We start from the raw sequence: 55,919 nt of genomic DNA on the forward strand, positions 1-55,919 counted from the left end.
GTAAACTGGAAGAGATTCACCAATATATCGCCAGCAGGGACGTGTCACTGGTCATCTTCGATGATGAGCTGACAGGTTCGCAGATCGCCAATATCGAAAAGGTACTGAAGGTAAAAACAATTGACCGCAGCGACCTTATCCTTGATATCTTTGCCCGCCGCGCCCGTACAGCACAGGCCAAAGTGCAGGTGGAGCTGGCGCAGTACCAGTATATCCTGCCCCGTTTGCGCGGTATGTGGAGCCACCTTGAACGTCAGGGCGGTGGTATTGGGAGCAGAGGCCCTGGTGAAACGGAGATCGAAACGGACCGTCGTATCGTAAAAGATAAGATCGCCCTGTTGCGTAAGCGACTGGCTGAAATAGACAAGCAGTCCCTTACCCAGCGTAAGGAACGTGGCGAATTTATCCGTGTAGCGCTGGTAGGTTATACCAATGTGGGCAAAAGCACCATCATGAACATGCTCAGCAAAAGCGAGGTGTTTGCGGAAAACAAGCTGTTTGCCACGCTTGATACCACTACCCGTAAAGTAGTGTTTGAGCAAACGCCTTTTCTGCTTAGCGATACGGTAGGATTTATCCGCAAGCTGCCCCATCACCTGGTAGAGAGCTTCAAATCCACACTGGACGAGGTCCGCGAGAGTGACATCCTTTTGCATGTGGTAGATATCTCCCATCCGCAATATGAAGAGCAGATAGAAGTGGTGAACCGCACACTGCAGGAGCTGAAGGCCTTTGACAAGCCTACCATCATGGTCTTTAACAAGATGGACCTGTACGAAGCCAACACTTTTGATAAATGGCTGGAAGAAGATATCAAAAAAGATATCCTGCAGTCGCTCAAACAGAACTGGGACACCAAGACCAACGGCAACACCGTTTTCATCGCCGCCCTGGAAAGACGTAATGTGGAAGAGCTACGCAAAACCATTATGGACAAGGTAGCCCAACTGTACAGAGAACGTTATCCCTACAAAACAGAATTTTTCTATTAATGGCCAAAAAGTACACCTGGCATAAACTGGACGAAGGATATTTGCCACTTGCCGACAATGCGATCCGTGCACAGGAAGTGAACGGAAAGATGATCAGTGTTGCCCTGCACCAGGGCCAACTGTACGCTTTTGCTCATAAATGCCCGCATGCCGGCGGCATCATGGCCGATGGGTTCATCGATGCAGCCGGTAATGTGGTGTGCCCGATACACCGCTATAAGTTCAGCATGAAAAATGGCCATAACTGCAGCGGCGAAGGATATTATCTTAAAACCTATCCCATAGAACAGCGGGAGGACGGCCCTTACGTAGGAATGGAAAAGAGCGGTGGCTGGCTGTGGTGACAGCCGGTTTATCTTTTTGTTAATTACCCCCCGCAGGTTTTTATCCGTCAACGGATGAACGTAACTTTTGCTCATGTTACCGTTACCTGCAACTGTTCGCCCGTTTGCCTTTTCAGAGAAGCAGATCTGGGTGTTTATCGTTTTCCTGCTGGCTTTATTACAGTTCAGCGCCCTTCAGGTACCCATTCTGGAGCCCGATGGCGCACTCTATGCCGGCATCGCCAAAACCATGGTGCTGAAACATGACTACCTGAACCTCTACGCCGATGGCCATGAGTGGCTGGACAAGCCTCATTTCCCTTTCTGGATGGCCGCATTGAGTTTTCAGTTGTTCGGCTTTCATACGTGGTCGTATAAACTACCGGCCATCCTTTTTCTATTGATGGGCGCCTGGTATACCTACCGTTTTGCGCTTTCCCTTTACGGCGACAACAGTGCCCGCTGGGCCGTGTGTATCCTGCTTACCGCAGAACATCTTGTTATCTCCAACAATGACGTGCGGGCAGAGCCTTATCTGACGGGCCTTATCATCGCCGCAGTATATCATTTTTATCAGAGCGTGCTGCGGCCATGGCGGTATCATCTGTTGCTGGGCGCGCTGTTCACCGCCTGTGCTATCATGACCAAAGGCATTTTCGCGCTGGTGCCGATAGGTGCCGCCATCGGCGGACATTTACTGTTTACCCGCCAGTGGAAACTGGTGTTCAGCTGGCAATGGCTGGTAGCGCTGGCCTTCATCGCATTGTTCATCATGCCGGAATTATACGCTCTCTACCAGCAGTTTGACCTGCATCCGGAGAAGATCGTCTTCGGTCATACCGGGGTGTCCGGACTGCGTTTCTTTTTCTGGGACAGCCAGTTTGGGCGTTTTATGAATACCGGGCCTATCAAAGGCGCAGGAGACCCATTCTTCTTCTTTCACACGCTGCTATGGGCTTTTCTGCCCTGGCCGGTGATGCTGTATGCCGCCGTGATCATGTTTTTCCGCAAATGGAAGCAGCAGCCGGAATACTATTGTATCTGCGGCGCACTCGCTACTTTTATACTGTTTTCGCTATCGCGTTTCCAGTTGCCCCATTATCTCAATATCATTTTTCCTTTTTTTGCCATCCTTACCGCACACTATATCCTGTCGCTGCATACCGCCAATGGGCTTCGTTTTTTCCGTACCACGCAGTATACCATCATCATCCTGCTGGCGATAGCCGGCGTAGTATTGGACCTGTTGTATAAGCCGGCCATGGGATATGCGTGGCTGGTACCCATCGCAGCGCTCGTCGTTTTATATATGCTGCTGCATTACTGGCTCGACAAAAGCACCAAAGAGGCCGTGTTTTACCGGACTGTCGCCATGAGCATCCTGTTGAACCTTTATATCAATACTATCCTATATCCCGATATGATGCAGTACCAGAGCGGCAGCGAGGCGGCGCGTTATGCCAATGCCACTATTCCCGGCGTGCCTGTGACGCTGTATCAGCACAACTCCTATTCTTTCGAATACTACCTGAACGCACCGGTTCCCCGCACCGACACCGCTGTTGAAGGCGTTGTCTTCACCACGCCCGAAGGGTTAGCGAGTCTGCGCGAGCAAGGATATGACTACACGTTGCTTCACCGCTTTCCTCATTTTTATATCAGCAAACTGGACATGCCTTTTGTGCGGAAAGCTACGCGTGCCAGTGCCCTCGGAGAAAAAATGCTGGTCAGGGTTAAAAAAGTGTCTCCCTGAAACCCTTTATGGTAGCTGGGTTTAAAACTTTTTAGAAAAATTTTTAAAAAAAGTGGTCATAAGATTTTGCAAAAATGAAATTTTACCTATTTTTGCAATCCCAAATCGCACAAACGATACGGGAAACACTCCTCCTTAGCTCAGTTGGTTAGAGCATCTGACTGTTAATCAGAGGGTCGCTGGTTCAAGTCCAGCAGGGGGAGCGAAAAAGAAAAAGGCAATCAGCAATGGTTGCCTTTTTTATTTTTGTTCTGGCTACGTATAGACGTAAAAATAAAACGCCTTCTGCCAACTAAGCAGAAAGCGATTTACAACAACGTCATCTTTTCATCCACCATTTAATGGTTTGGCACTATTGCGCCACTATCCACTGGCTACTTACAAAATAGGCCGGTACATCTGTGTTTTGCGCGGTACCGTTTTGGCTCTCCAGGTTAAGGTAACCGCCTTTCCACTGGTTTCTCAGCCGGATATAGCCGTCGGTGTATTCAAACGCCCAATAGGCACTTCCGTAAGAGATCGGCAGTAGTATACATTCCACATAGCTATAGCCGTGTTCAATGTTTATGTATTTCCCGGACGATACATTCCTGATGCGTGTATATCCGTTTATTTTCTCCAGGTTCCATTTGTAGCGGTCGTCCGGAGCGGTGCTGCTGTATCGTACTATGCCGTTGTCGTCGTAGAGGTAGGCGTTGGTCCATCTGTTTTTGAGTCGTACCCATGCCGGGGGGCCGGGATATACTGTTGTCAGCGCTACTTTGTCTTCAGCAGTAAAAGGACGGTCCGTATTGTTGGAACAGGCCAGCATCCAGGAATTAGCGGAAGGGGCGCTTGGCGTGCCGGGGATGTATTCTGCGCCAACGCCGGCTGTACCTTCATTGCCGCCAGTGCCACAGCTAAAGGCCCGGTTCATGTAATCGGTATGGCGGAAACCTATGGCATGCCCTATCTCATGCGCTATGGTGGTGATGGCATCTGCACGTTGGGAGGTGCCGTTGTAGTAATAGGTGTTTAGTTTAATGGGGCTTGCGGGGTTTCCGCCTGAGGGGAACCCGGCGCTATAGCCGAGTACGTTGCTTACCTCATGGAATGCCAGTATGTTTATTTCAGCCCTGGTGTCTGGCGTGCGGATCATCCTTATGCTGATGTTGAGCGCATTGTATCTCTCCAGAGCTTTGTCCAGTGCGTCCTGCATATAGGCGTCGAAGGCAGGATCTATATACACATAAATTGTCCGGAGTGGCCCGGGAACGGTATTGGTACTCCTGTAATGCTCCACTTTTACCTTGGAGTTTACAGGATTGGCGGCCAGTTCATCGATCTGTTTTTCTGTAAGAAAGATATCATATTCCACGAGGTAGCCGTCTTTATATTTCTGCAAGCCTTCGCTGGTATGGAAGCCCGCTGCCTGTAGTTTTGAAATGATGTTATCTGAGACATTCCGTGGAGAAGGGCTGTTGTCTTTTTTCTGGCAGGCTAACAATAGGATCATTAATAAAGAGGTGAAGTAATAGGCTAATGGTTTCATGAGCGTACAAATTTGGGTTAAGAAAATGTAATGGTAGTATGGATTGAAAGATGAGGGTTTTAGTATTAGCTGGGTTAATAGGGTTTCTTTGCTGGAAAATTAAACAGTACTGAAGGTACAAAATTTAAGTGATTTTTTCCTTCATAAATAGAACGGTCGTACGAAATTTATACGCATAAATTTACGCTTACTTTCGTTTTTATAGTCAATCTTACCGATAGTGCAAACCGGCTGCAGTGCTGCTATGCTTTTCGATAGCGGGCGTTCGCGGGAGTAGTCTAAATACTTGCAGGGAACAGGAAACTTACTATGGCAGGATGCTGGAACAATACAAAAAAATGTATCTTCCCTCTATTTTCCTATAACTTATGAAGCGCCTGTTACTGTTACTTTGGCTATTAGTCCCTGTAATTCCTACTCTGGCCCAGGGCCATGATTTTGTCCTGAATGAAATCAGGGAGAACGCCGCCGCCCGTAAGATCGGCAGTCTGCTGATCATCACAGCCGGGCCTATGTCCACCCGCAAGATTGGTCAGGATATGAAATATGCGTTGGATAAGCAATTCCGCAACAAATCATTTCAGACTTCGGTCGTGCATCTCGGTACGATAGAATACTGCACTGATGAGAATATCGCCAAGGCTTCGGCCATGTATCCACATGATGCTGTGCTGGTGGTGGCGCCAAAAGAAGTGGAAGACCATGCGGTGACGAAGAACCCGAATAAGCCATTGCCAAGAGCAGCCTCCCTGGTACTTTTAGGCCCGCTCCTCGCCCCCAATCGCTATGGCCGGAAAGAGTTCACCAATCAACTGGAAACGTTTTACCTGCTGGACAAATCAAATCTGCAGGAGCCTTTTTGGATCGGGCAGTCTAATGTTTCCACCAACCTGGGCTCAAACAAATACTTTGATTATCTCATAAAGAATCTCTTGCGCATTTGGAAAGATGAAGGGGTTGTTGTTGGATGATTCCAGCCCAAACAGTATGGTATATTAATTCACGCAGAAGAGCCTGGCGCCAAACATGGATCATATTGAAATGTTCGCAAGTATTTGATATAAGGTATGTTAGGTTCTCAAATTAAGAAAGGCGCTTATAAAGGTCTTTTTTTGTTAGACGCGCATTTCTTCTAAAATATCTGTACCCCTTCCATGATTGGCTTAAAAATGATGCTCAATTTGATTTTGGGAATTGCAATGTGAAAATATTATTATCTTTCATGTAGTAATAGTTAAAATTCCATTAAATGCCTTTCCCAAAAAATATTGAAAAAACCCATTTATTAAAGGCCATCGACAGAATTGATAAAGAAGGTATTCCTGATCATGGCGCTTCAACGCATTATGATGTTGTGTTCCGTGATAAGGCATATCCTCCTAAACTTATCGTTTCATATGCGAATTATTTTGCTAATGGACAGGTGCTTGATAGGAATAGTTTTGCAGGAGGAGAAGGGACACCCTGTTTCGAACTCCTTAGGAAGAATGGGTTTGTTATTCAAGAAAAGAATGATAGTTTTTTGCGAACATTACTTATGTTTTTGACACAGGCAAGTGCACCAATTGTAGATCTTAAAACGCATTTCTATGATAAATCTTATGATGGACTGAAGTTAGAAGTTAGCTTTGGCGCTGGTAATGTTGCAAGGGTTCCCTGGATTGCTTTTTTAAGAGAGGACCAAGAGGTTACAAAAGGAATATATCCCGTTTTCCTTTATTATAGGCGACAACAGCTTCTTATCTTAGCTTATGGGATTAGTGAAACTAATGATCCTGTCGATAGATGGATGAGTAGTGCAGAGACCATTCAAAATTTCTTTTATAAGACCTATGGTGAAAAACCGCCAAGATATGGATCCTCGTTGATTTTTAGCCATTATAATATAGATAAAAATAAGAAAAATTTCGGTTTGGATTTAAACCAAGTAAGGAAAAATTTTGAGCAACTGATTAATGAATATAAAGGTCTTACCTCGACTAATAAGGTGAAAAATAAAATCGTCATGGAGGCGTTGCCGTTTGATTACAAAGAACTTATTGCAAGTCTAAGTGCAGCACACTTGAGCTTTTCCAAAGAACAGATATTAAGATTTATTTGCTCTCTTTGTACCAAACCATTTGTTATTTTAACTGGCTTGTCCGGTTCCGGGAAAACTCGGCTTGCTCTGGCCTTTTGTAAGTGGATAAGCAATAGTGAACGTCAGGTTTGTGTGATACCCGTTGGGGCAGACTGGACAAACCGCGATCCGTTGCTGGGATACCCTAATGCGTTAGAGAAGAATAGTTATATCCTCCCCGATAATAATGCTTTGAACATAATATTAAATGCAAATGATGACCCTGGAAATCCCTATTTTCTGATACTGGATGAAATGAATTTGAGCCATGTTGAAAGATATTTCGCTGATTTTCTGAGTGCGATGGAATCTGGTGAATATATTCACTTACATAGCTTAGAAAAGGGTATTGGGGCCGAATCCGCCGTGGTCCCTGCAAAAATAAAGCTTCCGAAAAACCTTTTTGTAATTGGTACAGTAAATATTGATGAGACAACTTATATGTTTAGCCCAAAGGTGTTGGATAGAGCTAATGTTATTGAGTTTAAGGTATCACTAGATGAAATGAGAGAATACTTGGAAAATAATGGAGGTAGGTTAGAAATAGAACAATTAAAGAGTAAAGGAGCCTTAATGGCTCAAAGTTTCGTTAGATTTGCTACTGAGAAAATAGAAGAACCTAAGAATAAAGAGGCGCTAATAAAAGTGCTAATTTCTTTTTTTGAAAAACTGGAAGACGTTCATGCAGAATTCGGTTATAGAACTGCATCTGAGATCTTAAGGTTTGCTGGAATAGTAGCCAAAATTGAACCTTCGTGGGATGTAAACCAAATAATTGACGCCGCTGTAATACAAAAATTACTACCGAAGTTGCATGGGAACAGAAGAAAACTTGAACCTGTATTGAAAATGTTAACTCAACTATGTATAAGTGAAGACAATAAAGTGAAATACCCCTTGAGCCATAGAAAAATACAAAGAATGCTTCAAGGATTAATGGATAACAGCTTTACTAGTTTTGCAGAAGCATAAAAATATGCACAAAGAAATAATCATACGTATAACTGCTGATGTTCACGATATTACAGTTAAGATATTAGCAGAGATGGACGGAAAGCCGTGCCTGTGGGAATTAGACCAGCTTGAGGCCACAGAATTCGGTGAGGCTACAGTGCAAATATTAGAAGGATGTTCTTATGAGTATAGTATTACTCATGGATATTATTTAGAAAAAATAAGCAGGGTAGTACATACATTTAGGTCTGAAAAGTCAGGAGGAAGAATTACTCCTAATAACTACGTTGGAAAGCTTTGTATTGATATCTTTTCTGTGGCAGAGAATACGAAGTGCGCTGAGCTACACTTGGAAGTAAGATCAGTAAAAACTAGCTATAGACAAGACTATCGAATAATGTTGGAAGAGATAGCGGAGAAATGTACCGAGCTTGTAATGCAGCGAAATACTCCCATTTCTCAACATTTTACGACGAATTTTTCTTCAGATGCAAGAACATTATATCAGCGGTTTATTTTCATTAAAGCGATAATAGGATCGGAAGAATTTGATAGTGCCATTAGTAAAATTGAGTTGTCGCCGGTTACTAACTGGACTGAAGCTGAAGTGCAAAAAGATATTTGCGGCATTAGGAGAATTAATAATAAATCTATAAAGCAGATAGCGGAAAAATTCGCAAAAGGAAATTCGCAAAGAGATGATTCTCATGTGTTAAGGCCATATTTCGCTCCTGCGGTAATTACAGTTAATCATAAGAGTGAAACTGTTGATAGCCCAGAAAATAGATTTGTAAAACATGCTTTAACTCAGTTTCTATTCTTTTGTATTGAATATAGAGATCGACTAAATAAAGGTGATAAGCAATATGTTGAGGTATTACAGCTAATTGGTAAACTCGAGAGCCATCTAAACAATGCCCTTTTTAAACAAGTAGCGAATTTAAAAACAATTCCACTAAATAGCCCTGTTTTGCAACGTAGGTCAGGATATCGAGAGGTGTTGCGGGCTTGGCTTATGTTTGATTTGGCAGCAAAGCTATTTTGGAATGGCGGTGAAGATGTTTACTCGGGAGAAAAGAAGGATGTAGCTACCTTGTATGAGTATTGGGTGTTTTTTAAATTAAGGGAAACAATAATTGACGTTTTTAAGTTGAATAGTCCTGATATTAATGAGTTGATTGAGGAAACTAAGGATGGGTTGGGATTAAAGTTAAAAAAAGGGTCCTCTTTAACTATATCTGGAGTATTTGAAAATGAAATTAGAAAACTAAATATCCAATTTAGTTATAATAAAACATTCAAGGGACGAAGCCCCTATCCTGAAGGGGGGAGTTGGAGTTTTGATTTAAGGCCAGACTATACGCTGAGTATTTGGCCACATGGTATAAGTGAGAAGATTGCTGAGCAGCAGGAACTGATAACACACATACATTTTGATGCGAAGTATAAGGTGGACAATGTGCTGGAGCTCTTTAAAATGGATATTGATTCATCAATTGGTGAAACAACGTATAAGGGCTCCTTCAAGAAGGAGGATCTCTTGAAGATGCATGCATATAGAGATGCGATAAGGAGAACTGCCGGAGCTTATATCCTTTATCCGGGCTTAGAGTCGAGAGAAATCAATGGATACCATGAGATCTTGCCCGGGATTGGGGCATTTCCGATAGCCCCTTCAGATAGGGGAAATGGTATAAGTGAATTGAAGGGATTCTTATACAGACTTGTTGACCACTTTATTAATAGAGCGTCTCAAAGAGAAAAAATTGCATCCAAAGTATATGAGATATACAAGGAAACTAAAATTAACGTTGTAGATAAACCTCTACCTGAGTTATCAGATATCAATAGGATGCTTGTGCCTGATGAAACCTTTGTCTTGGTCGGTTATTATAAGAATCAGGAACACTTAAATTGGATCGAGGAAAATAAATTATATAATACAAGGATTACCAACTCAGAAGGTTCTTTGCCTCTTCGTCATGAAGAGGTGGGCGCGAAGTATTTGTTACTTTATACAAGTAGTTCAAAAGAAAGCGCCAAGCTTTATAAGCTGAAAAAAACGGGCCCCAGAATTTTTACAAAAAAGGATCTTCAACGCAAGAGATATCCAACTAATCCAACTCAAGCCTTCTATTTAGTGTTTGCAATTGATAATAAATTAGAGAAAGAACTTGATGGAAAAAACTGGCAGATTGGTAAATTGAAAAAGTACAGCCCTAGATCTAAATTGCCATTTTCAATAAGTTTAACTGAATTAATGAATGTAGCATCTGAAGATAAACATGTCAAATGACATTAACTGGTTTGCCACTGGAATTAGGCACAAGCACAACTATTGATTGTATTTAACAACGATTAAAACGTAATCACAGAGACGAACTTCTAATAATACGACCTTTACCAGTAACCAAACACCCCCGCTCCGGATTTATATAATCCAACTCCCCCTCCTCAAACAACCGTTCCAACGCTTCACAACCATTTTCAACCTTATAATCCCTTTCTGCTTTTGTTATGGGAATAAGCCAGTAGCAATGAATTTCATCTCCTCCAAAATTAAAAAGTTCCAGACTATTCCCGTCGAGATAAGGCAATGATATAAAGGCATGATCACAGATGGAGCTATCCAGCCACGGTTGGCCTACATTGACAGTATGGTGGATATTCAGGGGACGGCTGGTTCTATGATAAGAAGCGCAGTAGGTTAACAGCTCCACTAATTTAGGGTCGGACTTTGGGGAGAATACAAACAGCTCGATCAGGTTGTCGTCTGTTCTGTCGGCAGACATGCCAACCGTACAATAGATAAAAACGCCGTGGCGCTTATTGGGAGGTATTTCAAGTACATAGAAATCGGGGTGAAGCTTTTCCCTGGGACCTTTGTCAAGTATTGTCTTTGTCCCTTCCACACCAAAATATTGTTGGTAGTGTTGCGTTAGCTGAGTTATGTATTGTGCTTGCATACAAATCAGCAAATAAACGTTTTTTTGTTTTTATTTAATAAAGGAATTCTATACGCATCACTGAACGGAGCTGAAAACGTTCAGCGTCAACGAAGAAAGTTTTACTTTCCCAAAAGAGGCAGTGCCGGGGTTTCTGGAAAAAGAGCTGGCAAATGGATGTATCAGGACAGCACGGAGATATTTAGAACGTTGATGCTCCCAGGTGTCCTGATAATTCCCATTAATACTCCCCTATCGCCGCCGTTAAAAACATCTCCCCGCTGGCCGGCGCCAACCCATCCGTCCTGCCGGAAAAATAGCGTGCTTTCAGTGCCGCCGGTGATACAATGGACACATTTTGTAAACCATTTTCCCTGGCCAGTTCCAGTACCTGTTCCGGGGTAAAGAAGCTGATAAAAGGGTTGCCGGAGGCTTTGGCGCCCTGGGTGGATGCTTTTTGCAGGACAAGGTCTTCTTCTTCCAGCAGTTCCTGCGGAAGCAGGAAAGTGATGGCTGCTTTGGTGCCGAGCGCCATGGCGGCCACCTGCCGTAGCATCTGGCTGATGGCTTCCCGGGAAAGATAGAGGGTAACACCAGTGCAGGCTATCACGGCAGGGATGTTTGGATTAAATCCTGCCTGTAATAACGTGTCCCACCAGGACTGTCCCTTTTCAAAGTCGACACCTACGAAATGCAGTGATGATGGAATAGGATGACCTGTTTCAATGAGCCGTTGACGTTTCCATTCCAACGTATCGGGACCGTCGATCTCATATATTTGCAGGCGGGAAGCTACGGCTGGATTGCGCTGTGCGAAAGTGTCCAGACCGGCGCCGAGGATGACGTACTGCGTGATGCCTTTCTCTGCTTCGTGGAGAATCAGGTCCTCTATAAAACGGGCCCTGGCAGCCATGGCGGCCCGTACCCTTCTGGAGAAGACGGGGTCCATATCAGGACGTTGTTGCCAATCTTCTCCGGGAGCTATCAGCTGAAGACCGGTAGTATCTTCCAGTATGTGCGGCGGCGCATCTAGTTGTACATGCAGTGCTCTCCAGAGGGCTGTCCGTACGGCAGTGGAATTGGGTTGTTGCATCATTATGCTTTTGAACGTAAACCAATAATATTTCCTTCTGTGTCTTCTATCAGTGCGATAAAACCGGCTTCGCCGATATTGACCTTAGGTTGAAGGACTTTGCCTCCGGCGCCTGTTACGCGGCCCAGTTCACTGTTGATATCTTTGGTGTCAAAATATACCAGTATTCCGCCGGGGCCGGGACTTACTTTATCCAGTTTCACCAGTGCACCCATGCTGCCGCTTCCCTCCTCTTTACCGGGGAAAAGCGCATAGTCCATATGTGCATGCCGGTCACTTTGTATAGGCGTTACAGTTAGTTCAGTCTGAAACACTTCTGTATAAAATTTTTTGGCCCTGTTAAAGTCTGTAGTATAGATTTCAAACCAATTCACGACGTTTTTCATCTTATATCTTTTTTGAGATGATAGATGATGTAAAATTAGAACGATGTGAACGAGCGGAATTGTAAAAAACCGACAGCTACTTCATCCATTCGGGAAAATTAGGCAGTTGCTCCTTTGCCTTATGAAGGAAGTGTTTGGGCGAAGCGCCGGCAAACAGCTGGAATTCCCTGATAAAATGCGCCTGGTCAAAGTATTGTTGCAGATGGGCGACGGCTGTGAGCGATCCGAAGTTGGACTGCCTGATAAGTTCCAGGGCCGACTGAAAGCGGCAGATGCGGGCGTACATTTTCGGCGTTACACCGATATGATGTTTAAAATACCGTTCCAGCGTGCGTTCTGAGATATTGAGGGCCGACTGTACCTGTGGCAGTGTTTTCCCCTGTTGCAATAAATGAATGGCCCATCCGGTTTTTCCGTCTGTCGTATCGTTTTTATTTAGCTGTCGCAGAAAAAAATTTTCCAATACCTGTACCTTTTGTTCGAAGGTGGTAGCATGAGAAAGTTGTTCGCTGAGAGATGTGCGGACCAGGTCATCTAAATCGATATACTGATTGGTCAGATCGTAGGCTGTCAGGGGAAAGAGGCTTGTCAGTATGCCTGGATGGAAACTGACGCCTACATTGAGGAACGTTCCTTTCACCTGCATATTGGCATACTGTGTCTTGGGACCATAGAGAAACAGCGGAGGCAATTGCTGCTGGTAATGGTCGCGGAAGGCTGCCGGATGCTGCTGGAAGATCATCCCGGGGATGCCGTCAGTCATGATTTTGAAGTCCTTCTCTACAGTGGACGAAGAATGCTGTTCCAGCATCCAGAAATAACGGATATATTTTTGCAGTGGCTGAATAGGATGGATAAGCCTGAAGTCCATGGTAATTCCGTTTCTACATACGTGAAGATACATAAAATACAAAGTACCGGACATAAATATCCCTGTCCGGAAGATGGATGAGTTAAGACAAATCAAGCCACCTCCCGGAGCCGGGATATACCTTAAACTACAGGCTACCGTGTGTTAGCAGCAGGCGTGGTTGGGAGTAGCGCTGCAATCCGTCGGACGGCGGGTGTCCAGGGTACCGCAACCGGCTGCCAGCGTGGCACCGCCAGCTACTTTGGCTTGCTGTTCAACAGATAATTCGGTAATAGTGAGTTTGTTGAGGAACAGTTTCGGGTTCAGTACAGGTTTTTTCTTTTTCATGTTTTTGGATTTTGAGTGGTTAGGAAAAAATGAGTGGCATGGTTAACACGTGAAACCAGGTTATTTGAGTTTGTTGGGTTGTTGGCGCAGTTAAGTACAGTAATCTAATATACGAAAGTATGTCTGAAGAAACAAAATCAGTTTCTGTTATAAACTTTGCATGATACTACGTTCCCGGCTGTACGAATATCAGATGATAAAAATATGGGATAATAAACAAAAAAGCATATCGGTAGAACGATATGCTTTTTATTATCTATGGGAGAATTTAATCCATCAATCATAATCAGACAGTCTCACGGCAAATACTACCCTGTTATCCTGACCGTATTTGGCTGTTTCATATTCTGTGAGGTTCCACAGGTAACCGGTAGCGCTATCGCGGAAGAGATCTTCTGCGCCGTGAGGCCAGCGGTAGCGGGTACCGGCGGCGGTGCCGTCATTGTAGCGTACCAGGCGGGCGGTAGATCCCAGGTAAGAGCTGGTGCCGGTAATGGTCATGAACGTTTTGTTGCCTGCCCGGAAAACGCCTTGTATGCCGTAAACATTGCCGCTATCATTGTCTTTGGGAACAATAACTGTCGGCTGCGTGGTAGTGCTCACCTGCCCGGCTGCATTGATCGGGAAGCCGAAAGCCTGTGGTGTGGCGGTTTCTGAAGAGGTGATATATTGGGATGTCCACAGGTATTTATCTGCGGGAGTAGCGCCTTCGCCCAGCTCTATACAGGAAAACGGCTTGGCGTTCGTGATTTTATAGTAGCCTGTCTGTGGCAATATATAGGCGTAGTTAAATGCTTTGAGATCACCGTTGGATTCTTTGCCGATACGTGTTTCGGTGGCGTCGCCGGCGGCAGGTACAAAAGTATCGAGGTCAAAAACCCGGATGCCCAGATTGGTATCGGCAACATATATCTTGCCGGCGTAGTAGGCCACCCCACCTGCATGAATGGTAACCGGACAAAAAGCGTCCAGCTGCGTATAGGGATTGGAAGCCTTATACAGCGCGGAGTTGGACATATTGGCGGCGTTTTGCACCAGCAGAATATGACGGTAGGTAATGTTGGCCATATTGGTGATGTCTACCAGGGAAATGCGGACACCTTTATGCTGATTGTTAATACCAGCGATGGTACCGGGATCTACACCGTACCATGTTACGAGCAGAAATTTCCTGCCTCCCCGGGAAAAGCCGGTAATGCCTTGTGGGCGCCATTCCTGCGTTTGTTCGTCACCGCTGTTCCATTTGAAACCGGTTACCTGGTTGGCTGCCGGGATATTGAAACCATACACGGTGTTGTAACCGCTGGTAGACGCTACCCTGTTAAGGTCCAGCTGATCGGGTGTTTTAAATCCATAAGACGACAGGCTGTTAACGAAGCTGCTCTCGTCGGTGAAGGTGACCGTACTGGCGGCAAGCGTGGCTGCATTGGCGGTCTGCTGTTGTGAGGCTTTGTCGCCGGGTGCGGCCTGGTCTGTCATGTTTTTGCTGCAGGCAGCCAGACAGAGGGACAACGCCAGCGGAAAATGATAAGCGTGAAGCTTCATAGGATGTTAATTAAATGGTTGAAAAGAAATCATATAAAGGCTGCAAAACTAAAGCAGCACGGAGGTATATCGTGGAACCTCTCAGGAAGTTAATGATAACTTCACATTTTTGCAAGCCCCTCAAACAATCAGCCTGCGGGAATGTTATGATCTCGTACACCTCATCCATTAAAGAACATGTTGGAACATAAAATATCCTGCTGTACGGTGTGTATGAACCGTACTATGCACCTGAAAGAAACCCTGCTGCGGAACATACAGGATAATGCAGGATACCGCCCGCTGGAATTTGTGTTGCTTAATTATGGTTCTGCTGATGATCTCCATGAATGGGTACTACAAACGCTCGGGACATACATCGAATCTGGTCTGCTCGTGTATTACCATAATCCGGAACCGGCATACTTCCACATGAGCCACGCCAAAAACATGGCCTTCCGCCTGGCATCAGGCGATATCCTCTGTAGTATAGACGCAGATAACTACGCCGGCAAAGGCTTTGCAGCATATGTGAACCGTTCTTTCAATGAAGAACCGGCGGCCTTCCTCTCCCCTGCCGGCATCGGCCCGGGAAAAAAATGGTGGGATGTACAAGGACGTATTTGCCTGAAAAAAGAAGACTTCCGCCGGCTGCACGGCTATGATGAGCGGGTAATGGACTATGGTTATGAAGACCAGGACTTCAAAAGCCGGCTGTTGGCACTGGGAAGGAAAAAAGTGATTATCCGCGACCCTGCCTATCTGCAGGCCATCCGGCACGATGATACGCTGCGCATCGCCTCCGGGTTCACCACATCGAAGATCAGAGATCTGCTGGTAGGGCATTATTGTGAACAAACATCGGAAGTGATCTGCCTGCAAAATGATTTTACCTTTGAACGGTTCTTTGTTGACCGTGACCTGTTGCACTACGAAAGTACACAGGACGACATCCATCCTAAAAGGCGGTATGCAGGCACTTATCAAATCCGGGAAAACGATATCCGGTTGTATAAGGAGAACGGAAGGGCTTACCTGCAACTGACCCTTCAGGATAAGGATACGTTGCTGACGGCAGATAACCGCCTCTTTTACCGCGTCACCTCCCCTGTCCTGCTGAATAATTTCCTGCTTCAGCGTGCCATTTACCTCGGGAGACAGGTGTTTTTCCGCAACCGCAGGAAACCTGTATGTGTAAACCCTGATGGCTATGGCCGGGGCAGGGTATATCGCAATTTCTCCACAGAACCATTGCTGCTGGCGTAAATGCATTATCGGGAAAGCTCCACCAACCTGTCCAGCCGCGTCAGTTTCCTGGGGTTGGCAACTGCATAGATCCGGGTTATCAGCCCGTCTTTCACTTCAAAGCTCACTGCGGCGGTGGCGCCATCGATGTCAATACGGGCACCAGGTTCGCCGTTAAGCCACACGCAGGTTGCTGATACCTGCCGGTTGGGCTGCACCAGCAATCCGGCTATGCGCGCAGCGCCATGTACCGGCGCTTTGGCAGCAGGTACCAGCCCGCCACCATCGGCTGTCAGGACTACATCCGGGGCTAATACTTCCATCAGTTGCTGCAGCTGCCCGGTTTGCAGGGCGGAAAGAAAACGTTCTACAACGGCCCGTTGCTCTGTTTGACTGACCTGTTTCCGCGATTGCCTGGCCGCCACATGTTGCCGCGCCCTGCTGGCAATCTGCCTGACAGCGGCAACAGACTTCCCGATGGCTTCGGCAATTTCGCCATGCGGCATACCGAAGACATCGTGAAGTATGAAGACCGCCCGCTCCGTTGGTCCCAGTGTTTCGAGTACGATCAGCATCGCCATAGAGATGTTTTGCTTCAGTTCAAAGTCCCCGCCCATATCAGCGCTTGTCAGCAACGGTTCCGGGAGCCACTCGCCCACATATTCCTCGCGGCGGCGTGACAAGGTGCGCATGTGATTAAGCGCCACCCGGGTGACGGTCCTGACCAGGTAGGCCCGCGGATCATGTACCTGCGTTTGATCGGCATTAGACCATCGCAGCCAGGCTTCCTGTACCACATCTTCTGCATCTGCGGCGGAACCTAACATCTCATAAGCCACAGTGAATATCAGGCTGCGATGTATGATGAACGGGTCTTTGGTCATAATTTGGATATTAGGCCGGTTTTCCCGACACGGTTAGCCAGTGGGATCTCGCAGGAGTCGGCATATCCCTGCGACTTGATGCCATGGGCGGTATTAATCCTGGAAGCGAAATTGGCAAAGCCAATAAGGGCGGTGAGTTCCACCAGCGCTGCCGGGCCAAGCTGCCGCAGCAGGCTCGCTGCCAGCTCGTCGGTCACGGTCGTTGGCGTATTGGTCATGGCTTCGGCGTATTCCAGTACTTCCCGTTCCAGCGGGTCGAATACGTCCGATTCCCGCCAGCAGGGCACCTGGCTGGCCTTCACCGGGTCCAGCTGCTGGTTTTGCGCCATGAAATAATTGATGTCAAGGCACCAGCTGCAGCCAATCTGTGCGGCAACAGCCATATGGGCAAATGTTTTGAGGCGTTCGTCAACTGTTTTCCACTGACCTGCTTTATGCCCGAATTCGAGGCTGGCTTCTGCTACTGGAGGGTTGTGCCATGCTACCTCCACCGGCTCGGGCACAGCACCAACCTGTAAAATCATATTTTCCCTGAGATCGGCAGGGAGCGCTGCTTTTGGAATACGTAGTGCCATAATGTTATTGGTTTAACAAGAAGACACCTGAAGTATGGCGAATGTGACAGGATTTTTTGTAAATCGGCGTAAAAAATTTTTTTGCTTTTGGTTCAGTCCGGATTTTTTTTAACTTTAGTAAATACCTGCGGAAGTAGCTCACCTGGTAGAGCGACAGCTTCCCAAGCTGTAGGTAGCGGGTTCGAGTCCCGTCTTCCGCTCTATCTTCCTGTCAGGGATTTACTAACGTGAATGGGTGCCCGCTCTTCTGTAAAGGAACCTTGGCCGGCAGGTCCATTAAATACTTCAGTAATTGGTCCATTACCAGAGGAAGTTCATAGTTATTAATAAACTGTCGTTTATTATTATACCATACCACCACGGTATATCTTGGAACATCGTATATCCGCTGCTCCCATGTTTTTAGCTTGTCCAGCGCCGAGATGCTCAGTAAATACTGTAGCTGCTTATATGCGCTATCTGATAGCTTACTCGTATAATGTCCCGTCTTAACTGCGTAATATCCTCCTATAAATTTCATCTGCTTGTTTTTATATACCAGAAACTCCATCGCCGGACATTTGCCATAACAATTAGTCGATTTAAAATACAGGCTGTCAAAACGAATGGTATCGGTAGCAGTGAGTGTTTGGCTTTTATAATACAACACTGGCTGACCCTTTACCATTCTGATAGCGCTGGAATCAACAGGTACCAGCACCAGGCTGTCTGATGTCAGCCGCTTGATCCGAAACTGAGGGTTACCGGTATTTCTATAGCCGATATTAGACCCGGTGGGTTGTAGGTGTAAAGTATCTCCCTTTATGTTGTAAACCATGTTTATGTGGTATCTGCCCAAAAAATCAAATACACAATGGGAGGAGTCAAACGCCACATATGCCAGTTCAGGCCCTACCCAGGCCTTTTGTAATGAGGAGGGGCCGGACTGGGCTGCCACTGTGGAAGGCAGTATTAACAATAGCAGTAATAGGGTCCGTATACGCATAAGGGTTACATTTACAGTAATATTATAAAAAAAAATTTCATGGCATCGAGAATTGTCAAACAAGTTATTGTCATGCGCAAAGACCTGAACATGCGGAAGGGAAAAATGATTGCGCAGGGAGCCCACGCCTCTATTGCTTTTTTGACCCGCGAAGCGAGTATAGAAGGAAATACTTTGCAGACCCATCTCCGCAATCCGGAAGAAGTGCAGGAATGGTTCACCAAAGGGTTTACCAAGATCTGTCTGTCGGTGGATTCGGAAGAAGAATTGCTCCGCGTGTATCAGCAGGCGGTGGAAGACGGGCTGAATGCCACCCTGATCACCGACTCTGGGCTGACGGAATTTGGCGGGGTGCCTACCAAAACCTGCTGCGCTATCGGTCCTAACCTGAATACAGAAATTGACAGGATCACCAAAGACCTGAAGCTGCTTTAGTACCGGTGGCTTTTGGCCGTCAGCATGTCTTCTATGAAAGTGATCGTGTCAAGGTCGGGCCGGGCGGTAAAGATGCCATAGTTGCCATTGTTGCGGATACCGCGGACAAAACAGTAGATCACGCCGCCAAAGTGCTTCTGGTAGTCGAAATCAGGCAGTCTGCTTTCCAGGTATTTCTTCACGGCCACGGTATAGATCAGGTATTGCAAGTGGTAGTTGTTGTCGTTCATGGCGGCTGCCAGCGCTGCTGGGGCATAGTCTTCCACATGGCCTCCCAGGTAGTTGGACTTCCAGTCGAGGATGTAATACCGGTGATGATGTTCGAAAAACAGGTCGATCTTACCGTTCATAATACCTTCCAGCTCCTGGTTCCTGTCTTCCGAAAAACGTTTAACCGTTATTGTTAGATCGTTGTCGGAGAGCGTATTCAGCATATTGGCGCGGAACAGCGGCACCGGGAAGTCAAATTCCAGTTCGGCGAGGCGTTTGTTCCTGCCCACAGAGGCCAGTTGGAAACTCGTTTTACCTACCTTGATCTGGGTGTGCATCACGTGCTGTAGCAGTTCCTGTAACATAGGCAGGTAAAGCTCTTCCTGCCCCGGTACAAAACGGGCGATAGCTTCATTGACCCAGTATTCCCATTGACTGTCATCGGAGAAATTAATGTTCTCAAAGAGGAAGTGCAGCAGATTCCCCGTTTTAGCGCCTTTGCGCAGGGTGTTGAATATAAAGTTATCATATTCGTTTTCCTGTTGAGCGCTGCGGATACGGGGCTTCTGCTCCGGTTTGGCGGCCAGCATGGTGTAACTCATCTTGCGCCAGTTCTCCTCCCGGAGAAAGAAAGACACCGGCGCATTGCCTGCATTACGATTGGGCGCCAGCTTGCTTTTGCGGTACCGTTGTTCCGGTTCCTGCGGCAGGGTATCTTTTGTTTCTATGAGCAACGGGTCCGGCGGGTAATGCCGGAAGGCGTCCATGAATTTGGTGAACGAAGACTTGTTATTACTGGTGTTATTAAACAGGTAACATTTATACACCGCGCGGGTGATGGCAACATAGATCAACCGGCGGTCTTCCTGTTCCTGCTGCCGTTGCTGCGCCGCTTTTTGTTCGGGAGAAACCCTTTTAGCCTCAGCATTGATATAATCTCCGGTGTCAGGGTCGCGGAAGCTGAGGTAATCACTGTCAGCATTCCTGAAATCCAGGTAAGGTGCCAGTACTATCCGGTAATCGAGGCCTTTGCTTTTGTGAATGGTAACGATATTCACGGCTTCTTCATCACTTTCTACACGTTGCGTGTACTCATCCCCTTCTACCGGCATACCGTCGATGCCGCGTTTCAGCCAGGAAATCAGGTCCCGCATAGAGAGGTTCTTGCGGTTCTGTACCTGGTGTACCAGCTCTGCCAGCTGATAGAGATTGGTGATGGCGCGTTCGCCGTTTTTGGAGTGGTCGCCCAGCAGTACGCCGCGTACGCCAAAGTCGGCAATGAACGTCATCAGCGCAGTATAGGCGCCGTTTTCCTGCCACAGGGCATGGTAGTGTCCAAAACGGGTAAGCGCTATTTCGTCGTCGAGGTTCAGGATGTCCTGTACGCTGAAGCCGGTAAAGGGCGACAACAGTGCCCGGTTAATGGTGGAACGCTCAGGCGTTTCCATGGCCTCTAGCAGGTACAATACATCAAGCGCTTCGGCGGTATTCAGCACTTTCGTATCGTCGATGGTCACTGCCGGAATACCCAGCTGTGCCAGCTTTTGTTTGATGTCCCGGCCTTCTTTGCCGGTACGTACCAGGATACCAATATCTGACGGGGTGATTTCCTGTGTTTTGTCTTTAACGATTTTATATGCCGGGTCCAGCAGCAGTTGCGCTACCTGCGCGGCCACTGCGCCGGCGATGGTGTCCTTGTTTTTACAATTGAAAATGGTGATGGGCACCTCTTTTCTATCGTTGTAATACAGAAAGCCTTTGCTGCTTTCTTCGGGGGCCATCACATCGATGTATTGAATACTGTCTTTCTCACCGGCAAATTCAAATGTATCAAAACCGGGCGTGGGCTTGAAGAAAGCATTCATGGCCGCAATCAGGTTCTCCGATGAACGATAGTTATGGTTCATATCGTAGAGATGCTGTACGCTGTTGCGGGCATCGAAGTAGGTGAAGATGTCGGCTTTCCGCCAGGCGTAAATACTTTGTTTGGGGTCGCCGATGTAGAACAGGATGGTGTTTTCGCCGAAGGCCCGGTTGAAGATTTCATACTGCTGGCGGTCGGTGTCCTGGAATTCATCCACAAACACGGCTTTATATTTGTTTTGCAGCGAGGCTATCAGGCCGGGATTGTCTTTTTGAACTAAAGCCTGGTTCAGGTGACTGATCAGGTCGTCGTAGTTCAGCATGTTGCTATGCTGTTTGTAGGCTTTTACGCCTTCGGCGACTTCCTGGATTGCCAGACAGTTCAGTTGACGGCGAAGGGCATCAATATGTTCGCTGATCATCTCCCCGAAAGCATCCTGTGCGTCTATCAGCTCCAGTATCTCCGGAAAAAGTTCTTTGATATAACCGGAAGACCTTCTTTTTTGGATGATCCCGGCGAATTCAACAGGATTGTCAATCTTCGGCAGGATATCTTTTTTAGCATTGGCCTTGGTGTTACAGGCGGCAATCAGCGCTTCCCTGTTTTGCAGAATGTAATCATGCAGCGCTGTTTCTGCAGCAGTTTGTTGCTGACGGATATTGTCCAGCTCTTCCAGCCAGCTTTGCTGTTGGGCAGCGGTGATGTAATAGCGCTCCCGTGGTTGGTATCCCAGGTATTTTTTTCCGCTGAGATGCTCCTGTAATACTTTTTGTATATCGGTACGCATGCTTTCGCGCCACAGCATCTGTAGGATGACAGGGTGCAGCGTGGTGACATGTGTGCGCCAGAATTTATTCAGCTCGTTTTCGATGATAGGTGTGGTGTCGGGAACCATTTCTGCGCCGAAAAGCTGGTCTGTCTCAAATGCAAACTCATTGAGCGTTTGCTGGCAGAAGCTATGGATGGTGAGTACCGAAGTTTCGTCTAGCAGCAGCACGGCATCCCGCAGCCGGTGGTTGACTTCAATGGCGCCCCATTGGTCAACAGCCTGCAATACCAGGTGAACGATAGTGTCGTCATCTACGGGATTGCCGAAGCTCACGGTATAAGCCTTGCGGATGAAGAGCCGGATACGGTCTTCCAGCTCGGCTACTGCCGCTTTGGTAAACGTCACCATCAGGATATCTTTCACCGATAGTTGTTTTTCCAGGATAAGACGCAGCACCAGCACCGCGATGGAATATGTCTTCCCCGTGCCGGCACTGGCTTCTATCAGGTTACTCCCTTCCAGTGGTACTTCAGTCGCTACGAAATGTTGATATCTGTTCTCCGTCATCGTTTACTCATAATATTCAGGAAAAATTTCAGCCAGCGGCACAATAAGCTGTTCACATAATCTTTTGTAATCAGCCAGTACTGTCTCATCGCTGAAAAATCCTTTTTCATATTCCTGGAGGATATAATTATCGTTACAAGGGAACTGATAATTATTCAGTTTTTTCTCCACCAGCTCATCAAATGCTTTGCTGTCAAGATCCGGAAGATCTTTAGGCTGGGTGCCGAAATCAGGGTAAAAAGGAACGATTTTTTCAAATCCTGATTTATATATTTTCATCAACTCGCTTAAACGGCTATACGCCATTTCTTTTGAGATCTTTGTTGCCTGAAAAATAGCTTCTTTTTTAGCGCCGGAGATATACTGCATCCCCTGCACGGTGCCGGTGGCAATACCGGCGAGGTAGCGCACATAGGCTTCTACCATGTACTTGGTCTCGTTCTTTGACCAGGATATTTGTATGAGCTGGTCATTGTAAATGTTATTGATGGTGCCTTTGAGCAGGGTGCCATCGATAGTTGTTTCAAAAGAGGCTTTCTGCTCAATGGCTCCCTGGGTGGCATTTTCATACAGGGTACGCACGGGATGTACCCGCTCTTCTACTTGCTGGATGGCCACAAACGCCATATTGTTAAGTGGCAGCTGTCCTTTTTTAACCAGTCTTTTTTGTAAAATACGTTTATCCGCTTCCGTTACCGGCAGCAGCTGATTTTTAATGCTCCATTGCTGGAGGTTATCGAGGCTGAACAGCTCCGTGTCGCTCAGCAGGATTTGTTCGTCGTTATAGTAGATGCCCAATACCTTGTTGTAATAGGCTTTGAATGGGTTCTTGAAGAAGCTGACCAGCTCGTCGAGGTTTATTTCCCCGAAAATGATCGGATCGATTTTTTTTTGTTGGTTGATGACCGCCTTTCCTGTGTCCTGGTGACTGTTCAGGTAACTGTACAGGCGATCGTTGCCCATGCTGTATTTGCGGCTGAAACCCTGTAGTGGCTGTTGTGTGATCAGCATGTCCCGCACTTTCTCTGCGCCGTCTTTTACGCCGGAGATAATGTAGTCTACCAGCTCATCCACCAGTGCGGAAGGTGGCAGTGGCGTATTGTCTTTGGCGTTGCGGCCTACATAGCTGATGTAGAGATATTGCTGAGCAGACAACACTGTTTCGAGGAAAAGGTGTTTATCGTTTTCTTTTACGTTACGGTCTCCGCGCTGCCATTGTTTTTCCATCAGGTTGAAGCTCGACTTGATTTCCCGGCGGGGGAACTTGTCGAAGTTCAGTCCCATGAGCGCTACTACTTTAAAAGGAATACTACGCATAGGGATCAACGAACAGAAGGTAATGCCGCCGTTGACGAACAGGCCGGCGCGGGTGGAGCCGGTCAACGCCTGCAGCAGGCTGTGGCTGAACACTTCAAAGGCTACCGGTTCCTGCATGTAGTCATTCAGGGAATGGTAGTCGGTCAGTTGTTTGATCAGCGCGTTATAATCTTCATCTACTTCTTCCTGCTGTTCAAACACTAGGCTGTGGACTACCTGTTCGGTATATTTCACCCAGTCGGCGATACTGCGGAGTTTCTTTCTCTCTTCGATAGCAGCCATTAGTACTTCCGCAAAATGGCAGAAGCGGATGGTTTCATGAGCGTCGCTGCCTTCCTGCACGTCCAGCGGGAAAAAGCTGTCGTCGCCGTAGCCGTATTCTTCTTCCCCGCTCATACAGATGCCGTACATGATACGTTGTATACCGTAACGCCAACTGACAAAATGGGTCTCTTCTGATTTTTTTCCTTCGATACCGAAGCGGATATTGGCTGCTTCTACGATGCTTCTGAGATGCACCGGATCATTCAGCCCGAAACGGTTACGGATATAGGAAAAGTCCAGCAGCTGCATCACCGCCTCTGCGGTGAAGTTGTCTTCATTGATGGTCAGCAGTGCGTAAAGGGCGTTGAAGAGGTTGTCGTTGTCGGTATAACTTTCATCCGCAATAGTGTAGCGAAACTTATACGGTGCGTTATTGAACACTGCCTTGATGTAGGGAGCGTACGCATCAATGTCACTCACCATGACTACAATATCACGGGGAGAAAGATATTCCTGGCGCTGGTCCACAAGGTGAACGAGGTAGTTGTAAAGCACCTCCACTTCCCGGGCAATGGTATAGCAGGAATTGATGGTAATGGAGCCGTCCTGTACATCTTCGAGGCTAAGCAGATGGCGGTGATCTGTGGCAGCACTGAAGATATCGTGTTGTACTTTATGCAGCAGCGAGTCTGGTATCGGTTCTTCGATGCCTATTTCCTCAAAGGCGTTAATGAATGCATCGTATTGGAAAAACAGGCCGAAAGTGTTTTGTATCACGCGGCCCCAGCCGGTGAGCAGCGCGTTGCCTACGTTACGCGGATCGCTGGATTTCTGTTCTTCCAGTCCTTTCTGTCGCCAGCGGGCCAGTTGTTTTTCGCTTTTATCATCAAACCAATACACCACTGGTGCAGGATTGATGATATGAAAGTGAATATCTATATAAGATGACAGCTCATGGAGGATCTTGATGTGGTAGGCCGTGATAATCGACAGGCCGAAAAGGTGCACTGCCGGCATTTTGGTGGACAGGCCTGCGTGCGGCCCTTTATAGAAAAGGGTTTCGAGGATATAGTTGCCTACCAGTGTTTTGTCCGGCAGGGCGTTGCCGGAAACGGCTTTCACCTTGGCCCAGAGCCAGGCTTGCCATTCATCGTCTTTTAGTAGATCGGGGTTGGCCTGGCTCCACTCTTTGATCATCTCCGGGCGGTATACCTGGTACTGGTCGAATAAGTCGGCCACTTTTTCGGCCAGGCCCATGCGTTTCAGTTCGCTCTCTCCTTCTCCTTCGTTGAAATAGGTGGCTACTTCGGGATACTTCCCTGCAAACTCAGGTTCCCCCATTAGTTTAAACAGCAGCCAGCTCAGGTTCTGCGGGGAGAGCACCTGTGTGAAGGGGCCGCCCAGCAGCAGGTACAGGTGAAAAAGCAGGTCATTGGGTTTCATGAACCGGCAGTTGGCTGCGATGCCCATTTTATAGGCCAGCTGCAGCTTCAGCCAGTTGTTCATCCCTTCCGTCTGGGTGATGATATAATGTGGCTGGAACACGCCGTTGCCGGCGGCCTTCAGGTCGTCTGAAAGGCCGCTGGCCAGACTATTGAGCGAATTCGAAACCTTGAGATATATAGCCATGTTTAATTTCCTGTTTTGACATCGGCTGCCTGCGCCAGGAAGCGGGCGGCAATGCCGGAGGCCCTGGCCACAAAACGTTCTGCAGCGGCGAGGATGACATCCGCGGAGCCCTGCACGTATACTTTGTTCCGTGCGCGACTGACCGCGGTATATAACAGTTCCCTTGTCAGGATGGGTACATCGGCCGCATCCGGGAGCACTACCAGTACCTGACCGAATTCTGAACCCTGGCTTTTGTGAATGGTCATCGCAAAAGCTGTTTCCGCCAGGGTGAGATAACCGGGCAGTACGCCCTTCAGTTCTCCGTTGCTGTCTTCAAACCAGGCCATCAGCACGCCATTCTCATCAGGACGGATGATGCCGGTATCACCATTAAACAACCCGTGTTCATAATAGTTGCGGGTAAGAATAATCGGGCGGTTTTCGTAGAACTCCGCGGTGATCCTGATTTTGCCGTGGTCATGGAGATATCGTTCTATGTCGCGGTTGATGGCGTAGAGGCCTTGTGCCCCTTCCCTTACCGCCACGAGCACACGCTGATCGTTGAGCTTACGGAGGGCGTTGCGGGTATCTGGTTCGTTGATGAACGATTCATATCCCGAGATGAATTTATGGAACAAAGTCACATCGCAGGATTGGTCGATGATCACCTGATCGTCGGCGCCGGCGGCAAAGAAGCTGCGGATAGCCGGTTGATCGTTCCTGATCAGCGCCTTACTGAACTTGCCAATACCGGTGTGACCGGTAAAGCGGTGACTGCGGCGCAGTTCCACCAGGTGTTCAAACAGCGGGTGCCGTGAATTTGTTTGTGCCTGTGTCGCTGGTATTTTACGTTGGTCATCGAAGATGAACCGGTTAATCAGCTGTAGCCGCTCATGAGAGAACATGTTCAGTTTCTCCTGCGCCTGGCACAGATCTCCGAACAGGCTGCCTGCCTCTACGGAGGCCAGCTGGTCCTTATCGCCCAGCAGGATGAGGCGTGTCTGCGGATGGATCGCGTCCAGCAGTTTAGCGAAGAGGGCCACATCTATCATAGAGCACTCATCGATGATGACAACATCATAGGTGAGTGGATTTTTTTTGTTATACCGGAAATACGGACTGTTTTTGATGGACTTGAGCAACCGGTGGATAGTCGACGGGCTCAGTTCCTGGAATTTCTCCGCAATAGCCGCATCTACCGGGATATTGGTGTTCCGTAAGCTTTCCGCCATCCTGGCTGCGGCTTTTCCGGTAGGTGCGGCCAGCGCCACTTTAAGGGCAGGGTCGGTAGCGTACAGGATGGCCAGCAGTTTGGCCACGGTGGTGGTTTTACCTGTACCGGGGCCGCCGGTGATGATGGTGAAGTTATTCAACACACCGGTGATGGCTGCTGCCAGCTGCCAGTCGGCCGGATCATCGCCGTCGCGCAGGTTACTACCGGCAGGAAACAGTAGCCGGACCAGTTCCTGTTGTTGCTCCAGCAGCGCTGTTCTTTCGGGCAGCAGTGTTTTCTCGGCCGCGAGGAAGTCGTTGATATGCTGCAGGAAGCTGGTTTCGTAGCGGTAGTACCGTTGCAGGTACAGTCTGTTTTGAAACAATACGAACGGCTGTGAATCGTTGCCATTTTTTCCGACCAGCGGGATGGTGGCCAGCGTGGCGGCCCCGTTTTCCTGGAGTTGGTAGAATCCTGGCAGATTTTCCTGTTCTTCGCTGATGGTGTCGAGATCGAGGCAGATATGTCCCTCACTGAGCTTTTTAGACAACAGGTAAGCATACGGCTTCAGTACCGGCACTTCGAAGTACTCGGCAAACTGCTGGTGAACATCATTGAGGGTGGTTATATTTCGCATGTAAATTTCGCACTCTGGAAACGTCGTCAAAGTACGACTTTTCTGCGTGATGGGGAATGCCCTGTCACCTGATAATTGGTATATATATGTAGTGGAAATGTCAGTCTTCTTCCGTGACATTGATTTCGGCCACGCGGCCAACCTGGCCGTCTTCCAGGCGGACTTTAATACCGCGGGAATGGAAGGGCGCGGAAGTGAGTATGTCCTGAACGATGCCGTAGGTGCGTTTGCCGGTACGCTGATCTTTTTTAAGGATGATCGCTACTTCCAGGCCTGGGTAAATATCGTTTCGGTTACGTCCGTGCATAGTTGAAAAAATTAGAAAAGGGTCAACTGCAAAGTTAACTCTTTTCTGATTTTATTTGCTGATGAAGAGCTGCCGGAGCTGATCTATCAGTACACCGTTGCCGGAAACGCTGATGTTGTTGATTTTCTCCGCGATTTTCTCCACATATTCCATTTCTTTCAGCTTGAACAGCATGGGATTGTCCTCCATCAGTTTGGCGGTATTGAGCAGGCTGCGGGTGCTGGCGGTTTCTTCCCTTCTCATGATGATATTGGCCTGCGCTTTTTTCTCCGCTACCAGTACCTGGTTCATGATGTCTTTCACGTCGCCCGGCAGGATGATGTCCCGGATGCCGAAGCTGGTGATGGTGACGCCCAATGCCTCCGCATTTTTGCTGACAGCCTCCAGTACGAAGGTGGACAGCGCGTCTTTTTTCTCCATCAGCTCATCGAAGCCAAGGCCCGCGATGTATTCCCGCAGTGCCAGCTGGAAAAGGACATACAACTGTTTTTCATGGTCCTTGTTGAGCAGCATCGCTTTTTCGATGTTGTCTACCCGGTACTGTGCCCAGGCGTTGGTCCGCAGTGCAGCCTTGTCTTTGGTCAGGATTTCCTGTCCGTTGATCTCCAGCTGGCGCTGTCTCATGTCCACCTTGCTGACCAGGACAGGGATATCATTCTTCCACCAGTAGTAGGTACCGTGAGAGAGGGTGATTTCGTATTTCCCATCGATCAGCAGCACTGCCTTTTCGTAGTTCTCCACCACGGTGGACCTTACGAAAGGCGCTACCAGTTTATGGTTCAGCGTGGCTCGGTCTATATTCTCCGTAATGTTCACTTTGCTGATGTCGGCCCTTACGAATTTGTATTCGATCAGGTTTTTCCAGAAAGTGTACCTTCCGGTAGTAAGCACTTTTTTCAGTAAACCGTTCTCGTACAGCAATACGATCTCCGTTTCTTTTACGTCGATGACGTGCAGCGCCTCGGCGAGTGCTGCATCCTGCAGGAGAATGTTGAGTTCTACCGGTGCGGTGAAAGCAGTATTGATGTCATACACTTTCACATCTTCGCCAAACAGCCAGTAGCTGCCGGCTTTCAGCATGCGTTGGTATACGCCTCTTTTGAAGACGAGACCAATTTCATACGCATTGATGAGTACCCTTTTCATTTCTTTTTGTTTTTGGGGCGGATGAAATAATAAGCCAGAGAAATGTGACCTTCCCGTTTTCACGGAAACGGCTTTCACTTCGTGTGTTCGTATCTGTTATGGCGGAAGGAAAGTAACAAAGTGATACGAATGACACGGATATATACAGCCGTTTGCTGGTGTCCACCGGATGTGCCGTTGCGCCCTTTTGACGCGATGGCGTGGGCAAATAGCCCTGACTTTTTGATGGTGCACTTTTTAATGAAGATGTGCGCTTCTGAAGGATCCCAAGTCCTTTGCCTGACCATCGGCTTACCTCTTTCGAGGTGGGAATCGAACCCGTTGTTTTCTATTGCTCTACCAGATGAGCTACTGATTTTTCAGATCAGAGAGGAATCGAACCTCTTACCCATAGATTAAAACACAGGAAACAAATGATGCCGCAACAGCATACAACCAGTTACTACCGTTGCACTGCGGGGCTATGTGAAACCCACGCCTGGTTTGCGTATACAACTGTCCTTGCTTCTTTGTCAAAGAAGAATTTAAGGCTGACAGCCCTGGTGCGAGTGGCAGGATTCGAACCTGCTAAGCCGGAAGGCGATGGTTTTACAGACCATTGCGATACGCCGTCATCGCAGCACTCACATAAGGGGTAAAGGCGGGAATCGAACCCTGATCCTCCGATCCACAATCGGATGTTCTGCCGTTGAACTACCTTACCCGTTTTTTCTTGTAGGCCAGACTGGATTTGAACCAGTACCACACTGCGTATAAGGCAGCCGCTCTCACCGTTGAGCTACAGGCCGGACTTTTGGGGCAACAAAAAAACCGGTCATTTTGCAACGACCGGTTTCAGATTACTTTTGCACGATGATACGTGCAGGGGTTTACCGAAGTCGTTGTCGTTTTGGGGCATAATACTGCTTACGGCCTATTGGCTGTATACTAAAATGAATATGATATAGTGTTGACTGCTTCATGATTTTATAAATTAAAAAAGCCCTGCAATCTCTTGCAGGGCTTGTGTTATATCGAATTCGTTGATTCAACTATTCTGTAGCATAACATGCCCCGCAATCCGTACGGCCTATATAGCCTAACGCGATGAACTTTTGTGTATGTGTATACTTTGGATGCATGTTTATGATTTTTTTAACGATGCAAAGATGGAGAAAATATTTTAATATCTCCAAAATATTTTTTTAATCCTGATAAGAAGTTTGATTGTTTTGTCATTTGTAATACTTTGTGGTACTACGTTTCATGTAATTTGAGAAATTTTATATTATATAACGTCATAGTATAAACGTTATTTTAATATAGAGTGTATTAGATGAAATGATAGATCGTGGATCAATAAAATGGACACTGAACTCACGCCTAATTGAGTGACAGGACATCTTGTTATTGGTTCCTCTAATCGTACCGGATGGAATTGAAACGCTTTTAGATGAGGGTCTTTTAAACTGCCAAAGAAGTTTTAATAGTACTTGTGGAATTGAATATTACGGACACGGAGTGTACAGTGTCATCCGTTTTCATATTTGTCAATCAGAGCTTGGAATAAATTTAATGACGTTTAAAATTTATTAATTCGAATGAGTTTGATTATTATACTTTAACAGTAATAACATTAATTGTATGTTAATTTAATTAATGTGAAATCCATTGTTTCTTCTTGCCTATTGATTCCCGATTTTCCCTTAAATTTATATCACGTTTTTAACCCAAAAAGTAACACCAATGTACATCTACAGAACACTCCATCATCCGGAAGGATGGAAAGGTCTGGCCGAATTTGAAATCCGGGACAACCAGATCTTCACTACTGTTCATCATGCCAGCGGAACGCATACGCAACCCTGGTTTGAAATCTCCAATGATAAGGTTTATCCGACGGTGTACCACCCTAGCGGACGCAGTTCTTTCCCTTGGTTTGAAATCAATGGGAGCGCGGTGAAAACGTCGGTACATCATCCGAAAGGAGTACAGGGATTGCCGTGGTATAAGATACAGTAGGTGTCCTAATGAATAAGAGGTGTTTTTAAGCACCTCTTATTCTATAATATCTATACCTCCGCTTCCCAACCGTCAAATTCTACATCAAGCTCCACACACAACGTGCTGACGGTGGTAATGATATCTATGATGGCTTTTTTTTTGAACTTTGTCTCATATTCAATATCCAGTGAGAATTCGCCTTCGTCTTCATACAGGTCTTCTTCTGTGAAACCAAGGTTAAGCAGCCGGCTTTCCAGCATTTTTAACTTATTTTCTTCGGGGGAAAAAAAGTAGAACAGTAAAAGCAATTCACTTCCTTCTCTTTTACCTTTCTTTTCGAGGGTACTTAAAATACCGTCAATGTTTTCAAGTTGTTCGGTTACAACTTCCTTTATCAGAACTTCCTTGTCTATCATAGCTGAATAGTTATTTGCCTGCTATTTAAATGTTGCATTTTGTGGCTTGCCATACCCTGGGAGTAGTAGTTTATCCAGGTACTCAGGGTCACGGAAAGTATTCCAGGGAATAATACCCAGGTACATCTCCAGCAGCATGGCACCGGGCTGTGAAACTTTTAATTGTTTACGTACAGCATCCTGGCTGATACCAAAAATTGGTAATCAACTTTCTGTAGAATTATCCTATGGAATACTCAGTGAATATACCGCTTTTTTGTATTAAAATAATGATCCTGATTTCGTGGAAAACCAATTCTGTAGCTGAAAATGAAGTGGCGCGACTGATTTAAGGTTAGGGTGCCAAACAAAAAATACGTATAACTACTTATACCCCGCCGCCTGTAATTCAAACAACTCAGCATATTTCCCCCTCCTCTCCAGCAGTTCTTCATGGCTTCCTATTTCCGCGAGTTGTCCTTTCTCCAGCACCAGTATACGGTTGGCCATGCGCACGGTAGAGAACCGGTGTGATATCAGCACGGCGGTCTTGTCACGGGTCAGGTCTGCGAAGCGGAGGAACACGTTGTATTCTGCGCGGGCATCCAGGGCGGAGGTGGGCTCGTCGAGTATGAGCAGCTGTGCGTCTTTCATATAGGCGCGGGCGAGGGCTATTTTCTGCCATTCACCACCGGAGAGGTCTATGCCCTGATTGAAACGACGGCCGAGCATCTGCTCATAGCCAAGCGGCATTTTCGCGATGAGGGGTTCAGCAAGACTTTGCCGCGCGGCGTCCTGGATGAGGTCCTGGTCGTGGCTGTGGGTAATATTGCCGACGGCGATATTCTGGGAGACGGTCATCTGGTACCGTTGATAATCCTGGAAGATAACGCCTACCTGTGTACGCAGTTCGGAGAGATCGTATTCCCGCAGGTCTACGCCATCGAGGAGGATACGGCCTTCTACGGGGTCATAGAGGCGTGCCAGCAGCTTGACCAGCGTCGTTTTTCCAGCACCGTTTTCTCCTACCAGGGCCAGTTTTTCTCCGGCATGGAGGGTAAAGTTCAGGTGACGGATAGCCCATTTATCGGAGTTATGGTATTTGAAGCCTACGTCTTCAAAGGTGAAACCCTGTTGGATAGGATGTGGAAATGGCCGCGGATGCTGCGGTGAGCGCATCTGCGGTTGTATCTCGAAGAAATCGAAGAGGTCTTTCAGGTACATGGCGCCTTGTGTTACGCTGGAGAAGCGGATCAGGATGCCCTGGAAGGTGGTGCGCAGCTGACGAAAGGAACCGGCGAGGAAAGCGAGACTGCCGATGCTCAGGACGCCGATGACCGTCTGCAGGATGATGATCACATAGGCGGCATAGTAGCCGGCGCTGCCCAGCAGGGCGAACAGCGTGCCCCAGACGGCATGGCGTGATTCGAGGTTCTTTTTATCGTTGTAGAACTTATCGGAGATCACACGAAAGCGCTGTATCAAAAAATCAGACAGGTCGAAGACTTTCACTTCTTTGGCGGTTTCATCGCTGGCGCCAAGGTAGCGGATATAGTCCAGCTCACGGCGATCGGATGTCTGGCCCCAGGTGAGCCGGTAATGAAGATGGTTAAAGTGGGACTCATTCAGGAAAGCAGGGATGACAGCGACAAGCAGGAGCAATATCAGCCACGGATTAAATACGATCAGGCCGGCGGCCAGAAAGCCCATGGTGATAAGGTCCTGCACCTGGCTGAATACCTGCGACAACAGGATGGTACGGCCAATGGTCTGTTGACGGGCACGTTCCAGCTTGTCATAAAACTCGGAATCTTCAAACTGGTCCAGGTCCAGTGATGCGGCATGTTCCATGATCTTCACAGAGGTATGATTGGCTACCAGGTCGCCTAACAGGCTGTCAATAAGGGTGATGGCCCGGCTGAGGGCATCTGAAAGGATGGCCAGCCCAAATTCCAGGGCTACCAGCTGCCATAACAGGTGCGTATTATGATGGGCGGGGTCTTTACTGATCAGTACTACTTCGTCGATGATGAGTTTACCAACATACAGGAGGGAAAGCGGCATGGCGGATTGCGCAATGCGAAGGACCCCGTTGCCAATCGTCAGGCTCCGGTTGGTCTGCCATACCATCCGGAAAAATGCAGGTATATTGCTGAGGGCGGCCAGTCTTTCGCGAAAAGTCATTTTATCTTCTGCTGCCCTTGTACGTTTCTTATGAGTGGTGCCATACTTATTCATGGTATTAATTTACGGAAAAATGCCATGCGAAACCGGTGACCAATTCCCTATATTTGCTGCGGAGAATGCAAAATCCAGGTTCTATATGGTAATATTTTTTGTTCTTGTTGTGGCCGCGGCCGTTTTGGTGACCGCCGGCGCGGTAACCGCCATTAATCAGCAGTCCGCTAAGTGGGCTTCTTTTGAAGATTAATTACTTCCTTACTTTCAGAATTGCCGTCTCCCAATAGGGGGATGCGGCTTTTTGCTGCGTCATATCAGCACATAGAGCATTTAGACCTACGATGAATCACACAGCTGTACAAAGCAAACGAAACCTGCTGACTTATTTGGGCGAAAAGGAATGGTTGATCATGTTCCTTTGGTTTGGACTGGCTTTTATTGGTGCTATTACGGAAATATCCCGCGGTAATATCAATAACTTCCTCATTTTCAAGAATGTATTCTTTCACCTGATACACCAGCAACCCCTGTACATCGAGTATCCGCAGGAATACTACGATGTAAACCTGTATGGACCTGTGTTCAGCCTGGTCATTGCTCCTTTTGCCGGACTGGAAACGAAGGTAGGCGCGCTGTTGTGGGCCATGACCGGCGCCGGCGTATTGTATTATGCCATCCGCCAGCTGCCGCTGAACAGATTACAACAAAATATCATTCTGCTGTTATGTACGCAGGAGCTGATGGGGGCCAGTGGCTGGTTTCAGATGAACCAGTTCATTGGGGCTTTTATTATTCTCACCTTCGCCAGTATTGTGAAAGGCAAGGATATGCTGGCAGCCTTTCTGATAGTACTGGGCACTTTAACGAAGATTTACGGTATCGTAGGACTGGCATTCTTCTTTTTCAGCGGTAACCCCAGGCGGCTGATTGGAGGGCTGTTCCTGTGGGGTGCTATACTGTTCGCAGCACCAATGCTGCTTTCCAGCCCGCAATATGTTGTCAACAGTTACTTTGAATGGTATGGTGCCCTGGTGCATAAAAATGCGCTGAATGAGGCTGTCACCACCACTTTCCAGAATATTTCCGCCGGAGGGTTTATTCAGCGGGTGCTTCATCTGCCGGCGTTGGATAATATGTACATCCTGGTGCCGGCGGTTTTGATTTTCCTGTCACAATACCTACGACTGCCCTACCGCTACAATTCCCGGTACCGGTTGTATATACTGTGTTCTGTGCTGATGTTCCCAGTGTTATTCAGCAGCAGCTCGGAATCACCGACTTACATTATCGCTATACCGGCTATCTGTATCTGGTATGTAATGCAGCCCGCTACGCGTGCGAATAATATATTCCTGTTTTTCGCTATCCTGCTTGTGAGCTTCTCCCACTCCGATGTGGTGACGCCCTGGGTGCGTAAAAACCTGGCTGTGCCTTATGCTTTGAAAGCCCTACCCTGTCTGGTTCTTTGGCTGATGATCGCCTGGGAGATTTTTACCAAACAGTTCCTGAAGAAGCCGGCCAAGCCCGAAGCGGCGCCGGTACTGGCGCCTGCAGGTCAACTTTAACAACAACGCTTTTATAACAGTGGAAGGCCGGTATGATTGCCGGCCTTCCTGATTTTGAGGCATCGCCGTCAATAACCTCCCGTTCACAAAAAAAGTGCTTGAAAAGTTGTCCTGACCGCGTATATTAGCTTGCTAAAAGGATTTAGTTATGAATATGGGATTTAGGATCGGTGGGGCGCTGACCTTGTCAGCCCTGATGCTCAACGGCACGCAGGCATCGGCGCAGGCAAAACAGGCAAAGCCCGCCAAAGGCTTCATCGAAAGCAGATCGGTAGCGGCGGTAGACCCTTACATCGGCTCTGGTGGCCATGGCCACGTATTTGTAGGTGCCAGCGTGCCCTATGGCGCGGTACAGGCAGGCCCCACCAATATTGTTAAAGGATGGGACTGGTGCTCCGGCTATCACTACTCTGATAGTGTTGTCATCGGCTTCTCTCAGATGCACCTGAGCGGCACCGGCATCGGCGACCTTGGCGATGTGCTGATCATGCCCTACACAGGGAAAATCCGCACTAACCGCGGCACCCAGGAAAATCCTGCTTCCGGCTACGGCTCCCATTATTCACATGCCCGCGAAAAAGCCCGCCCGGGATATTACGCGGTAAAACTCGACGACTATAACATCGATGTGGAACTGACAGCCTCCGAAAGGGTAGCGCTGCATAAATATACTTTCCCGAAAAACGAACCGGCCAATATCATCATCGACCTGAAGGAAGGTATCGGCTGGGACGCCCCAGTGGAAACATTCATCCGTAAAGTAGATGACTATACCCTCGAAGGATACCGCTACTCCAAAGGATGGGCGGAAGACCAGCGCGTATGGTTCACCATTAAATCCAATGTGCCGGTAAAACAATTCCAGGTCTTCGAGGGCGATAACAAGCAAACAGGCGTTTCCCTGAAAGGGAAAGCTGTAAAAGGAGTCATCTCCTTTGAAAAATCACCGGGACAGGTAATGCTGAAAGTAGGCATCTCCCCTGTCAGCAGCGCTAATGCATTGGCCAACATCAACGCGGAAATGCAGGGCTGGGACTTCGCCAAAGTGGTGAACAGCGCCAACGCCAAATGGGACAAAGAACTGTCTAAGGTAGATATTCAAACAAAAGATGAAGCGGCCCGCCGCGTATTCTACACCGCACTCTATCATACCATGATAGACCCTGCCCTCTTCAACGATCATGATGGCAGCTACCGCGGTACAGACAAAAAAGTATACCCTAACCCGGGCTTCGATAACTATTCCGTATTCTCCCTGTGGGATATCTACCGCTCTGCCACTCCGTTGAGCACTATCCTGCACCCGGAGAAAGTGAACAGCTTCGTGAACTCCATGATCACTATACACAAACAACAGGGCAAACTGCCGGTGTGGCCGCTCATGGGTAGCGAAACCAACTGTATGGTAGGCTATCATGCAGTGCCTCCTATCGTTGACGCCTATCTTAAAGGATTCACCGGCTTTAATGCAGAAGATGCTTTTGCAGCCATGAAAGCTACTTCCATGCGCGATGACCTCGGTGTTAAATACGTAAAAGAAAGAGGTTATATCCCGGCTGATAAAGAATATGAATCAGTGTCCAAAGCCCTGGAATATGCTATCGATGACTGGTGCATCGCTGCTATGGCTAAAAAAATGGGCAAAACGGAAGACTACGAATACTATAAAAAACGCGCCGCCTACTATAAAAACTACTTCGACAGTACCATTAAGTTTGTACGTCCGCGTATGAGCGACGGCAGCTTTAAAACACCATATGATCCGTTCAACTCTATCCACGAGAAAGGCGACTTCACCGAAGGTAACGGCTGGCAATACACCTGGCTGGTGCCACAGGACGTGGAAGGACTGATCAGCCTGATGGGAGGCGACGAAGCTTTTACCCGCAAACTGGACAGCCTCTTCACAGCGAAGGGAGATATGGGCGCAGAGGCATCCAACGATATCTCCGGCCTGATCGGCATGTATGCTCATGGTAATGAGCCCAGCCATCACGTAACGTACATGTACGCTTTCGCCGGCAACCAGTGGAAAACAGCAGAGAAAGTAAGACAGGTGATGAAGGATTTCTACTTCGACCAGCCGGAAGGCCTTGCCGGTAATGAAGACTGTGGCGCAATGTCTTCCTGGTATGTGTTTTCTTCCCTAGGCTTCTACCCGGTAAATCCCGCCAATGGCGTGTACGTGATGGGGAGTCCGCTGTTTGACAAAGCAACGGTGAAACTGCAGGGCGGTAAAACGTTTACCGTACAAACCATCAACAATAGCAAAGAGAATATTTATATACAGAGCGTTACGCTTAACGGGAAGCCATATACGAAGAGCTTCATCACACACCAGGACCTTGTAAAAGGTGGTACGATGGTGGTGACCATGGGTAACAAACCTAATGTCAATTTTGGTAAAGCGGTTGCAGACAGACCTGCCAACAATCTGTAAGCATACTGCAAAAAAGAAGCGGGCTGTTTAAGAAATTAAACAGCCCGTTTTTTTATGCATTTATTTTATACGCTTTCTCCTAATACCTGTAATACTTCCGGCGTCATGCTGCCGAAAATGGATACTCCTGCTGCTCCATTGTCTATGGCCAGTTTCACGGCTTCGCGCAGATCACCGTAGTTATTATTGAAATCAGGGAGGAACAACCCGGCATACAACGGGAAGGCACCATGCAGGGTTTTTACCCCCTCGGCCACCGCGTCCCCTATCCAGGTGATGTTTTCCCGGTAGAAACCATGGTAGATCATCGGCATAACAGCATTCAACGGCCAGTTGGTCCAGTCCTGCCGTACAATACGTTTGGCAATTTCAGGCGTCGGAAACACAGCGGCGGAAATAGGCTTTTTATGTTGCCGGGCTACCTGCGCCAGATTCTTTACCACGTTGGTGATACGGTCATAGCGGAATTTACGCCAGGAAGGGCTTTGATCAGGATGCTCTATCTCCAGCGGATCTTTGCCATAAGCGGATTTGTAGGCGCTGCGGCAATCCTGGCAATAGCAGAAATCGTACTCCGGTAACTCCTTCGACTGGTCGATGCCGTATTTGCTCCAGAGGTTTACCGGCAGTATCACGTCGCAGAAACGAACATAATCCAGGTGGATACCATCTACATAGTTTTTGGACAGCGCCTGTTCTACCTGCGACTTCAGATAGTTGACCACTTCGGGTTTGCTGGGGCATAACCAGCGGTAGTAATCCACATACGGCGGATGATTGGAGCAGGATTCCCCTTTGCGGTTTACAGCATACCATTCGGGATGACTCGCCAGCAGCTCTTTCTCGCCGCGGTTCATCGTCCACATCCAGCGGTGCGCTTTAATGCCGGCGTCTTTGGCCGCTTTAAAGTGTACTTCGCTGTCTGCCTCAAAGAAAAGGTCCGTGATGCCCGCTTTGCGGTAAGTGGCATAACGTTTTTGCAGATCGGCTGCTTTCTCCTTCGGATCTGGATTGATCCATACCCGGTGCTGTATCCCTATTTTTTCCATGGACTGCGGCTGCCCTGTTGCACCGGCCGCCATCACGGGCAGTGCCGGTTTTGCCAGCGCCAGACTGCCCAGTCCCATTGCTTTGATGAATTTACGTTTATTCATAACCGTTATTTTCTGTTAGTATAGGTACGACCTTCCTGATTAATATAAATCGTACCGTCTAATTTGCCGCCTTTGACGGAGGCGGTAAACTGGGAGCTAATGCCTTCCAGCAGCAGTGTGTAAGTAACGCCATCGGCGGCAGTTTGACTGGCAGGCACTTTCAGCTCTTCAAGGTTGGCGGCAAATTTGCCGTGCTGCTTCTGGTAACGCATCTGCTCATGGAAGACATGCCACAGCAGGCGTTTGGCCGGTTCGGCGACCGGCATCCGGAATGGAGCGGTTGCTTCGCTGGTGGGTTGTGTGCTGAACTGCAGGTATCCCCACCTTTCAGGGGCATGCATGTTGATGATTTCCTGCGGAGACCATACCCAGTTGTTTTCCGGCTTTTTCAGCTTCACATACCGGCCGTCTTTTATATTGGTGTCCCATTCCACCCGGGAAAAATTGATACGCCAGGTGCTGCCATCGGAAGGGCGTTGCACATCGTTGAAGAAACGCAACGCATTAAACGGTATGGCCATTTCCACGGTCCATTCCTGGTCTTTGTCGTTGGGTTGATTGAGGGTGCCGTTAATATGAACGGCGGTCTTAAGTCCTTTAGTATCCCAGTTGAGCAATGCGTTGCCACCATGTCGGTATGGTTTGTTCATAAACAGGTCCATAACAGTATTGTAAGCGTTGATTTCCAGCTCAAAATACTGATGTGTGTCACCATCGGGATCAATAAACACTTCAAAATCATTGTCCTGAAATATGATTGCATCATGCTCTTTAAGAGTGGCCCATATGTGCGGTTCCTGCATCACCGCCGCAATGTAAAGGTAGTGCTGGTCCCACATCATTTTTACGCGGGTGCGAAGCGGTGGCGCGGGTTTGGCATCTCCTTCAATATCGGTGAAATCGTCTGTCCAGGGCACCTGGCTCCACGCTTTTTCCGACAACCGGCCATCAATGGCCACACTGTCGGATGTATGATAACATACATAGTGGCGGGGCGTGCCGGTAAATGGTTTGAAGGCTTCTGAAAAAGTTTGCGCCGATATGTTTTTGATACTGGCACAAGTAGCAAATACCCCAATAATAGCAATGGTAAAAAAGTGCGCGACCGGTTTCCGTCGCTCATGATTAAATGAACGTCCCATTTCTCTATAGCTCCAAAGTTAATTTAGCAATCCAATTCAAAAATATGCTCCCAAGATAGGCAATAGTTCGCGCAATATGTAGGGTGACGGCTTTCAGACAAATAAAAAACCTGACTGGAAAGGAATCCCAATCAGGTTTTTGAAATGTATAAAATGATATTACCAGATGCGTACCCGTGAACTGTCCGCTCTCCACATGCCATCACCTTCTTTCAGGTTGTACACTTTATAGAAAGCGTCTACATCGCTGAAAGGTCCGTTCACCCTGAATTTGGCAGGTGAATGCACATCAACGAGCACTCTCCTGGCCAGTTCTTCTTTTTTGGTATGGCTCAGCCAACCGAGGGAATAACCCATGAAGTAGCGTTGTGCGGGAGAATAACCAGAGATAGGTTCATTCTTTTTAAACTGTGCTGTTTTCTGGAATGCGTCCCATCCCAGCAGGATACCGCCAAGGTCTGCGATATTTTCGCCGAGCGTGGCTTTACCGTTAATGTGCAGGGTGTCCACCACCAGGTAGGAGTTGAACTGTTTCACCATCACGGCTGCACGCTGATTGAATTTCGCTTCGTCTTCTTTGGTCCACCAGCTTTTCAGGTTGCCTTCTGCGTCAAACTGGCGGCCTTCGTCATCAAAGCCATGGGTAATTTCGTGGCCAATGGTGGAAGCGCCGGCATAACCATATACGAGTGCATCGTCGAGCTCTTCGTCACGTTTGCCGGGAACGGTGAAGATGCCTGCTGGCAGTACAATTTCGTTGTTGCTGGGATTGTAGTAGGCGTTATATGTCTGCGGTGTCATGTCCCATTCGGTACGGTCTACCGGTTTGCCCAGCTTGCTGACCTGGTAGTTGTGCCACCATTGCTGCGCTGCTCTTGCATTCTCAGCGTATGATTGGTCCTTGATGGCCATGGCGGAGAAGTCTTTCCATTTATCCGGGTAACCTACTTTCTTGGTGATTTTAGACAGTTTGTACAGCGCTTTCTGCTTTGTGCTGTCGCTCATCCAGGTAAGGTTTTCGATACGTGTTTTAAGTGCGCCGCGAATATCTTCCACGAGGGTCTCATATCTTTTTTTCGCGGTAGCGTTGAAGAATTCTTTTACGAACAGCTGGCCAAGTGCTTCGCCCATAGCACCCTCTTCAGCGTCGAGCACACGTTTCCAGCGTGGCTTCTGTTTCTCCTGTCCTTTTAACAACGTGCCGTAGAAAGCGAAGTCAGTGGAGGCAATGTTATCGCTGAGAGCAGAAGCGGTGCTATTGATCAGGTGCCATTTGAGATAGTTCTTCCATGCGTCCAGCGGCTGCGATTTGATGGCGTTGCTAAGGGCGGTATAGAATTCCGGCTGACCAACAATAATCGTATCTGCGTGACTGTTAATGCCTTGTTGTTTGATAAAGGCCGCCCAGTCAATGTTGCCGGCTATTTTATTCAGCTGGGAAACGGCCATTTTATGATAGTTGGCTTCGGGATCGCGGAGGTCGGCCAGTTTGCGGCTCGACTTGGCCAGTATGGTTTCCAGCTGTACTACGCTGGCAGCAGCAGCTTTGGCAGCGGTACTGTCCATGCCGGTGAACTGCAGCATCTTCGCGATATGCGCAGGGTAAGCCTGCCTTATTTTTGTGGTGCGTTCGTCGGTGTTGAAGTAATAATCACGGTTAGGTAAACCAAGACCGCCCTGGTAAAACTGCAGCGCCATGGCTTCACTGTTCTTGGCATCCTGCGCGATGTACGGGCTGCACATGGCGTTGGTGAAGATGTTCTGCTGTGCGGCCAGGGCTACCAGCTCCTGTGTGTTGCTAACGGCATCGATGGCTTTGAGGTCGGCCTCGATAGGTTTAATACCTGCTGCGTTGATGGCAACGGAGTCCATTCCGCTTTTCCAGAAGGCCGCGATTTTACGGGAAATATCATCGCCCGGTTTTTCCACAGCCTGTTCATTGATGAGACGAAGACGTTTGTACAGCTCTTCCTGTACCAGGTTACCAATGCCCCAGGAGCTGTATTCCGCAGGGATAGGGTTACGTTTGATCCACCCGCCGTTGACATAATCAAAGTAATCTTGTCCGGGGTTGACGGTGCTGTCTATGTTGGCAGCCAGGATGTCGGGAGTGGCCTGTTGTTTATCGGCCGTCGACTGACCCTGGTTGCAGGCGGCGATGCATGCGATGCCAGCGATGCTGACGCCTGTGAGCAGGTATTTCCTCATAAGTGTGAATTGGTTTATGGCCGGAAAGATAAATTTTTTTGACCAGCGGCCGATTAAAATAGGCTTAATACTGTCAGTTTTATATTGTACTTTGGAAGATAGTCAACCACTTTTCCCCTATGATCAATAAACTCTCCACCGGCCGTATTCTGTCTATCGATGCTTTCCGCGGAATCACTATTTTGGTAATGATTTTTGTCAACAGCGTTGCCGGTGTTGACGGTATCCCTTCCTGGATGCAGCACGCACACGCTGATGAAGACAGGATGACCTTTGTGGACGTGGTGTTCCCCGCCTTCCTCTTTATCGTGGGCATGTCCATCCCTTTCGCTATCAATAGCCGGCTGAATAAAGGCGACAGCTTCTGGCAGTTGCAGAAACATATCCTGTGGCGCACGCTGGGACTATTGGTGCTGGGGGTATTTATGGTAAACACCGGTGATCTCAACCCTTCGGCAACAGGTATCAGCAGGGCGTTGTGGGCGCTGTTGTTTTACGGCAGTGTGATACTGGTGTGGAATGTGTACACTTTTAAACAAAAATGGATCAGCTGGATGATGAAAGGCATCGGTGCCGTTGTCCTGATCGTACTGGCAGTGATTTTCCGAGGCGGCGATGATGGAACGCATTATCTCACGCCGCAGTGGTGGGGCATACTGGGATTGATCGGTTGGGCATACCTCTATGCCTGCATCATTTATCAGCTCTTTAAAGGAAACCACAGTGCTATCTTCCTGATGATCGCGGTGTGTATCGGCTATTATATTGTATGCAGACAACCTTTTGCCCAAAAAAGCGAATGGAGCTGGCTGGCATCGCAGGGCGGTAATGCAGCACATACGGCCATTGTGTTGTGCGGTATGCTGTTGACTTTGTTTTATTTTGATGAAGACCTGGGGCTGACCGGCAGCCGCCTGATATCAAGGGTTACAGGATTTTGTGCGGTGTTGTTGATCGCCGGTGCCTGGTTGAGGCCAGCCTATAAATTGTCCAAGATCCAGGCTACACCCAGCTGGAGCCTGTACTGTGCGGCTATTTGTGTGGCCGTTTTTTCACTTTTGTATTTTTTGATAGATGTAAAACATTTCAGCAGATGGACTTCCTTCTTTAGGCCTGCGGGGTCTAATCCGCTGCTCACCTATATTCTGCCGGATATTGTGTATTTCGGAATGATAGCATTGGGACTAAGGCTACCGGCTGTTTTAGAGCAGGGCCTGCCTGGCATTATATGGTGTATGTGTTTCGCAGTAGCCATGTTATTTGTGGTAAAAGGACTGAATAAGTTACATATCCGCCTGCAACTGTAACAATATTCCCCACTCCTTCGTTATAGCGTATACGTTATGTAGAAAAATATCTGCATGAACAACATCCGTATGTCGTTGTTGTACCGTAGATATGGTAATGGCATTTTGTTTGTCGCGTGATTCCGCAGATCGTATTCTTTATCCCAAATTTTACCCCCGATGAAAAAAATAGCAATTGTTCTGATGCTGGCAGGTGTGATTTTAGCTATCTTAGCACAGTACGCCTACACGAATGACTGGATGTGGTTTCGGATTTTCCACACGCTGGGATTCATAGGATACATATTTATCATTAGCGGACTGGCTTATTTTTCCCTGTGGTTCATTCATCAGCTTTCCCGCGATGAAAAAAACAGGATCAAACGTTATTATCATCAGCAGCACAGCGAAAAAGAAGCCTGAGCCCTACAACGGCAGTAACCAATGGCAGCAGATACCTTCACGCTTAAATTTGAATATAAGGGCCACCCTCATATTCTGGAAGTGAACACCGTACACCAGACTTACAAAACCATATATAAAGTCGTCATCGCTGAACACGAAATTAGTTTTGAGCCCGATGAAGAAGGTTACGTGCGGGCCATTTCCGATAAGCCCATGCACGACCATAGCCGCCCGGTAGACGTCGAATTGTTGCACCATGTGGCGGAACTGATCATCCACCACATCCAATAATCAGCTTTCTGCTTCACCGCGAACTTCATCCCGGACAGATTCCGGGTCCCAGCCCTGCCCTTCGTCCAGCCAGGTCTTGATACGGTCAGAGGCAATGAGTTTCTCCATCTCTTCGATACGCTCCCGCATACTGATGAGGTATTGTTTTTTATCGTCGCGCGTAGCCGATAAGCCTTTCAGCGTCCGTTCATCCTGCCGGAAGAAGGTCCGCGCCGCCCTTTCGCTGTGATAGGCACGTGCACCGAGCATTCGGAGGGCATCAGCGCCCATGCGCAGTGAGGTGTCCACCGTTTCGCGGTAAATATGCAACACGCCCAGGTCCATCAGCTCAAAACTGTCTTCCACCTGCTGCGCTCTCACCAGCAGCTGCAAATGCGGAAAATATTTCTGGGCCAGTTCCACGATCTGGCGTGTCTGCTCATATTGATCAGTAGCCACAATCAGCAGTTTGGCGTCGGCAGCGCCGGCTGCCGCCAGCAGGTCGTACCGGGAGGCATCGCCATAATATACTTTAATGCCCAGGTTATGTAGGGCGTCCACCCTGTCGGAATCCATATCAAGGATGGTACATTTGATGCCGTTAGCCCGCAGGAAACGCCCGGTCATACTACCGAAGCGCCCAAAGCCTGCAATAATCACCGGGTTCTTTTCATGTATTTCATCGGAAGACCGCTCATCCTGCTTCGGTATCTGACGGGTAAACCGCGGCTGTACCACTTTCTCATACAATAACATAATCAGCGGCGTCAACGCCATACTGATGGCCACAATAGCGGTCAGCATCGCGGAAAGCCTGGCATCGATCAATCTCACCTGGTTGCTGAAAGCCAGCAGCACAAAGGCAAATTCACCAATGTCGGCCAACGCAAAAGCAAACAGCAGGTTCTGGTCTGTACTTAGTTTGAATACTTTCCCCAATATCATCAACACCGCCGCTTTGATCAACATCAGGCCCAGCACAAGCCCAAATATCAACAACGGTTCTTCCATGATAAGGGTAAAATCAATGGAAGCGCCTACAGCAATGAAAAATAGTCCCAGCAACAAACCTTTGAATGGCTCTATGTCACTTTCCAGCTCATGACGGTATTCACTGTTGGCGAGCACTACACCGCCCAGAAAAGCACCCAGCGCGGAACTTAAGCCTACCAGGTTCATTAGCACGGCAATAGCCACCACCATTAACAGGGCCATGGCGGTAAACAGCTCCCTTACACGCGTGCGGGCAATGATACGCATCAGCGGATTGACAAGATAACGGCCGGCAATAATAATAGATGCTACAGCCCCCAGTACAACAAGTGTTTGTCCCCATGCCGGAAGATTGTCACGCAACGACGATTCATGCAGATCGGCAGTATTAGCGGCGCCACTGGCCAGCAGCGGGAAAATGGCCAGCATCGGGATAACCGCGATGTCCTGGAACAACAACACGGAAAAGGCGCTCTGCCCCGCGGCAGTGCCCATCCACCCTTTTTCATTGAGCGTTTGCAACACAATAGCGGTTGATGACAATGACAGGATCATACCCAACGCCAGTGAAGCGTTGAATGGCTGTCCCAGCAGGTAAGCCAGACCGGCGATGGCAGCGGCGCTGCCCAGTACCTGGAGCCCTCCCAGCCCCAGAATGGATGTCCGTAACCGCCATAACAATGTCGGTTCCAGCTCCATCCCGATAAGAAACAACATCATCACCACGCCAAACTCGGCGAAATGCATAATGTCTTCTCCCTCTTTGCCAATGAAGCCCATGACAGACGGACCAATGATCACGCCGGCTATCAGGTAGCCCAATACGGCGCCCAGCCCCATTTTCTTGGCGAGCGGCACAAACACAATGGCGGCGGCGAGGTATACCATTGACTGAAATAGCAGCGAATGTTGGTTCATATGGAGCGGGTTTGGGATGGAAGTTGTAATGCCTCGTTCATGTAAGTCAGCCGTGGCAGGGCTGCCGGATCTATCTTGTCGTCGCGCAGCAACTCCAGCATATGACGGTATTGCTCCGCAGCCGTACGTATATCTTCTATGTCCATGCGGTGTACGCCGTAAATCACATAAGGAGCGGCATATTGCATGTTGCACAATGCAGCGGTCTGTGAATACGGCAGCAGAAACTGATGTACCGGATACTGATGGATGCCTTCAGGCTGATAGTTTCTTTCTGAGCTTCCGGTAGAAATCACATTGCCGAAATACTTTCCCTGCAGAGCTTTGCCGGTATGTCCGTATGCCCAGCCGTGCTCCAGCACCAGGTCCAGCCACTGCTTGATAATGGCCGGAGCGCTATACCAATAAAAAGGATGCTGTAAGAGAATGATATCATGCTTTTCGAGCAACTGCTGCTCCCTGGCCACGTCAATGTCAAGGTCCGGGTACCATTCATACAAATCGTTGATGGTAATACCCTTGATACCCCTGATGGTGGCCAGCAGCTGCTTATGTACCCTGGATTTTTCCAGTGCAGGATGTGCAAAATTGATTAATACCCGCGCCATATTTTGATGTGTCTATCCTTCGGAATATTCCTGTAACAATAACCGGTACTTATTCAGTATACGTGATTTGGAAACAAACCCCATCAGCCTTTTGTCCTGCACTACCGGCAAGTTCCAAACATGTGCCTCATCAAATTTTTTGAGCACCAGTGTAATGTTGTCTTTTAAAGATACTACTGCTGGCGGAGCTTTCATTAATTTCTTAACCGTGATGGTATCATATAGGTCCGGACTGAACATGATGGGACGAATGTCATCGAGTGTGATGATGCCTTCCAGTTTGTCCTGCTGGCTTACAACGGCAATGATATTACGGTGCCCGTCTTTCACGAGTTCTATCAGCTCCCGCAGGCTGCTGCTGATATCCACCCGCTGGATGTCCTGTTCCACGAGGTCCTGCATCTTCAGCATCAGCAGGATGTTGTTGTCGTGCGCTTTGGTAAAGACTTTACCTTCTTTCGCCAGCTCGGTAAGTTCTGGTGAGATAGGAGAAAACCATTTGGCCATCAGGTACGAAGTGGTGGAAACAATCATCAGGGGGATAAACAAATCATACCCGGAGCTGGATTCTGCAATCAGGAAAATGGCAGTCAGGGGGGCATACATCACACCCGCCATCACGCCCGCCATGCCTACAATTACGAGATTGGTGACCGGTACATCAGTGAAACCTATCTGAGAACAGAGCATCGCAAAAAAGAATCCCAGGAACCCGCCGGCAAAAAGGGAGGGCGCAAAATTGCCCCCATTGCCGCCGCTCTGGATGGTGATGGAAGTAGCAAACGCTTTCAGCAGGCATACACAACCGGTGAATACCAGCAGCATCCAGCTTTGTGGCGGGAAGTACCCGAAGAAACTGTTTTGCAGAATGGTTTCGCCATGGCCTCCGGCCAATGATTTTACGACAGTGTAGCCCTCGCCGAACAACGGCGGCATCGCCACGCAAAGGATGGACACCAATACGCCACCCAGCATGGCTTTACGCAACGCGCTCCATTGCAGGTGCTTAAAGAAATGTTCTACTTTCTTCGATAACACCACAAAGTAACGGGCGTAAAAACCGCACAGCAGGCCGAGGACAATATAAAAAGGTACGTTATGATAGTTGAAAGGGGTGCGTGATTCAAAATGAAAGAGCACTTCTTCCTGGAGAATGATCTTCGATAACAGGCTGCCGCAGACGGCGGCCACCACCAATGGCATGAAATCGGAAAACACAACGCCTGTCAGTAAAATTTCAAAGGCAAACATCATCCCGGCGATGGGGGCGTTAAAGGCAGAGGCAATACCCGCTGTAGCGCCAGCAGCAAGCAGCAACGTTCTCTCTTTGTACCCCAGGGAATACGTTCGGGCATAGTTCGAGCCCAGTGCCGCGCCGGTAACGGCAATAGGGCTTTCCAGCCCGGCAGAGCCGCCCAGGCCAACGGTGACGGCGCTTTGCAGTATCTGCGAATACATTTTCACCGGAGGGATAAGGCTGGAGTTTTGCGCAATTTCGTGCAGAATGGCCGGAATCCCTTTGCGGGACTGGCCCTTGAAAAAGAAAATAACGATCAGGGTGGTCAGTACAATCCCCAGAAAGGGAAAGACAACATAAAAGATCACCTGGGTACTGAAGTGTACCTTGTAGGTAATAATGTAGTGGATATAGTGTACCAGCATTTTTAGCACTACTCCGGCCAGGCCGGCAGAGCAGCCCACGAGAATACCAGACAGCAGCAGGAACTGACTACGGTTCAGTTTGCTGTGAAGCCAGTGTAGAAGCAGCTCATAGCTTTTGGCTTTGCGGAGGCTGTATTGTTCAAAATCCCGTTTAAACCTGAAAAAACCATGGTGCTTCCGGATACGGCTATATTTACTCATGGCGCAAATTTAAAGATCAGAGCTCAATCAACCCATAAACTTTATCATTCATGTAAGGTCCACCTGGATGTCTGGCGGTATAATCCAGGTTGATCCAGTACTCCCCTTTCAATTCGTGGTAATAGAGTTCTTTGATCACGGGTTTGGGAAACAGGGTGATAATGGCCTGCTTCATGATCTCAAAATCTTCTTTGTCGCCGCAGTACAGCTCAGGATAGGCGTGCCCTTTGATCAGTACGATACGGCAGCGGGCCCCAATGGATTGAAGACAGGAGGTCATCAGGATGGAGTGATCGTCACAGTCGCCACCAAGGCCATTCTGGATCGTTTCCTGCGGCGTGGCGAAATATTCGTCACGACGGGAATCCAGGACATATTTAAAATTGCCGTTGATATAGCGGAAGAGAGACAGGAAACGGGTGATCTTCCCGTATTTATAAAAATACTCGTCGTAAAAGTCCAGTGAGTGCTTCACGGAGAAGTTGCGGACCACGGAATCCTGGTAGTTGACTTTTTCCCTGATGCCCCGCACGGTTTTGTCGCGGTAGCTTTCTACACGACGAGGATACAAGCTGAGGATGTCCAGCTGTTTGCTGTCTTTGGTGCCCCAGTTGCCTTGCACCATGCCTTTGTAGTCGTTTAATACATTCGTGAAAGTATAGTCATCACGATATTTGTTGATCAGCAGCACGCTGCACACCACCAGGAAAGCGGGGATAATCAAAGGCCGGAAAACCCATCTCAGGGCAAATACTATCAGAAGGCTGATCAGGAAAGACACAGCCAGGTCTATATGGAAGCCTCCCGCTACAATGGGCGGGAGGAACCGGTTTATAAAAGGTGCGAGTGGTGCCAACGTCAGCAGGCTCAGTATATTGAGCAACAATTGCGTAGACGCTGAATATTTACTTTCATCAATGGCCATTATGCTATGCAATAAAGCAAAATTATGCCATAATCACTTCGCAAAATTTGGTATGGCCTGTTTAAAGGAGGTGCTGTTGCGAATTAATTCTATTTGTTGTTGCGTGTCTGTGATCTGTTTGTCCATGTTCAGGTCGCGGTAAATGTTCTTCAGCAGGGCGAAGTTCATCAGCGCCAGTACTTTCAGGTCCAGTTTCTGTGCATGTTCAATGGCTATTTCGGCCACACGGATCGCTTTATGGAACTCGTGTTCATTATAATATACCGTGGCATGCAGCAGTTTCTGGAATGATTCCAGGTGTTTTCCGCTGAAATAGTCGGAGGAGTATTTTTTGATGACCTGGTCGGCGTGCCGGCAGATCCTTTCCGCAGATTTGATATTGCCCATTCCCAGATGTCCCTGCGCCTGCCATAGCAGCAGCATCAGGCGGAAGGAGTCCGCTTTGCGGTAAGGCAGTGACGGGTATGCCTGGAACAATCGCTGGGTGAAGTTGAGCAGGTGCTCATAATCTTCCATCAGCAGGAAGGCGGTGCCCATGTTACGGAATACGATTTCCTGTGCCACAGACATCTGCTGCCGGGAAGCATGGCCCCAATACTGTTGGTACTGGTATATTTTGGCGCGGATGCCTTCGTTCACAAAACCGAATTTGAGATACTCATATATAAAGAGGAGTATTTCGTAAGGGGTCACCCACAGTTCTCCGTCAAATTCATCTGCGTTGTACAGCTTTTTGATGCTGTTGAGTTCCAGCTCGCACTGTTCTGCGTCCAGCTGAAGCAATGCCATGCTGAAAAGCATGTTGCGGATCTTGAGTTTGTCTTCCCGGGCTTCGGCCAGTCCCAGCAGGGCATTCAGCACTTTTCGTTTGCGGAAGTGCATGAATTCATCATTGATGATCTGGTTGAGCGGGTTCTTTTTGAAGAATCCTGCGGGGAAGATCGATTTCAGTTCCACCTGGTTGTTGCCTTCATGCTGATAATGAAGCACGAGATATTCGAGCAGATGTGATTTTTCGATGTTTGCCAGCGGGAGATGGAACATTTTGATGATGCCTTCCGTTTGCCGGGTGGTGATCGCATAGCGGAGCAGCCAGCGGAACACCCCGATGCGGTAAGGAGATTGTGGCAGATGGTCCAGTATGTTCCGCAGCAGGTTTTCGTTGATTTCCTGGTTGCTTTGCTGGAGGTAGCGCATCGCTACGAAGTATTCCAGCAGGAACGTATGGGCGAAGCGCACTTTTACGTGGAACATGATTTCCTGGCTGAGATTTTCTTCCGCAAGGATGTTATCTGCCAGCAGTTCCTTATAGGCAGGGAATAGATCGGCGTTTTGATTAAGCAGTTTGCTCTTGTCGATATAGATGCCGCTGCGGCCATAGTCGAGTTGTGCCAGCAGCTTTTCTATGATCTTTATTTTAAAGGCATTGCTTTGTGAGTTGAAGACGCGGTTCTGTACAAACCGCGATACGATCTCGAACAGGCTGAGGTGTTCATCTACAAAGTTCTGGTCTGGTCCGGTATTGAGCTGACAGAAAAGCTGGAGGTAATACGGGTTCCGTAATTTCTGCAGGAAGCTCTCTGAGAACATCCGGATGGTGGAGGGGTCAAAGTGGTGGTTATAGAGCACAGACTTCACTTCCTGTTCCGTGAGGGCAGGCAGGTTGATGTTTGTTTCCTCGTCCATTTCCGGTCCCAGGTACCAGTACCGGCGGAAGGCCGGATATTGGTGGGAATGCTGGAATATCTCTGACCAGGTGCTGCTGCGGATGGAAAGGATCACTTTCACCCAGGGGTAGCGGTCATTCGAATAAACGAAGTCTTCCAGCTTGGTATATAATAGTTTGAGTTTATCTCCTGAAACGGCGATTTCATCGAAGCCATCGATGATGAGTATCAGCCGGCCACCTTTATTATTAAAGTGACTGGAGAAGTATTCGCGGAAGTTTTCTCCTTTGCCGAGGTCCATCTGGTTGTCCAGCCAATTGGCGAGGGAGAAGCCTTTAAGCAGCAGGCTGCCGGCGGCGTGTGCATGGATGAACCAGCATACGTCGTGTTTAAACCGGGCATCCCTGCAGAACCAGAAGTGTTCGGCGAGGTGTACCAGGGCCACGGATTTGCCCCATCCTGAAGGGGCTATCAGGGCGGTGGCAGCGTAGTCGCTTTCGAGGAACCGCTCAATGTGCGCATTACAGAACGTCCGGGGAACAGTAAACGGGAATGCTATTCCCGAACGGTTTTTAAGCGTCAGGATAGTGTAGTGGGATACTGCATCCGCTTTGGTTTTCAGTTCATCCCATCTCCGTGTGTCCAGTTGCTGGTTGCTGCGACTGGCGCTGTTGAGCAATTGATAATGATGTTGCTGAAAATCTTCCCAGTCCTTGAACCGGCAATATTGTGAGAGCGTGTTCAATGTGTAGCGCGAAAAGCTGTGTTGTGTAACAGCAAATCCGAATACCCTTTTGAGCGTTGTCTCACTCACCAGTTTGGTGGTGTTATCCAATATGGACTGAGCCAGATTTTTGCAATCTGCCGATGACATGACTTCAACACCGTATCTGCGCAATACTTCTTTCTGCAGTGTCATGATGAAGTCATAGGATAGATCAATCATAGGGGACAATAAATGGATTAGGAATTTTCGATACTTCATTAAGTACGTCTGAGTCAGCGGTTTAGATTTATGAAAAGCAAAATGAACAAAATGAACAGGAAATTTTAAAAATGATTATATATATGAGAATTTATAATAAAGATACTTTTGTGTTATTTATTATTTATTATGATATGTATAATATAGGTATAAATTAATTAGATAGATGGAAAGTCAACCCCGGTGGCCTTTCTTGGTGAGTGTCTAAGGCAAGCAGAAGAAAAATAAAAAAAAATTACCCGTCAGCCCGGTTGCTGCCTGCCGGAAATAAATGTCATGGTATAAAAAAGGTGACCGTCGTCATCAAAATGAACAAACTGAACGATTGAATTTGATAATGAATGAAAGGGTCGCTACCATTCAAAATGAACTAAAATGAACCACCTTTTATCCCCTTCTTCACTATACATTCGTAACGCTTTTGCAAACCTTTAACATATGATTGAAAGTGGGATACATCTATCACCTCACTTTTCCATCATTGTCATGTAGCCACGTCGTAACCTATCCTGCCGCCAGAGTAATTTGTAATTCATTGAAAAATGAATATCGTTTTATTTTAATATCTGGTGCTATGCATTCAAACACTACTCCTAATTGCCCTTTTATTGCTGCCCCTATCACCCAATCCTGGGCAAAAAGTGCCTTGAACACACCCGTGTCACTATTCTTCAAAAGGCATACCCGATTATTGGGAAACCTGCTGTTACTGTTGATGACCTTCGGGATGATAGCACAGCCGGCCATGGCGCAAACACAGACGCAACGTGTATATGCGAACAGCGAAGCGCATGCAGCCACAGGCCTTTGCCTTATTTGTAGTGTGGCTAACCCTGACAGTGCCAGGGACGTCACCGGCAACTTTCTGCAAACCGGATCGGTGATCAATGCCGGCGTCGCCGCTTTGGCAACTATCTACCAGGAAGTGATCTTCCCCGCCGGCCAGACTCCTTCAGCGACTGACCCCGCCATCGTGAAAATCGGTACCGGCGGGACACTGCTGTCTCTTGGCCTGGCAAGTGCAATTAAGGTACAGGCGTATAACGGTGCTACACCGGTAGGTACTCCGGCCAATGTTGCCGGGACGTTGCTGAACCTCCTCATAAGCGGCAATCAGGCAGAAGTGTTCGTTCCTGCACCGGGAGCAGCATACGATAGGGTACGCGTAACAATTGACGCAGGGTTGCTCTCTGCTGCGTTAAGCCTGAAAGTATACGCTGCATATTATAATAAACCTGCTACCGGCACTATAGCCTGTAACACACCTATTGATGTGCTCACCGGTGCTACAGCCGATCTGGGCCTCGCTTCATTAGGCGGAGTTACCAATGCGCAAAATGCAATAGACAACAACATCTCTACATATGCTACCATGCAGACTGCACTGGCAGCTGCCGGACAGGCGCAAATTACTGCCATCTACCCCGGATTGTCCAAGACCGGAGACTCGGTCAGGGTCGTCGTCTCGAATCCAGGCACTTTACTGACACTTCAGCTATTAAATTCGATAACCATTCTAACCTATAATGGCGGTACCGTCGTTGATAGTATTCCAGGCAACAGCAATCTGCTTCGCCTGGATCTGTTGCAAGGGTCCGGTAGCATACAAACGCTTTCGTTTGCTTCAAGCGGACCATTTGACCATATTCAGGTGAGATTCGGGGCAATTGTCAGTGCGCTTGCTGCATTAAATATACATGAGATACAACGCTTGTCCCCTGCCCCGGTTTCTGCAGGCGGCGTTCTTAAGACCACCTGTCTCGGTACGGATGTAGTACTGAATGTAAGCAATCCTGATAATGTCAATTATAACTATACCTGGTACGATTCTACCCAAACCAACATTGTGGGAACTGGTTCCAGCTTTACCGCTTCGGGAGCTACTGCCGGCTCTTTCCGGTATTATGTATCTGCCATGCTGAAAACATGCTCCGCTTCTGAATCAGCGAAAGCACTGGTGACAGTCCAGGTCAATAAATACGCTGCTGCTGCCGACATTACTGTACCGCCTACGACGGCGGTCTGTGCAAATGTCGCCACCATTACACCTACTGCTACCAATCCTTCCGGTACACCTACCTTCAAATGGTACAAAGACATTAATAAAACCACCCAGATCACCAATGGTCTGGTAGAAGGGGCCATCAGCTACGCCATAGACGCTGCGGGCAAACTCACCATCACCGGACTTACCGCTCCGTCTACTACTTTCTATGTTAGTATCACCGACAGCACCCATTGTGAAAACCAGGCCGGCGCACTCGCTGCCGCTACTGTTACTGTCGGTACCAGCCCTGTTCCTCCGGTAACGGCTACCGGCGTTTCTGCAGTTGTCAATCAACCCATCACGCTGACTGCTTCCGCTCCTGCCGGCACTATTGAATGGTACACTGATACTACACTGGCCCCGGTTGCTACCGGCCCGTCTTACAATATTGGATCATTCCCCACAGCAGGAGTACATACCTACTTTGTAGGCGTACGGCTGCCGGGTGGTTGCTCCTCCGCCAGAATTCGTGTAGATGTCACCGTTACAACAGGCGGCGCTCCGGTTTCCTGTAACGCGCCTACCACCAGCGCATGGGGCACTACCCTCGGTTGTGTGCTTTGTGCGGTGAACAATCCGAACAACGCGGTGGACAGTGATCCGACCAACTTCTCACAACTGAGCGTTCCGGTCGGTCTGCTGGGTGGGTCTGCTTTCGAACAGCTCATCTTCCCGCAACCAGGCGCAGCGACAGACAGTGTGCGGTTTGATCTGGAATTCCCGGATGGTCTGGCCAATGTCTCCCTGCTGGGCGGCGTAGTGCTGACGGTAGCAAATGGCACCAATGTGGTGACAAGAGACACATTGGGCAGCCTGCTGCATATTTCACTGCTTTCCTCTACCAGGGGATATGTGACTATTCCTGCCGTCGGCGCCTTCGACCGCGTGGAAGTGAAAATGACCGGCACGCTGAACCTGCTGAATACCGTCAATATATATGGTGCACGCATCATCAGCCCTAACCCAACCGCACTGGTACGAAATGTAAAAGCCTGCCTTGGTTCCACTGCCACCCTTTCCGCTACCGTGGCACCGGGCACCAGCATCCAGTGGTTCGCGGATTCTACTACCACTACAGTACTGAGCACCAGCAATCCGTTTACTACGCCGGTACTCAATACCCCTGGTACCATAACTTACTGGGCACAGGTGGTAGGCACCAACAATTGCGCTAACCCTGATCGTATACCCGTTGTAGTTACAGTGAATACACTGGGTACCGCGGCAGACATTAACCTGGCAGATACCACCCTTGGTTGCGTTAGCAATACTGCGGTGCTGAAACCTACTTCTACCACGGTTACCAACCCGGTATTCACCTGGTATAAAGACGCGAATAAAACCACCGCCATCACCAACGGCCTGACAGAAGGCGCGGTACACTACGCATTAGACAGCGTTGGTAACCTCACCGTCACCGGCCTGGCCCTTGGCAACTATACTTATTATGTAGCCGTTACCGGCTCCAACCGTTGTGAAAACGCTGCAGGCGCACTGAAACCTGCTGTGGTAAGCATCGTGAATGCTCCGGCTTCACCAGTGGTGACCGGCACTGTCGTAGTGGCAACCGGCCAACAGGCAACGCTCACCGCTTCACCTGTTCCGGGCGCGGTAATTAACTGGTACGCTGATTCTACGACTACCACCATCGCCGGTACTGGTACCAGCTTCGTGGTGGGTCCGTTTAATAATCCGGGCACTTACAGCTATTTCGCTGCCGTAAGCGTTCCAGGCGCCTGCTCTTCTGCACGGGTACGTGTAGACGTAGTAGTGACCGGTCCGGTTATTCCTTCTCCGGATTGTAATGTGCCAACCAGCCAGGTTTCCGGCACCACCCTTGGTTGTATCCTCTGCTCTGTGCAGAATCCGACCAATGACATCGACAGCTCTAAAACAAACTTCACTACCCTGAGTATGCCGGTAGGTTTACTCGGCGGCTCTGTGTTCCAACAGCTCATCTTCCCGAACCCGGGAGCCGCAGGCGACAGCATCCGCCTGACCATGGCAGCTCCGGGCGGCCTGGCAGATGTAAGCCTG

At 48.3% G+C, this 55,919-nt stretch carries 40 protein-coding genes and 5 tRNA genes (1 of these 45 cut by a window edge); 17 read left to right on the top strand and 28 right to left on the bottom strand.

Annotated features, from left to right (window positions below; genetic code table 11):
• From hflX to ACTJJS_RS15875, 4 genes are all read left to right on the top strand, one after another.
• Positions 1–992, top strand: partial view of a GTPase HflX gene (gene hflX, locus ACTJJS_RS15860; RefSeq protein WP_168870701.1) — the 3' portion only. 199 nt of this gene lie to the left of the window's left edge; only the last 992 of its 1,191 coding nucleotides appear in the window; its start codon lies off the left edge, out of view; its stop codon occupies positions 990–992.
• Positions 992–1,336 (top strand): Rieske (2Fe-2S) protein, encoded by a 345-nt coding sequence (locus ACTJJS_RS15865; protein ID WP_440664419.1) that lies wholly within the window; start codon positions 992–994, stop codon positions 1,334–1,336. Before hflX ends, ACTJJS_RS15865 begins: the two co-directional genes overlap by 1 nt.
• A 73-nt stretch (positions 1,337–1,409) precedes the next feature.
• Positions 1,410–3,068 carry an ArnT family glycosyltransferase gene (locus ACTJJS_RS15870; protein WP_440664420.1) on the top strand — a complete coding sequence of 553 codons (1,659 nt, stop codon included), beginning with the start codon at positions 1,410–1,412 and terminating at the stop codon, positions 3,066–3,068.
• A gap of 129 nt (positions 3,069–3,197) precedes the next feature.
• Positions 3,198–3,271: transfer RNA gene (locus tag ACTJJS_RS15875), tRNA-Asn, on the top strand.
• Positions 3,272–3,420: 149 nt separating this feature from the next.
• Here the strand turns inward: ACTJJS_RS15875 and ACTJJS_RS15880 are convergent.
• Positions 3,421–4,599, bottom strand: a complete 1,179-nt coding sequence (locus tag ACTJJS_RS15880; protein WP_440664421.1) for a M57 family metalloprotease — start codon at positions 4,597–4,599, stop codon at positions 3,421–3,423.
• A 368-nt stretch (positions 4,600–4,967) separates the two neighbouring features.
• Between ACTJJS_RS15880 and ACTJJS_RS15885 the strand changes: the two genes are divergently transcribed.
• The 3 genes from ACTJJS_RS15885 (at position 4,968) to ACTJJS_RS15895 (ending at position 9,968) form a co-directional block, all read left to right on the top strand.
• Positions 4,968–5,570: a hypothetical protein gene (locus ACTJJS_RS15885; RefSeq protein ID WP_440664422.1), complete on the top strand. Its 603-nt coding sequence runs from the start codon at positions 4,968–4,970 to the stop codon at positions 5,568–5,570.
• A 278-nt stretch (positions 5,571–5,848) separates the two neighbouring features.
• A complete protein-coding gene (locus ACTJJS_RS15890; RefSeq protein WP_440664423.1) occupies positions 5,849–7,690 on the top strand; it encodes an MrcB family domain-containing protein in 1,842 nt (613 codons plus the stop codon).
• Positions 7,691–7,694: 4 nt separating this feature from the next.
• Positions 7,695–9,968 (top strand): DUF2357 domain-containing protein, encoded by a 2,274-nt coding sequence (locus ACTJJS_RS15895; protein ID WP_440664424.1) that lies wholly within the window; start codon positions 7,695–7,697, stop codon positions 9,966–9,968.
• Positions 9,969–10,041: 73 nt separating this feature from the next.
• Here the strand turns inward: ACTJJS_RS15895 and ACTJJS_RS15900 are convergent, their stop codons facing one another.
• The 6 genes from ACTJJS_RS15900 to ACTJJS_RS15925 all read right to left on the bottom strand — a co-directional run bounded on the left by ACTJJS_RS15900 (position 10,042) and on the right by ACTJJS_RS15925 (position 14,839).
• On the bottom strand, positions 10,042–10,638 hold the full coding sequence (locus ACTJJS_RS15900; protein ID WP_440664425.1) for a suppressor of fused domain protein: 597 nt from the start codon (positions 10,636–10,638) through the stop codon (positions 10,042–10,044).
• 220 nt (positions 10,639–10,858) lie between these two features.
• Complete coding sequence (locus tag ACTJJS_RS15905) at positions 10,859–11,713, bottom strand: class I SAM-dependent methyltransferase (RefSeq protein WP_440664426.1); 855 nt, start codon at positions 11,711–11,713, stop codon at positions 10,859–10,861.
• Entirely contained in the window at positions 11,713–12,096 is a 384-nt protein-coding gene (locus ACTJJS_RS15910) for a VOC family protein (protein ID WP_440664427.1), read from the bottom strand. Before ACTJJS_RS15910 ends, ACTJJS_RS15905 begins: the two co-directional genes overlap by 1 nt.
• 76 nt (positions 12,097–12,172) lie before the next feature.
• Positions 12,173–12,967 carry a DUF6597 domain-containing transcriptional factor gene (locus tag ACTJJS_RS15915; RefSeq protein ID WP_440664428.1) on the bottom strand — a complete coding sequence of 265 codons (795 nt, stop codon included), beginning with the start codon at positions 12,965–12,967 and terminating at the stop codon, positions 12,173–12,175.
• 144 nt (positions 12,968–13,111) lie between these two features.
• A complete protein-coding gene (locus ACTJJS_RS15920; protein WP_343744545.1) occupies positions 13,112–13,294 on the bottom strand; it encodes a class I lanthipeptide in 183 nt (60 codons plus the stop codon).
• 276 nt (positions 13,295–13,570) lie between these two features.
• The gene (locus ACTJJS_RS15925; protein ID WP_440664429.1) at positions 13,571–14,839 is read right to left on the bottom strand and encodes a hypothetical protein; all 1,269 of its coding nucleotides are present in this window, start codon (positions 14,837–14,839) and stop codon (positions 13,571–13,573) included.
• A gap of 177 nt (positions 14,840–15,016) precedes the next feature.
• Here ACTJJS_RS15925 and ACTJJS_RS15930 point away from each other — a divergent pair, with 177 nt between their 5' ends.
• Positions 15,017–16,084, top strand: coding sequence for a glycosyltransferase family A protein (locus ACTJJS_RS15930; RefSeq protein ID WP_440664431.1), 1,068 nt, complete (start codon positions 15,017–15,019; stop codon positions 16,082–16,084).
• A gap of 5 nt (positions 16,085–16,089) precedes the next feature.
• Here ACTJJS_RS15930 and ACTJJS_RS15935 read toward each other — a convergent pair whose 3' ends face one another.
• Complete coding sequence (locus ACTJJS_RS15935) at positions 16,090–16,947, bottom strand: RNA polymerase sigma-70 factor (RefSeq protein WP_440664432.1); 858 nt, start codon at positions 16,945–16,947, stop codon at positions 16,090–16,092.
• The gene (locus ACTJJS_RS15940) at positions 16,944–17,522 is read right to left on the bottom strand and encodes a carboxymuconolactone decarboxylase family protein (protein WP_440664433.1); all 579 of its coding nucleotides are present in this window, start codon (positions 17,520–17,522) and stop codon (positions 16,944–16,946) included. Before ACTJJS_RS15940 ends, ACTJJS_RS15935 begins: the two co-directional genes overlap by 4 nt.
• Positions 17,523–17,649: 127 nt before the next feature.
• On the opposite strand from ACTJJS_RS15940, the gene ACTJJS_RS15945 reads away from it, so the two are divergent.
• Positions 17,650–17,722 (top strand) — tRNA-Gly (locus tag ACTJJS_RS15945).
• An 11-nt stretch (positions 17,723–17,733) separates the two neighbouring features.
• Here the strand turns inward: ACTJJS_RS15945 and ACTJJS_RS15950 are convergent.
• Positions 17,734–18,507: a DUF6438 domain-containing protein gene (locus ACTJJS_RS15950; RefSeq protein WP_440664435.1), complete on the bottom strand. Its 774-nt coding sequence runs from the start codon at positions 18,505–18,507 to the stop codon at positions 17,734–17,736.
• Between the two features lie 39 nt (positions 18,508–18,546).
• Here ACTJJS_RS15950 and pth2 point away from each other — a divergent pair, with 39 nt between their 5' ends.
• Entirely contained in the window at positions 18,547–18,942 is a 396-nt protein-coding gene (gene pth2 / locus ACTJJS_RS15955; RefSeq protein ID WP_168870682.1) for an aminoacyl-tRNA hydrolase, read from the top strand.
• Here the strand turns inward: pth2 and recB are convergent.
• From recB to ACTJJS_RS15995, 8 genes are all read right to left on the bottom strand, one after another.
• Positions 18,939–22,352 (bottom strand): exodeoxyribonuclease V subunit beta, encoded by a 3,414-nt coding sequence (gene recB, locus ACTJJS_RS15960; RefSeq protein WP_440664436.1) that lies wholly within the window; start codon positions 22,350–22,352, stop codon positions 18,939–18,941. The two genes, pth2 and recB, sit on opposite strands and share 4 nt — an antisense overlap.
• Before the next feature lie 3 nt (positions 22,353–22,355).
• Positions 22,356–25,562, bottom strand: a complete 3,207-nt coding sequence (recC, locus tag ACTJJS_RS15965) for an exodeoxyribonuclease V subunit gamma (protein WP_440664437.1) — start codon at positions 25,560–25,562, stop codon at positions 22,356–22,358.
• 2 nt (positions 25,563–25,564) lie between these two features.
• Positions 25,565–27,394 (bottom strand): exodeoxyribonuclease V subunit alpha, encoded by a 1,830-nt coding sequence (recD, locus tag ACTJJS_RS15970; protein ID WP_440664438.1) that lies wholly within the window; start codon positions 27,392–27,394, stop codon positions 25,565–25,567.
• Positions 27,395–27,494: 100 nt separating this feature from the next.
• The gene (locus ACTJJS_RS15975; protein ID WP_078669488.1) at positions 27,495–27,701 is read right to left on the bottom strand and encodes a YwbE family protein; all 207 of its coding nucleotides are present in this window, start codon (positions 27,699–27,701) and stop codon (positions 27,495–27,497) included.
• A 51-nt stretch (positions 27,702–27,752) separates the two neighbouring features.
• Positions 27,753–28,847 (bottom strand): slipin family protein, encoded by a 1,095-nt coding sequence (locus ACTJJS_RS15980; RefSeq protein WP_440664439.1) that lies wholly within the window; start codon positions 28,845–28,847, stop codon positions 27,753–27,755.
• A gap of 540 nt (positions 28,848–29,387) precedes the next feature.
• Positions 29,388–29,474, bottom strand: a tRNA-Tyr gene (locus ACTJJS_RS15985).
• Between the two features lie 4 nt (positions 29,475–29,478).
• Positions 29,479–29,551: transfer RNA gene (locus tag ACTJJS_RS15990), tRNA-His, on the bottom strand.
• A gap of 11 nt (positions 29,552–29,562) precedes the next feature.
• A tRNA-Ile gene (locus ACTJJS_RS15995) sits at positions 29,563–29,635 on the bottom strand.
• A gap of 937 nt (positions 29,636–30,572) precedes the next feature.
• Between ACTJJS_RS15995 and ACTJJS_RS16000 the strand changes: the two genes are divergently transcribed.
• Positions 30,573–30,848, top strand: coding sequence for a hypothetical protein (locus tag ACTJJS_RS16000; RefSeq protein ID WP_168870678.1), 276 nt, complete (start codon positions 30,573–30,575; stop codon positions 30,846–30,848).
• Between the two features lie 50 nt (positions 30,849–30,898).
• On the opposite strand, the gene ACTJJS_RS16005 is transcribed toward ACTJJS_RS16000, so the two are convergent.
• Both ACTJJS_RS16005 and ACTJJS_RS16010 read right to left on the bottom strand, forming a co-directional pair.
• On the bottom strand, positions 30,899–31,246 hold the full coding sequence (locus ACTJJS_RS16005) for a ribonuclease E inhibitor RraB (RefSeq protein ID WP_440664440.1): 348 nt from the start codon (positions 31,244–31,246) through the stop codon (positions 30,899–30,901).
• A gap of 363 nt (positions 31,247–31,609) precedes the next feature.
• On the bottom strand, positions 31,610–33,463 hold the full coding sequence (locus ACTJJS_RS16010; RefSeq protein WP_440664441.1) for an ABC transporter ATP-binding protein: 1,854 nt from the start codon (positions 33,461–33,463) through the stop codon (positions 31,610–31,612).
• 284 nt (positions 33,464–33,747) lie between these two features.
• Here ACTJJS_RS16010 and ACTJJS_RS16015 point away from each other — a divergent pair, with 284 nt between their 5' ends.
• Together ACTJJS_RS16015 and ACTJJS_RS16020 are read left to right on the top strand one after the other, a co-directional pair.
• Complete coding sequence (locus tag ACTJJS_RS16015; protein WP_440664442.1) at positions 33,748–34,971, top strand: glycosyltransferase family 87 protein; 1,224 nt, start codon at positions 33,748–33,750, stop codon at positions 34,969–34,971.
• Positions 34,972–35,119: 148 nt separating this feature from the next.
• On the top strand, positions 35,120–37,411 hold the full coding sequence (locus ACTJJS_RS16020; protein WP_440664443.1) for a GH92 family glycosyl hydrolase: 2,292 nt from the start codon (positions 35,120–35,122) through the stop codon (positions 37,409–37,411).
• Between the two features lie 65 nt (positions 37,412–37,476).
• Here the strand turns inward: ACTJJS_RS16020 and ACTJJS_RS16025 are convergent, their stop codons facing one another.
• The 3 genes from ACTJJS_RS16025 to ACTJJS_RS16035 form a co-directional block, all read right to left on the bottom strand.
• On the bottom strand, positions 37,477–38,565 hold the full coding sequence (locus tag ACTJJS_RS16025; RefSeq protein WP_440664444.1) for a family 10 glycosylhydrolase: 1,089 nt from the start codon (positions 38,563–38,565) through the stop codon (positions 37,477–37,479).
• A gap of 5 nt (positions 38,566–38,570) precedes the next feature.
• On the bottom strand, positions 38,571–39,707 hold the full coding sequence (locus ACTJJS_RS16030; RefSeq protein ID WP_440664445.1) for a carbohydrate-binding family 9-like protein: 1,137 nt from the start codon (positions 39,705–39,707) through the stop codon (positions 38,571–38,573).
• Between the two features lie 159 nt (positions 39,708–39,866).
• The gene (locus ACTJJS_RS16035; RefSeq protein WP_440664446.1) at positions 39,867–41,915 is read right to left on the bottom strand and encodes a M13 family metallopeptidase; all 2,049 of its coding nucleotides are present in this window, start codon (positions 41,913–41,915) and stop codon (positions 39,867–39,869) included.
• 119 nt (positions 41,916–42,034) lie between these two features.
• Here ACTJJS_RS16035 and ACTJJS_RS16040 point away from each other — a divergent pair, with 119 nt between their 5' ends.
• From ACTJJS_RS16040 to ACTJJS_RS16050, 3 genes are all read left to right on the top strand, one after another.
• A complete protein-coding gene (locus ACTJJS_RS16040; protein WP_440664447.1) occupies positions 42,035–43,222 on the top strand; it encodes a DUF5009 domain-containing protein in 1,188 nt (395 codons plus the stop codon).
• Between the two features lie 159 nt (positions 43,223–43,381).
• Entirely contained in the window at positions 43,382–43,624 is a 243-nt protein-coding gene (locus ACTJJS_RS16045) for a hypothetical protein (protein WP_168870670.1), read from the top strand.
• Between the two features lie 21 nt (positions 43,625–43,645).
• Positions 43,646–43,897: a hypothetical protein gene (locus ACTJJS_RS16050; RefSeq protein WP_440664448.1), complete on the top strand. Its 252-nt coding sequence runs from the start codon at positions 43,646–43,648 to the stop codon at positions 43,895–43,897.
• Here the strand turns inward: ACTJJS_RS16050 and ACTJJS_RS16055 are convergent, their stop codons facing one another.
• Genes ACTJJS_RS16055 through ACTJJS_RS16075 form a run of 5 tightly spaced genes read right to left on the bottom strand, consistent with a single transcriptional unit; the run spans position 43,898 to position 51,796 of the window.
• The gene (locus tag ACTJJS_RS16055; protein WP_168870668.1) at positions 43,898–45,787 is read right to left on the bottom strand and encodes a monovalent cation:proton antiporter-2 (CPA2) family protein; all 1,890 of its coding nucleotides are present in this window, start codon (positions 45,785–45,787) and stop codon (positions 43,898–43,900) included.
• Positions 45,784–46,395 (bottom strand): glutathione-regulated potassium-efflux system oxidoreductase KefF, encoded by a 612-nt coding sequence (gene kefF / locus ACTJJS_RS16060; RefSeq protein WP_440664449.1) that lies wholly within the window; start codon positions 46,393–46,395, stop codon positions 45,784–45,786. Before kefF ends, ACTJJS_RS16055 begins: the two co-directional genes overlap by 4 nt.
• Before the next feature lie 12 nt (positions 46,396–46,407).
• On the bottom strand, positions 46,408–48,258 hold the full coding sequence (locus tag ACTJJS_RS16065) for a chloride channel protein (protein WP_343744526.1): 1,851 nt from the start codon (positions 48,256–48,258) through the stop codon (positions 46,408–46,410).
• A 16-nt stretch (positions 48,259–48,274) separates the two neighbouring features.
• The gene (locus tag ACTJJS_RS16070; RefSeq protein ID WP_440664450.1) at positions 48,275–49,195 is read right to left on the bottom strand and encodes a transglutaminase domain-containing protein; all 921 of its coding nucleotides are present in this window, start codon (positions 49,193–49,195) and stop codon (positions 48,275–48,277) included.
• Between the two features lie 21 nt (positions 49,196–49,216).
• Entirely contained in the window at positions 49,217–51,796 is a 2,580-nt protein-coding gene (locus tag ACTJJS_RS16075) for a hypothetical protein (protein WP_440664451.1), read from the bottom strand.
• A 730-nt stretch (positions 51,797–52,526) separates the two neighbouring features.
• On the opposite strand from ACTJJS_RS16075, the gene ACTJJS_RS16080 reads away from it, so the two are divergent.
• Positions 52,527–55,919: hypothetical protein (locus ACTJJS_RS16080; RefSeq protein ID WP_440664452.1), on the top strand; the 3,393-nt coding region annotated here is incomplete at its 3' end.

Source organism: Chitinophaga sp. 22308 (genome assembly GCF_052045305.1).
GTDB classification, from domain to species: Bacteria; Bacteroidota; Bacteroidia; order Chitinophagales; family Chitinophagaceae; genus Chitinophaga; species Chitinophaga varians_A.

Bases quoted from the DNA above. Each gene is read 5' to 3' on its own strand.
- ACTJJS_RS16045 (WP_168870670.1), top strand. From the start codon at position 43,382: ATGAAAAAAATAGCAATTGTTCTGATGCTGGCAGGTGTGATTTTAGCT.
- ACTJJS_RS16030 (WP_440664445.1), bottom strand. From the start codon at position 39,707: ATGGGACGTTCATTTAATCATGAGCGACGGAAACCGGTCGCGCACTTT.
- ACTJJS_RS16065 (WP_343744526.1), bottom strand. From the start codon at position 48,258: ATGAGTAAATATAGCCGTATCCGGAAGCACCATGGTTTTTTCAGGTTT.
- ACTJJS_RS16000 (WP_168870678.1), top strand. From the start codon at position 30,573: ATGTACATCTACAGAACACTCCATCATCCGGAAGGATGGAAAGGTCTG.
- ACTJJS_RS15890 (WP_440664423.1), top strand. From the start codon at position 5,849: ATGCCTTTCCCAAAAAATATTGAAAAAACCCATTTATTAAAGGCCATC.
- ACTJJS_RS16020 (WP_440664443.1), top strand. From the start codon at position 35,120: ATGAATATGGGATTTAGGATCGGTGGGGCGCTGACCTTGTCAGCCCTG.
- ACTJJS_RS15935 (WP_440664432.1), bottom strand. From the start codon at position 16,947: ATGACCAAAGACCCGTTCATCATACATCGCAGCCTGATATTCACTGTG.
- ACTJJS_RS15865 (WP_440664419.1), top strand. From the start codon at position 992: ATGGCCAAAAAGTACACCTGGCATAAACTGGACGAAGGATATTTGCCA.
- ACTJJS_RS15980 (WP_440664439.1), bottom strand. From the start codon at position 28,847: ATGAAAAGGGTACTCATCAATGCGTATGAAATTGGTCTCGTCTTCAAA.
- ACTJJS_RS16015 (WP_440664442.1), top strand. From the start codon at position 33,748: ATGAATCACACAGCTGTACAAAGCAAACGAAACCTGCTGACTTATTTG.
- recC (WP_440664437.1), bottom strand. From the start codon at position 25,562: ATGGCTATATATCTCAAGGTTTCGAATTCGCTCAATAGTCTGGCCAGC.
- ACTJJS_RS15900 (WP_440664425.1), bottom strand. From the start codon at position 10,638: ATGCAAGCACAATACATAACTCAGCTAACGCAACACTACCAACAATAT.
- ACTJJS_RS15905 (WP_440664426.1), bottom strand. From the start codon at position 11,713: ATGATGCAACAACCCAATTCCACTGCCGTACGGACAGCCCTCTGGAGA.
- ACTJJS_RS16050 (WP_440664448.1), top strand. From the start codon at position 43,646: ATGGCAGCAGATACCTTCACGCTTAAATTTGAATATAAGGGCCACCCT.
- ACTJJS_RS16055 (WP_168870668.1), bottom strand. From the start codon at position 45,787: ATGAACCAACATTCGCTGCTATTTCAGTCAATGGTATACCTCGCCGCC.
- ACTJJS_RS16035 (WP_440664446.1), bottom strand. From the start codon at position 41,915: ATGAGGAAATACCTGCTCACAGGCGTCAGCATCGCTGGCATCGCATGC.
- ACTJJS_RS15925 (WP_440664429.1), bottom strand. From the start codon at position 14,839: ATGAAGCTTCACGCTTATCATTTTCCGCTGGCGTTGTCCCTCTGTCTG.
- ACTJJS_RS15895 (WP_440664424.1), top strand. From the start codon at position 7,695: ATGCACAAAGAAATAATCATACGTATAACTGCTGATGTTCACGATATT.
- recB (WP_440664436.1), bottom strand. From the start codon at position 22,352: ATGACGGAGAACAGATATCAACATTTCGTAGCGACTGAAGTACCACTG.
- ACTJJS_RS16025 (WP_440664444.1), bottom strand. From the start codon at position 38,565: ATGAATAAACGTAAATTCATCAAAGCAATGGGACTGGGCAGTCTGGCG.
- ACTJJS_RS16040 (WP_440664447.1), top strand. From the start codon at position 42,035: ATGATCAATAAACTCTCCACCGGCCGTATTCTGTCTATCGATGCTTTC.
- ACTJJS_RS15920 (WP_343744545.1), bottom strand. From the start codon at position 13,294: ATGAAAAAGAAAAAACCTGTACTGAACCCGAAACTGTTCCTCAACAAA.
- ACTJJS_RS16075 (WP_440664451.1), bottom strand. From the start codon at position 51,796: ATGATTGATCTATCCTATGACTTCATCATGACACTGCAGAAAGAAGTA.
- ACTJJS_RS15940 (WP_440664433.1), bottom strand. From the start codon at position 17,522: ATGGCACTACGTATTCCAAAAGCAGCGCTCCCTGCCGATCTCAGGGAA.
- ACTJJS_RS15975 (WP_078669488.1), bottom strand. From the start codon at position 27,701: ATGCACGGACGTAACCGAAACGATATTTACCCAGGCCTGGAAGTAGCG.
- ACTJJS_RS16010 (WP_440664441.1), bottom strand. From the start codon at position 33,463: ATGAATAAGTATGGCACCACTCATAAGAAACGTACAAGGGCAGCAGAA.
- recD (WP_440664438.1), bottom strand. From the start codon at position 27,394: ATGCGAAATATAACCACCCTCAATGATGTTCACCAGCAGTTTGCCGAG.
- ACTJJS_RS15910 (WP_440664427.1), bottom strand. From the start codon at position 12,096: ATGAAAAACGTCGTGAATTGGTTTGAAATCTATACTACAGACTTTAAC.
- ACTJJS_RS15880 (WP_440664421.1), bottom strand. From the start codon at position 4,599: ATGAAACCATTAGCCTATTACTTCACCTCTTTATTAATGATCCTATTG.
- ACTJJS_RS15950 (WP_440664435.1), bottom strand. From the start codon at position 18,507: ATGCGTATACGGACCCTATTACTGCTATTGTTAATACTGCCTTCCACA.
- pth2 (WP_168870682.1), top strand. From the start codon at position 18,547: ATGGCATCGAGAATTGTCAAACAAGTTATTGTCATGCGCAAAGACCTG.
- ACTJJS_RS15930 (WP_440664431.1), top strand. From the start codon at position 15,017: ATGTTGGAACATAAAATATCCTGCTGTACGGTGTGTATGAACCGTACT.
- ACTJJS_RS15870 (WP_440664420.1), top strand. From the start codon at position 1,410: ATGTTACCGTTACCTGCAACTGTTCGCCCGTTTGCCTTTTCAGAGAAG.
- ACTJJS_RS15885 (WP_440664422.1), top strand. From the start codon at position 4,968: ATGAAGCGCCTGTTACTGTTACTTTGGCTATTAGTCCCTGTAATTCCT.
- ACTJJS_RS15915 (WP_440664428.1), bottom strand. From the start codon at position 12,967: ATGGACTTCAGGCTTATCCATCCTATTCAGCCACTGCAAAAATATATC.
- kefF (WP_440664449.1), bottom strand. From the start codon at position 46,395: ATGGCGCGGGTATTAATCAATTTTGCACATCCTGCACTGGAAAAATCC.
- ACTJJS_RS16005 (WP_440664440.1), bottom strand. From the start codon at position 31,246: ATGATAGACAAGGAAGTTCTGATAAAGGAAGTTGTAACCGAACAACTT.